The organism is Streptomyces sp. SLBN-8D4 (assembly GCF_049739545.1).
GTDB classification, from domain to species: domain Bacteria; phylum Actinomycetota; class Actinomycetes; order Streptomycetales; family Streptomycetaceae; genus Streptomyces; species Streptomyces canus_C.
Genome location: NZ_JBMGQC010000001.1, coordinates 228,692 through 286,362, shown reverse-complemented (window position 1 = coordinate 286,362; position 57,671 = coordinate 228,692). Strand labels below are relative to the sequence as shown.

General features: G+C 70.6%; 48 protein-coding genes and 2 pseudogenes (2 of these 50 running past the window's edge). 26 read left to right on the top strand and 24 right to left on the bottom strand.

Annotated elements, in window-relative coordinates; all coding sequences use genetic code 11:
- Positions 1–297, top strand: the 3' portion of a protein-coding gene (pntB, locus tag RKD20_RS01305; protein WP_424875976.1) for a Re/Si-specific NAD(P)(+) transhydrogenase subunit beta. Its footprint begins 1,170 nt before the window's first position; 297 of the gene's 1,467 nt are visible here — the last part of the coding sequence; its start codon lies beyond the left edge, outside the window; the stop codon is at positions 295–297.
- Positions 298–425: 128 nt separating this feature from the next.
- On the opposite strand, the gene RKD20_RS01300 is transcribed toward pntB, so the two are convergent.
- A complete protein-coding gene (locus RKD20_RS01300; protein ID WP_424875975.1) occupies positions 426–704 on the bottom strand; it encodes a WhiB family transcriptional regulator in 279 nt (92 codons plus the stop codon).
- A gap of 271 nt (positions 705–975) precedes the next feature.
- Here RKD20_RS01300 and RKD20_RS01295 point away from each other — a divergent pair, with 271 nt between their 5' ends.
- Positions 976–1,146, top strand: coding sequence for a hypothetical protein (locus RKD20_RS01295; protein WP_057613752.1), 171 nt, complete (start codon positions 976–978; stop codon positions 1,144–1,146).
- 90 nt (positions 1,147–1,236) lie between these two features.
- On the opposite strand, the gene RKD20_RS01290 is transcribed toward RKD20_RS01295, so the two are convergent.
- Positions 1,237–1,728, bottom strand: a complete 492-nt coding sequence (locus tag RKD20_RS01290) for a hemerythrin domain-containing protein (RefSeq protein ID WP_424875974.1) — start codon at positions 1,726–1,728, stop codon at positions 1,237–1,239.
- Between the two features lie 188 nt (positions 1,729–1,916).
- On the opposite strand from RKD20_RS01290, the pseudogene RKD20_RS01285 reads away from it, so the two are divergent.
- Positions 1,917–2,381: pseudogene (locus tag RKD20_RS01285) on the top strand (transposase); the annotation flags it as partial.
- 174 nt (positions 2,382–2,555) lie between these two features.
- Here RKD20_RS01285 and RKD20_RS01280 read toward each other — a convergent pair.
- The 3 genes from RKD20_RS01280 to RKD20_RS01270 form a co-directional block, all read right to left on the bottom strand.
- Positions 2,556–3,488, bottom strand: a complete 933-nt coding sequence (locus tag RKD20_RS01280; protein WP_424875973.1) for an aldo/keto reductase — start codon at positions 3,486–3,488, stop codon at positions 2,556–2,558.
- Entirely contained in the window at positions 3,485–3,856 is a 372-nt protein-coding gene (locus RKD20_RS01275; protein WP_424875972.1) for a hypothetical protein, read from the bottom strand. Before RKD20_RS01275 ends, RKD20_RS01280 begins: the two co-directional genes overlap by 4 nt.
- A 293-nt stretch (positions 3,857–4,149) precedes the next feature.
- A complete protein-coding gene (locus tag RKD20_RS01270; protein WP_424875971.1) occupies positions 4,150–4,494 on the bottom strand; it encodes a hypothetical protein in 345 nt (114 codons plus the stop codon).
- 306 nt (positions 4,495–4,800) lie between these two features.
- Here RKD20_RS01270 and RKD20_RS01265 point away from each other — a divergent pair, with 306 nt between their 5' ends.
- Positions 4,801–5,064 (top strand): hypothetical protein, encoded by a 264-nt coding sequence (locus RKD20_RS01265; RefSeq protein ID WP_424875970.1) that lies wholly within the window; start codon positions 4,801–4,803, stop codon positions 5,062–5,064.
- A gap of 140 nt (positions 5,065–5,204) precedes the next feature.
- Here the strand turns inward: RKD20_RS01265 and RKD20_RS01260 are convergent, their stop codons facing one another.
- The gene (locus RKD20_RS01260; RefSeq protein ID WP_424875969.1) at positions 5,205–5,492 is read right to left on the bottom strand and encodes an SHOCT domain-containing protein; all 288 of its coding nucleotides are present in this window, start codon (positions 5,490–5,492) and stop codon (positions 5,205–5,207) included.
- Positions 5,493–5,527: 35 nt separating this feature from the next.
- Entirely contained in the window at positions 5,528–5,971 is a 444-nt protein-coding gene (locus tag RKD20_RS01255) for a DUF6325 family protein (protein ID WP_424875968.1), read from the bottom strand.
- Between the two features lie 195 nt (positions 5,972–6,166).
- Here RKD20_RS01255 and RKD20_RS01250 point away from each other — a divergent pair, with 195 nt between their 5' ends.
- The 4 genes from RKD20_RS01250 to RKD20_RS01235 all read left to right on the top strand — a co-directional run bounded on the left by RKD20_RS01250 (position 6,167) and on the right by RKD20_RS01235 (position 11,537).
- Positions 6,167–7,534: a hypothetical protein gene (locus tag RKD20_RS01250; protein WP_424875967.1), complete on the top strand. Its 1,368-nt coding sequence runs from the start codon at positions 6,167–6,169 to the stop codon at positions 7,532–7,534.
- Between the two features lie 251 nt (positions 7,535–7,785).
- On the top strand, positions 7,786–9,204 hold the full coding sequence (locus RKD20_RS01245; protein WP_424875966.1) for a DUF2252 domain-containing protein: 1,419 nt from the start codon (positions 7,786–7,788) through the stop codon (positions 9,202–9,204).
- A 411-nt stretch (positions 9,205–9,615) separates the two neighbouring features.
- The gene (locus tag RKD20_RS01240; protein ID WP_020121633.1) at positions 9,616–10,026 is read left to right on the top strand and encodes a DUF7144 family membrane protein; all 411 of its coding nucleotides are present in this window, start codon (positions 9,616–9,618) and stop codon (positions 10,024–10,026) included.
- 212 nt (positions 10,027–10,238) lie between these two features.
- Complete coding sequence (locus RKD20_RS01235) at positions 10,239–11,537, top strand: chloride channel protein (RefSeq protein WP_424875965.1); 1,299 nt, start codon at positions 10,239–10,241, stop codon at positions 11,535–11,537.
- An 88-nt stretch (positions 11,538–11,625) separates the two neighbouring features.
- Here RKD20_RS01235 and RKD20_RS01230 read toward each other — a convergent pair whose 3' ends face one another.
- Positions 11,626–12,600 carry a YhjD/YihY/BrkB family envelope integrity protein gene (locus tag RKD20_RS01230; protein WP_424875964.1) on the bottom strand — a complete coding sequence of 325 codons (975 nt, stop codon included), beginning with the start codon at positions 12,598–12,600 and terminating at the stop codon, positions 11,626–11,628.
- A 378-nt stretch (positions 12,601–12,978) separates the two neighbouring features.
- Between RKD20_RS01230 and RKD20_RS01225 the strand changes: the two genes are divergently transcribed.
- The 4 genes from RKD20_RS01225 to RKD20_RS01210 all read left to right on the top strand — a co-directional run bounded on the left by RKD20_RS01225 (position 12,979) and on the right by RKD20_RS01210 (position 15,109).
- Positions 12,979–13,533 carry a GAP family protein gene (locus tag RKD20_RS01225; protein WP_424875963.1) on the top strand — a complete coding sequence of 185 codons (555 nt, stop codon included), beginning with the start codon at positions 12,979–12,981 and terminating at the stop codon, positions 13,531–13,533.
- 118 nt (positions 13,534–13,651) lie between these two features.
- Positions 13,652–14,389, top strand: coding sequence for an SDR family oxidoreductase (locus RKD20_RS01220; protein WP_424875962.1), 738 nt, complete (start codon positions 13,652–13,654; stop codon positions 14,387–14,389).
- Positions 14,386–14,622 carry a DUF2945 domain-containing protein gene (locus RKD20_RS01215; RefSeq protein WP_424875961.1) on the top strand — a complete coding sequence of 79 codons (237 nt, stop codon included), beginning with the start codon at positions 14,386–14,388 and terminating at the stop codon, positions 14,620–14,622. Before RKD20_RS01220 ends, RKD20_RS01215 begins: the two co-directional genes overlap by 4 nt.
- Positions 14,623–14,632: 10 nt before the next feature.
- Positions 14,633–15,109: an MSMEG_6728 family protein gene (locus tag RKD20_RS01210; protein ID WP_424875960.1), complete on the top strand. Its 477-nt coding sequence runs from the start codon at positions 14,633–14,635 to the stop codon at positions 15,107–15,109.
- Positions 15,110–15,235: 126 nt separating this feature from the next.
- On the opposite strand, the gene RKD20_RS01205 is transcribed toward RKD20_RS01210, so the two are convergent.
- Positions 15,236–16,027, bottom strand: a complete 792-nt coding sequence (locus RKD20_RS01205) for an MBL fold metallo-hydrolase (protein WP_424875959.1) — start codon at positions 16,025–16,027, stop codon at positions 15,236–15,238.
- An 86-nt stretch (positions 16,028–16,113) separates the two neighbouring features.
- Here RKD20_RS01205 and RKD20_RS01200 point away from each other — a divergent pair, with 86 nt between their 5' ends.
- The gene (locus RKD20_RS01200; protein ID WP_424875958.1) at positions 16,114–16,707 is read left to right on the top strand and encodes a CGNR zinc finger domain-containing protein; all 594 of its coding nucleotides are present in this window, start codon (positions 16,114–16,116) and stop codon (positions 16,705–16,707) included.
- A 662-nt stretch (positions 16,708–17,369) separates the two neighbouring features.
- Here RKD20_RS01200 and RKD20_RS01195 read toward each other — a convergent pair.
- Complete coding sequence (locus RKD20_RS01195) at positions 17,370–18,098, bottom strand: DUF4232 domain-containing protein (RefSeq protein WP_424875957.1); 729 nt, start codon at positions 18,096–18,098, stop codon at positions 17,370–17,372.
- Between the two features lie 782 nt (positions 18,099–18,880).
- Between RKD20_RS01195 and RKD20_RS01190 the strand changes: the two genes are divergently transcribed.
- On the top strand, positions 18,881–21,022 hold the full coding sequence (locus RKD20_RS01190) for a hypothetical protein (RefSeq protein ID WP_424875956.1): 2,142 nt from the start codon (positions 18,881–18,883) through the stop codon (positions 21,020–21,022).
- 5 nt (positions 21,023–21,027) lie between these two features.
- Positions 21,028–22,665 carry an ABC transporter substrate-binding protein gene (locus tag RKD20_RS01185; protein ID WP_424875955.1) on the top strand — a complete coding sequence of 546 codons (1,638 nt, stop codon included), beginning with the start codon at positions 21,028–21,030 and terminating at the stop codon, positions 22,663–22,665.
- A gap of 253 nt (positions 22,666–22,918) precedes the next feature.
- Here the strand turns inward: RKD20_RS01185 and RKD20_RS01180 are convergent, their stop codons facing one another.
- A complete protein-coding gene (locus tag RKD20_RS01180; protein WP_424875954.1) occupies positions 22,919–24,220 on the bottom strand; it encodes an FAD-dependent monooxygenase in 1,302 nt (433 codons plus the stop codon).
- A gap of 213 nt (positions 24,221–24,433) precedes the next feature.
- On the opposite strand from RKD20_RS01180, the gene RKD20_RS01175 reads away from it, so the two are divergent.
- Complete coding sequence (locus RKD20_RS01175) at positions 24,434–24,571, top strand: hypothetical protein (protein ID WP_424875953.1); 138 nt, start codon at positions 24,434–24,436, stop codon at positions 24,569–24,571.
- Between the two features lie 166 nt (positions 24,572–24,737).
- Positions 24,738–26,714, top strand: a complete 1,977-nt coding sequence (locus tag RKD20_RS01170) for an amino acid transporter (protein WP_424875952.1) — start codon at positions 24,738–24,740, stop codon at positions 26,712–26,714.
- Between the two features lie 447 nt (positions 26,715–27,161).
- Here RKD20_RS01170 and RKD20_RS01165 read toward each other — a convergent pair whose 3' ends face one another.
- The 5 genes and pseudogenes from RKD20_RS01165 to RKD20_RS01145 all read right to left on the bottom strand — a co-directional run bounded on the left by RKD20_RS01165 (position 27,162) and on the right by RKD20_RS01145 (position 30,857).
- Positions 27,162–27,377 carry a hypothetical protein gene (locus RKD20_RS01165; protein ID WP_424875951.1) on the bottom strand — a complete coding sequence of 72 codons (216 nt, stop codon included), beginning with the start codon at positions 27,375–27,377 and terminating at the stop codon, positions 27,162–27,164.
- A gap of 308 nt (positions 27,378–27,685) precedes the next feature.
- Positions 27,686–28,228: an MOSC domain-containing protein gene (locus RKD20_RS01160; RefSeq protein WP_424875950.1), complete on the bottom strand. Its 543-nt coding sequence runs from the start codon at positions 28,226–28,228 to the stop codon at positions 27,686–27,688.
- A 95-nt stretch (positions 28,229–28,323) separates the two neighbouring features.
- Positions 28,324–28,894 (bottom strand): annotated as a pseudogene (locus RKD20_RS01155) (transposase); the annotation flags it as partial.
- 102 nt (positions 28,895–28,996) lie between these two features.
- A complete protein-coding gene (locus tag RKD20_RS01150; RefSeq protein WP_424875949.1) occupies positions 28,997–30,292 on the bottom strand; it encodes a hypothetical protein in 1,296 nt (431 codons plus the stop codon).
- A gap of 4 nt (positions 30,293–30,296) precedes the next feature.
- A complete protein-coding gene (locus tag RKD20_RS01145) occupies positions 30,297–30,857 on the bottom strand; it encodes a hypothetical protein (protein WP_424883111.1) in 561 nt (186 codons plus the stop codon).
- 1,354 nt (positions 30,858–32,211) lie between these two features.
- Between RKD20_RS01145 and RKD20_RS01140 the strand changes: the two genes are divergently transcribed.
- A complete protein-coding gene (locus RKD20_RS01140; protein ID WP_424875948.1) occupies positions 32,212–35,451 on the top strand; it encodes an ABC transporter permease in 3,240 nt (1,079 codons plus the stop codon).
- 35 nt (positions 35,452–35,486) lie between these two features.
- The gene (locus tag RKD20_RS01135; protein WP_424875947.1) at positions 35,487–38,315 is read left to right on the top strand and encodes a hypothetical protein; all 2,829 of its coding nucleotides are present in this window, start codon (positions 35,487–35,489) and stop codon (positions 38,313–38,315) included.
- Between the two features lie 57 nt (positions 38,316–38,372).
- Here the strand turns inward: RKD20_RS01135 and RKD20_RS01130 are convergent, their stop codons facing one another.
- The gene (locus RKD20_RS01130) at positions 38,373–39,341 is read right to left on the bottom strand and encodes an ABC transporter ATP-binding protein (protein ID WP_424875946.1); all 969 of its coding nucleotides are present in this window, start codon (positions 39,339–39,341) and stop codon (positions 38,373–38,375) included.
- A gap of 722 nt (positions 39,342–40,063) precedes the next feature.
- Complete coding sequence (locus RKD20_RS01125; protein ID WP_424875945.1) at positions 40,064–41,086, bottom strand: LLM class flavin-dependent oxidoreductase; 1,023 nt, start codon at positions 41,084–41,086, stop codon at positions 40,064–40,066.
- Positions 41,087–41,573: 487 nt separating this feature from the next.
- Between RKD20_RS01125 and RKD20_RS01120 the strand changes: the two genes are divergently transcribed.
- The gene (locus tag RKD20_RS01120) at positions 41,574–43,124 is read left to right on the top strand and encodes an MFS transporter (protein WP_424883110.1); all 1,551 of its coding nucleotides are present in this window, start codon (positions 41,574–41,576) and stop codon (positions 43,122–43,124) included.
- Positions 43,125–43,143: 19 nt separating this feature from the next.
- On the opposite strand, the gene RKD20_RS01115 is transcribed toward RKD20_RS01120, so the two are convergent.
- From RKD20_RS01115 to RKD20_RS01105, 3 genes are all read right to left on the bottom strand, one after another.
- On the bottom strand, positions 43,144–45,354 hold the full coding sequence (locus RKD20_RS01115) for an FUSC family protein (protein WP_424875944.1): 2,211 nt from the start codon (positions 45,352–45,354) through the stop codon (positions 43,144–43,146).
- A 271-nt stretch (positions 45,355–45,625) separates the two neighbouring features.
- Positions 45,626–45,814, bottom strand: coding sequence for a hypothetical protein (locus tag RKD20_RS01110; RefSeq protein WP_424875943.1), 189 nt, complete (start codon positions 45,812–45,814; stop codon positions 45,626–45,628).
- On the bottom strand, positions 45,815–46,918 hold the full coding sequence (locus RKD20_RS01105) for a sensor histidine kinase (protein WP_424875942.1): 1,104 nt from the start codon (positions 46,916–46,918) through the stop codon (positions 45,815–45,817).
- A 132-nt stretch (positions 46,919–47,050) separates the two neighbouring features.
- Between RKD20_RS01105 and RKD20_RS01100 the strand changes: the two genes are divergently transcribed.
- From RKD20_RS01100 to RKD20_RS01085, 4 genes are all read left to right on the top strand, one after another.
- Positions 47,051–47,614: a class I SAM-dependent methyltransferase gene (locus RKD20_RS01100; protein WP_424875941.1), complete on the top strand. Its 564-nt coding sequence runs from the start codon at positions 47,051–47,053 to the stop codon at positions 47,612–47,614.
- A 658-nt stretch (positions 47,615–48,272) separates the two neighbouring features.
- Positions 48,273–48,926 (top strand): response regulator transcription factor, encoded by a 654-nt coding sequence (locus tag RKD20_RS01095; RefSeq protein WP_424875940.1) that lies wholly within the window; start codon positions 48,273–48,275, stop codon positions 48,924–48,926.
- The gene (locus RKD20_RS01090; RefSeq protein ID WP_424875939.1) at positions 48,917–50,185 is read left to right on the top strand and encodes a sensor histidine kinase; all 1,269 of its coding nucleotides are present in this window, start codon (positions 48,917–48,919) and stop codon (positions 50,183–50,185) included. Before RKD20_RS01095 ends, RKD20_RS01090 begins: the two co-directional genes overlap by 10 nt.
- 38 nt (positions 50,186–50,223) lie before the next feature.
- Positions 50,224–51,492: a hypothetical protein gene (locus tag RKD20_RS01085; protein ID WP_424875938.1), complete on the top strand. Its 1,269-nt coding sequence runs from the start codon at positions 50,224–50,226 to the stop codon at positions 51,490–51,492.
- 1,336 nt (positions 51,493–52,828) lie between these two features.
- Here the strand turns inward: RKD20_RS01085 and RKD20_RS01080 are convergent.
- Positions 52,829–53,620 (bottom strand): hypothetical protein, encoded by a 792-nt coding sequence (locus tag RKD20_RS01080; protein WP_424875937.1) that lies wholly within the window; start codon positions 53,618–53,620, stop codon positions 52,829–52,831.
- 280 nt (positions 53,621–53,900) lie between these two features.
- Between RKD20_RS01080 and RKD20_RS01075 the strand changes: the two genes are divergently transcribed.
- Together RKD20_RS01075 and RKD20_RS01070 are read left to right on the top strand one after the other, a co-directional pair.
- The gene (locus tag RKD20_RS01075; protein WP_424875936.1) at positions 53,901–55,394 is read left to right on the top strand and encodes a hypothetical protein; all 1,494 of its coding nucleotides are present in this window, start codon (positions 53,901–53,903) and stop codon (positions 55,392–55,394) included.
- A gap of 5 nt (positions 55,395–55,399) precedes the next feature.
- Complete coding sequence (locus tag RKD20_RS01070; protein ID WP_424875935.1) at positions 55,400–56,338, top strand: lysylphosphatidylglycerol synthase transmembrane domain-containing protein; 939 nt, start codon at positions 55,400–55,402, stop codon at positions 56,336–56,338.
- Positions 56,339–56,393: 55 nt separating this feature from the next.
- Here the strand turns inward: RKD20_RS01070 and RKD20_RS01065 are convergent, their stop codons facing one another.
- Both RKD20_RS01065 and RKD20_RS01060 read right to left on the bottom strand, forming a co-directional pair.
- Entirely contained in the window at positions 56,394–57,230 is an 837-nt protein-coding gene (locus tag RKD20_RS01065) for an ABC transporter permease (RefSeq protein ID WP_424875934.1), read from the bottom strand.
- A gap of 41 nt (positions 57,231–57,271) precedes the next feature.
- Positions 57,272–57,671: the 3' portion of a response regulator transcription factor gene (locus tag RKD20_RS01060; protein WP_424875933.1), read on the bottom strand. 347 nt of this gene lie beyond the right edge of the window; the window shows 400 of its 747 coding nt (coding positions 348–747); its start codon lies off the right edge, out of view; the stop codon is at positions 57,272–57,274.

Below are 57,671 nucleotides of genomic sequence, written 5' to 3'. Positions count from 1 at the left end.
GTGCTGGTCATCGGCGCGAACGACACCGTCAACCCGGCCGCGACCGATGACCCGGCGAGCCCGATCGCCGGGATGCCGGTGCTGCGGGTCTGGGAGGCCGAGCAGGTCGTCGTCTTCAAGCGCTCCATGGCCTCCGGTTACGCGGGTGTGCAGAACCCCCTTTTCTTCCGGGAGAACAGCAGCATGCTGTTCGGCGACGCCAAACAGAGCGTGGAGGAGATCCTGCGCGCACTGGAGTCCGACAGCCGACGCGACGCGGCGCCGATGGTACGGCAGCCGAAGGTGCCCAGTCGCTGACGGGCGGTTCCTCGCGTTCGCAGGAGCGCGGAGGTGCGGGAAACCGACCGGGGAGGCCCGGTGCTTCGGGACCGGGCCCTGCGGTACCGCCCTTGCCGGTGCCCGCACCTCACGCTCGCGGACCCCGCTCAGGCGGACCCAGACGTTCGTTCACTGAGGAGGGCGCCGCGGATCGCTCTACGCTGGCTCGCGGTCGTATCGCCCCAGACGCCGTCCGTCTCACCGTGGCGGACGGCCCAGTCACGGCAGGCGACCAGCACCGGGCACCGGCGGCACACGGCCCGGGCACGCGCCGTCGCGGTGTCCGTCTCCATCAGAGGGAAGAACAGTTCGGGATCCTCGCCGACGCACAGCGCCCGGAGACGCCAGGCGGAACGACGACTGTCGATCGAGGGTGTACGAGCCATACCGCACCTCCGCGGTCCGTCCAGGGCACAGGTGTGAACGCGGCTTGGGAGCCGCGGTCCCGGCAGAGGTGTTCTGCATCTTATGCCTCACGACCGGAAGAAGGCCATAGCTGACCGACGAAGAGCAGACCCCCATATTCCCGGGAGAACACCGACTGCAACTACATCTCGGAACTGGTCCGAATTCCCGCGAGCGGAGGAGAGAAACCAGGGGAATCCGCTGTGTTTTCTTGCATTCGCCGGGCATCAGGAGCGACGGAGGTTGATAACTATGGTTCCCCTGCTTGTCGTGCTTCTGCTGGCTCTGATCCTCTTCGGCGCGGGTTTCGCGCTGAAGGCACTGTGGTGGCTCGCCGTCATCGTGCTGGTCGTCTGGCTGCTGGGCTTCGTCATGCGCTCCGCCGGCACAGGCGGCCGCAAGGGCCGCTGGTATCGCTGGTAACCCGCCAAGCAACAGCATGTCTGTGGGCCCCTGATGCCTCAGGGGCCCACAGAAATGTTCCGGATCAGGGGAGGTGGCTACGGAATGCGGTCAGGAACCGACGATGCTGCGCACATTGTCGACAGCGCCACAGCCTGCCTTCAGCTGACGCTCGCGCTCTGCCATGAACGCCTCGCCCAGTTCCTCGCGGCGCTCCATGGCCACGTTCTCGCGCGCTCCGTTCAGGATGGTGCGCTCCTCCTCGTCGGCGTGATGCGTGACCGCCTGCACGAGTTCTTCGAGCTTCTCGTCCCACTCCTCGGAGCCGACCTCATCGACTTCCAGGAGTTCCAGGAGCGCCTTGTTGCCCTCCTCGTGCTCCTCCTCGCCGTGTTCCACCTCATCGTCGTCGATCTTCTTGTAGCGCTTGAGGGCGGGATACACCTTCGCTTCTTCCGCCAGGGCGTGGGCGATCAGCAGATCGGAGAATTCCCGAAGGGCTGCAGCCCGGTCGGCTTCGACGCTGCGCATCAGGTGAAAGAGATCCTCCATCTTCCTGTGGTCCTGGAGAATGAGTTCAACCACGTCTCGTGTCTGCGCCATGGGGGTAGGCATCACTTTCGTGCGGGGGACCTTGCAGGAATCCAGCTACCCCGTCCTGCGGTGTTCAGCAGCACAACCTGATTCGCGGGATCAGCGCTGCAGTGCTTCGGTGGGCTGGGTACGTGCCGCTCTCCAGGCCGGGTACAGCCCCGCCAGCAGGCCGGCCGCCCGGCCGACCACCGGGGCCGGGCATGCGGCTGATCGTCCGCAAGGAACGCCCGGTGCCCCGGCGCCCAGTTGCGCTTCACCGACCCCGAGGGCAACCGACTCACCTGCTTCGCGACCAACACCAAAGGCAGCCCGCTCGCCGACCTCGAACTGCGTCACCGCAGGCGGGCCCGCTGCGAGGACCGCATCCGAGGCGCCCGCGCCACCGGCCTGCGCAATCTGCCCCTGCACGACACGGCACAGAACCGGATCTGGCTGGAGATCGTCTCCCTCGCACTCGACCCCCCGCCGGGATGCCGATGCTCGCCCTGACCGGCGATGCCCGCCGCTGGGAACCCAAGAAGCTCCGACTGCGGCTGCTCTCCGCCGCCGCGCAACTCGTGGACACCGGCCGCCGCCGGCTCCGCCTGCCCGCCCGATGGCCCTGGACCGCCGTCATCAGCCGCGTGATCGTCAGGCTCCACGCCCCGCCGAACCCCGGCTGACCAGTCACATCGATCGTCCCCGACGACCCGCACCACCACACACCGTGAAGTGGAACCCGGCGCCCATCCGACGCGAGAGCCGGACCCTCGCCCTGCCCCAACCCCGAAAAGACCGCACCACACAAAGGCAGAGTCCCCGTCAGCGAACCGACGAGGACTCATGAACGATCGAGGCTAGGGCACTTTGTATCCGGCGGCGCGGAACAGTTCGTACCATTCGGATCGGGTGAGCGGGATGTCCGAACCGAGTGCGGCGGCCGTGACGCGTTCTGGCGTGGTCGTTCCGAGCACGACCTGCATCTGCGCGGGATGACGGGTGATCCAGGCGACCGCGATCGCCTCGGCCGGGACAGCGTATTTGTCGCTCAGCCGGTCGATCACTGCGTTCAACTCGGGGAAGCGTTCGGAACCGAGGAACGGGCCGTCGAAGAACCCTGCCTGGAAAGGCGACCACGCCTGAATGGTGATGTCGTGCAGGCGGCAGTAGTCGACGATTCCGTCATCACGTACGACCGACTGATCGAGGCCCTGCATGTTCGCGGCGACGCCCTGCGCGATCATCGGGGCGTGAGTGATCGACAGCTGCAGCTGGTTCGCCACGATGGGTTGCGTCACGTACTTGCGCAGCAGGTCGAGTTGTCGGGGGGTCTGGTTGGAGACGCCGAAGGCACGTACTTTGCCTGCCGCCGACAGCTCGTCGAAGGCTCGGGCTACCTCCTCCGGCTCGACGAGAGCGTCGGGACGGTGCAGCAGCAGGATGTCGAGATAGTCCGTGCCCAGGGCCTGGAGCGAACCGTTCACGGACTCGACGATGTGGTCATGAGAGAAGTCGAAGTACGGCCCGTCCTTGACGATGCCGGCCTTCGACTGAATGACGAACTGCTCACGCTCCGAGGAGCTGAGCTTCATGGCCTCAGCGAACCGCCGCTCGCAACCGTGGTCGTCCGAGCCGTAGACGTCGGCGTGGTCGAGGAACGTGATGCCGGTCTCGCGCGCAGTGTTCACGAGCCTGCGCACCGCCTCGTCGGTCATGTCCTGGATGCGCATCAGTCCGAGGACGACGTTGGGAACCACCATGTCGGTGCCGGGCAGGGTGAAGGTTTTCATGTGACTCTTTCGCTGTGACTTGAACGTTTGGAGTCGCGGTTGCTTGCGGAGCGCGAGGCCCCGGGGGTCGGGACGGCGACGGGCGCGAGCTCCCGAGCGTGCGTGACTCGGTGGACACCGGTGCCCGTCTCGTCGGCGGCCTGCTGGATCGCTCTGTGACGTTCTGCGAGGCCCATCGCGTTCGCGATATCGCCGAGCGGCCGCAAAGGGAGGAAGGCGAGGCCCAGCTTGGCGCAGTGCTCGAGTTCTCCCCGGCTGGAGCGGAAGGCGGGCGAGGACAGGTCCTGCACCGACACGAGCCGACCGCCGGGCAATGCGCTTGAAAGGGCGCCCGTCATGACGACGCCCTCGTCGAGCAACTCCCGCAAGGCACCAACCGGGACGGCGGGGTCGGACGGTGGAACTGGTAGGGATCGATCACAGACACGGTCCGGCCACTGAGGATGCGATGCTGCATGCGTTTCCTCCTCCCGGACACGTTGGCGAGTGCGCGGTGCACTGTGACGTCGCGTGCTCACTCTAGAAATGGCCGATCTGGAAATCCAACAGCTGTTGGTTCTGATATTGAGAACTGCGGGATGTAAATGCATTGGCGCCAGACGGCGTGCGTGCCTGCGAACGCTGAGTGCGCGACTGCCGTAGCGGCGGCTCCTGCGCGCCCTCACCCGACAATGTCGCCCTGGTAGGGGTTCGTGACAGCGAGTGCGGTGGCGGAAGGAGTGCCGGGCTCGGCGTGGTGGACGACGAGGAGCAGCCCGTCGGATCCTGTGACAGCCAGTTTTTCGCGGCGCGGATGCAGTTCACCGACCCGTGGGTGCCGCAAGCGGGTGGTGACTCCTTCCCAGCGGCGGACATCGTGACGGGCCCACAGACGACGAAACCGTTCGCTTTTCAGGCTCAGCTCGCCGATGAGCTGCGTCAGGCGCGGGTCATCCGTGTCGGCACCGGCTGGGCGCGCAGCTGCGCGACCACACCGGCCTGAGTCGTCCGGAACACCGCGGCGCACAGGACTTCCCCCTCAGCAAGGAGTACGCCATGATCCTCCGAATCCTCAACACCAATCCGGTCGGTTCGATCCAGGTCACCAGGGCCGCACTGCCGCATCTGCGGGGCAGCACGGAGGACGCATCATTCAGATCTCCACGTACGGCGCGGCCAGGCCACGAGTCCCGGCGCCTGCATGTACCACGCCGCCAAGTGGGCATCGACGGATTCGTGGAATCCACCGCCAAGGACGTCGCCCCGTTCGGAATCGGCGTCACCATCGTCGAGCCGGGAAGCGCGCACCGAGTTCCGCTACGGCAGCCTCCAGATGGCAACCCCGCTGCCCGAGTACGACGACACCCCGGCCGCCATGACCCGCGCAGCGCAGGACCGCAGTCGGCCGTCCCTCGGCGACCCGGCGCTGATGGCCACCCGCATCATCGACAGCGTGGAGCAGACCCCCGCCCCGCTGCGACTGGTCCTGTGCAGCGACTCCTACCGGATCCTCCAAGCAGCCCCGTCCGAGCGGCTGGCCGAGATCGAGGCCGAGCGTGATACGGCAGGTCTGACGGACATCACCGACGCCGCCTGACCAGTGGCGTGGCTGACCTGCTCGCCCCTGCCTGCAGTACCCGGCTCGGCCGCTCCAGTGGGTGGAGCAGCGCCGCCTCCTGGGCAATGGTGTGCCGCTGTCGCGGCACAGGTGGCTCCCCTGTGCCGCCGCAACGCCGATCACGCCTCCAGGAGCCTGCGCTTCTGCTCCTCGAACTCGGCCTCGGTGAGCACACCTTGGGTCTTCAGCTCGCCGAGCTGCTTCAGCTGTTCGATCTTGGCGGTCATGTCGGGGGGCGGAGGAGCCGCCGGCGGTTCGGCGTAGGACGCCGATGGGGGCGGGGGCGCCTGGGAAGCCTCCTGGGCCGCCCATCGTCCCTGTTGTCGGCGGTTCACCCGGTTCGACACGGCGGTCGCCGTTCCGGCGACGACGGCGGTGCGCGCGACCCCGCGGAGGAGACCTGGCATGACTGTTTCCCTTCGGTCTGGCCGTTGTGTTCAGCTCAGCCGGCGCTCTCGGTCGCGTCGAGGGCTGCGACGAGCGCGGGCACCGGGATCCGTCCGGAGGCGACCATCCGGGCCCCGCCCCGGCGCAGGGCGGCGGCGAAGGGTGCGGCCCACCGGTTCTCGTAGAGCAGGATGCCTGCGGAACAGCCGGGTTCCAGCGCCTTGGCGGCTTCGTCGATGTCGTCCTGGCCGAGGAGTCCTGACGAGGCTCCCTCGAATACGGCGAGGTCGAGGTGGCCGTCGCCGGTGAAGTCGGTGATCTCCATGCCGGTCACCGATCCGTCCTCGTCCTTCTTGACGAACACCAGGTCCAGGATCCGGATGAGTCCCTGGTCCACGAGATCGACGAGGATGGGGAGGCCCTCGCCCGTCATCCGGTTACCGGGGAACTCGACGACCAGATAGTCGATGGGGCCCACGTCTTCGAATTCGTCGCTCACGGCGTCACCTCTGGTGCTCGTGGCTGTCTTCCCCTGCATGGCTTTCGCCCCCGGAGCACCCCTGACACATCGTCCCCCAGAGCTCCTCTGACCCAATTGCAGCACCGGAGCGTGACCCTCGCACCTCGGTGCGGCGTTCACCCGTCCGGCTCACCCGGGTCGCGCGTTCCACGGCGGACATCTGTGCTGGTCACCATGAGCTCTAGCGGTGACGAACAGCTCTCGGCCAAGGAGCGCGGTGAACTGGCCGAACTGCGGCAGCGGGTCCATGCCCTGGAGGGCGCCAGGCCGCGCCGTGCGGCGCGGCACCACCCGCTCCGGTCGCTCGGCTCGGTCCTGCTGATCCTTCTCGCCGCACTGCTGGCGATGCTGTCCGTCGTCGCGGTGTGGGCGAACAGCATCGTCCAGGACACGGACCGCTACGTGGCGACCGTCGGCCCGCTGGCGAGCGACCCGGATGTGCAGAAGGCGGCCACCAACCGGATCACCGCCGCCGTACTGGCCCAGGTCGATGTGGACGCGCTGGTCAAACAGCTCACCGACGCGGCCTCGGCGAAGGGTGTGCCACCGCAGGCGGCCAAGCTGATCGGCAACCTGGACGGCCCGATCGAGAGCGGGCTGAAGCAGGTGGTCAGCGGCACGGTGGAGCGGGTGGTCACCAGCAATGCCTTCGAGAAGGTCTGGGTGAACGGCAACCGCAGGGCGCACGCGGCGCTGGAGAAGGCCCTGACCGGCCAGGCCGACGGCACGGTCAAGGTGGAGAACAACCAGGTCGTCATCGACCTGGGCCCGATCGTCGCCGAGGTCAAGGACCAGCTGGTCGCCGCCGGCTTCACGCCCGCCGCCAAGATTCCGGCCGTCCACACGAACTTCGTGGTGTTCCAGTCGAAGGACCTCGGCAAGATCAGGTCCTATGTGAGAGTGCTGGAGATCCTCGGGGGCTGGCTGCCGGTCATCGCGCTGCTGATCGCGGCCGCGGGGGTATACACGGCGTTCAACCGCCGGCACGCCCTGATCGGGGCTGCCCTGGCGGTGTTCGCCGCCATGCTGATCCTCGGCATCGGTCTCACCGTTTTCCGCGACGTCTACCTCAATCATCTGCCGTCCGGCGTCTCCGAAGCCGCCGCGGGATCCGTGTACGACGCCCTGGTCAAGTTCCTGCGGGCCGGTATCCGTGCCCTCGCAGCGGTCGCCCTGTTCACCGCGATCGGTGCCTTCTTCGCCGGGCCGTCCCGGATCGCCGTCGTCACTCGCACGGGCTGCCGCAGGAGTATCGGCGCCCTGCGCGACGTGACGACCTCGGCGGGCCTTCGGCTCGGGGCGGTCGGGCGATTCGTCCATCGCTTCAAGCGCTGGATCGGAGTGGTCATCCTGGTGGTCGCGGCGATCGTTCTGTTCACCTGGACCTACCCCACCACGGCGGTCGTGGTGTGGACGGCGGTGATCACGTTGGTGGCCTTCGCGATCCGCGAGTTCCTGGACTACGACGGCTCCACCCCGCCCTCCACCCCGCCCTCCACCCCGTCCTCCGGCGCGGACGCCGGGGCCGCCGCCGCGCACTGACTCGGCTCGCCGGGTGCCTCCTCGGGGGATACGTTGAATGCGGGAAGCCCGTGAACCGCCGTCCCGCAGGCACAAGGACCGCGAGCACGGCGAGGACGGAGCACGCTCCGAGACCGGCGCCCGGTTGCGTCGGCCGGGGCACCGGCCACCACACGGCACACGGCAGGCGGGCACCTCGGAGCGGACCTCCCACAACTGACGGCCCGTCGTCCCCGTAGGCACGGAGGCGGCCATCCCCGGGAGCCGCTGTCATGACAGAGAACCACCTGGACGGCCGCGAGTTGCGGCACCGCACCCCGCAGGAGCGGGCCGCGCTGGGCAAGGCGGCGCGTGCCGCGGTCCCGCGCTCCAGCCACGCCGAGTTCGCGCCGGGGCCGAAACGCCCGGACCCGCTGGAGATCATCGGAGAGCAGTCGGCGACGCGGCTGCCCGAGCTCGTACCGGTCCGCTACGGGCGGATGTCCGAGTCTCCGTTCCGGTTCTACCGGGGAGCAGCCGCCATCATGGCGTCGGATCTCGCGGAGACGCCGCGGACGGGCTTCAGGACCCAACTGTGCGGCGACGCCCACATGCTGAACTTCCGGCTGCTGGCCTCACCCGAGCGCCGCCTCATGTTCGACATCAACGACTTCGACGAGACACTGCCCGGCCCCTGGGAGTGGGACGTCAAACGCCTGGCCGCCAGTCTCGCCATCGCCGGCCGGGCGAACGGCTTCAGCACCAAGGAGCGGGCCGGGATAGTACAGGCCACCGTGCGCTCGTATCGCGAGAACATGCGCGCTTTCGCCGGAATGGGCAACCTGGCCGTCTGGTACGCCCAGTTCGACGAGAAATGGGTGGAGGAGCGGTTCGGGGAGGACGTCTCCGCGCGGGGCCGGGACCGCTGGGGGCAGGCCCTGGCCAAGGCGCGCTCCCACGACACCCTCCAGGTCTTCGAGAAACTCACCGTCGTCGTCGACGGCAAGCGCCGTATCGCCCCGGATCCGCCGCTCATCATCCGACTTGAGGACCTGCTGCCGGACGAGCGGCGCGGCCAGCTTCAGCAGCAGATCACCCGGTTGATCGAGCGTTACGGCAAGACCCTGCAATCGGACCGGCGGTTCCTGCTGGAGCAGTACCGGGTGGCCGACATGGCGCGCAAGGTCGTCGGGGTCGGCAGTGTCGGCACCCGCTGCTGGATCGTGCTCCTGCTGGGGCGGGACGACGAGGACCCTCTGTTCCTCCAGGCGAAGGAGGCCGACGAGTCGGTGCTGGCACCGCACGTCGGGCCCAGCGCGTACCCGACCCAGGGCGAGCGGGTCGTGTCCGGGCAGCGGCTGATGCAGGCCACCAGCGACATCTTCCTGGGCTGGGAGCGGGTCGAGGGGCTCGACGGCCGACGGCGCGACTTCTACGTACGGCAGTTGCGGGACTGGAAGTGGGTCGCCGTGGCCGAGGACATGGTGCCGCGGGGCATGCGCACGTTCGGCGCTCTGTGCGGGGTGACGCTGGCCCGCGCTCACGCCAGGTCCGGCGACCGCATCGCCATCGCCGCGTACCTGGGCGGCGGGGACTCCTTCGACCGGGCGCTGGTCACGTTCGCCGAGCGCTACGCCGACCAGAACGAACGGGATCACCAGGCGCTCGTCGACGCCATCAGCGCCGGAAAGCTGCCGACGGAGGCCGCCTGAGGAGGCGACGGCATGGCCAGGGTCAGTGGCGCCGGCCCATGCCCCGGGACGCGGTCACCACGCGGGCGCTGCCGACAACGGGGCGATGGCGACGAGGGTGCCCTGGATCTTCTCCAGGGGTACGCCGATTTCTCGGCGGCGCCGACGTTGAGCAGGCACGAGGCAGGGGAGGCGCCTGTGGCCACCAGCGCGCCAGGGCCGCTTCACGGGTCGGCAGGTAGGTTTCCGGAGGCAGGCCGGATGGTTCGAACGCGTTGCGCGTCATCTCGGCCAGAGTGTCGAACACGGTGTCAGCCGAATCGACCTCCCGAACCTCACCCGTAACGGGTGATCACCGGTGGCGGATCACTCCGCATGCTCGCAGATGAGGCGCTGAGTGCCGCCTCTCGCCGGGGAAGTGAGGAATCGACCATGGCCACCACCACGACGCACCGCCACTCGGAAACCGCCGAGGCGACTGCCGGCGGCCTGACAGTGTTCGCCGCTGTCCTGCTGTTCATTGCCGGTGTCCTGGACCTCTTCCGGGGCATCATGGCCATCGCCAACGACGACGTCTTCGTGAACACCCCCAACTACGTCTTCAAGTTCGACCTGACCAGCTGGGGTTGGATCCAGCTGGTGCTCGGAGTGATCGCCATGAGCGTGAGCGCGGGTCTCTTCACGCGTGCCACCTGGGCCCGGGTCGTCGGGGTCGGCATCGCGGGGCTGGCGATCATCGCCAACTTCCTGTCGATCCCGTACTACCCCGTCTGGTCACTCACCCTGATCGCGATGTACGCCTTCGTCATCTGGGGCCTGTGCGTCGTGCGGCGGGAACGCTGAGCGATCCTTACGGGACATTCGACGCTCGCCTCCTCAAGGCGCCCGCATGTCCCCAGCAGACGTCCGGTCATCGCCCTGCTCAACGGTTCAAGCCGACGCGCCCCCATCGTGTGGCGCCGAACTCGGGAGGACCCATCGCCGGAACGACGTCGGAGAGCGGCTCCGGCCCCGCGGCTCGGAGTCAGCCACCGGAAGCCGACCTGCTGAGAACCATGCTGGGCCGGCCGGAGTATCGCAAGGCCCTGGTGTTCTGTGGCCTGATCGGCATTCCGGTGGCGCTGATCGCCTTCTGGTTCCTTGTGGCGGTCCAGCAGCTGGAGCAGCTGATCTGGACGGACTGGCCCAAGGACCTGGGTTGGGAGAAGGCTCCCTGGTGGTGGGCGCTTCCCCTGCTCACGCCGGCCGGTCTCGTGGTCGGCGTGGTGGCCGCCCGGTTTCCGGGCCGGGGCGGACACGTGCCCGCGGGGGGCCTGCACTCGGGCGGCATCACGAGAAAGGCGCTGCCCGGCGTCCTGATCGCCGCTCTGGTCGGTCTGCCGCTCGGCGTCGTGCTGGGGCCCGAGGCACCGCTGATCGCGATGGGCGGCGGACTGGCTCTGCTCTTCGCGAACCTGGCCCGGGCTCCGGAGACCGAGGCGAGCACGGCGCTGCTGAGTGCGGCCGGGGCGGCGGCCGCCGTCTCCGCGCTCTTCGGGAATCCGATCGTGGGCGCGGTGCTGCTGATCGAGGTGGCCGGGGTGGGCGGCCCGCAACTGTTCGCGGTGATGCTGCCGGCACTGCTGGCCAGCGGGGTGGGCGACCTGATCTTCACCGGTTTCGTCCGCTGGACCGGCTTCGAGACGGGGAGCCTGGACATCGGCCTGCCCAAACCGCCGCCGCTCGACTGGGCGGACGTGCTGTGGGTGCTGGTGCTGGCCCCCGGCCTCGCGTTCCTCGTCCACTGGGCCTTCGTGGGCGGACGCTTCGCTGCGCGGTTCGCAGCGGCCCGGACGGTCCGCAACACCACCCTCTGCGCGCTGGCTGCGGCGGTCTGCATCACCCTCTACGCCGTCGCCACGGGGCGCTCGCCCGCCGAGGCGGCCCTGTCGGGCGAATCCACCCTCTCCGATCTGGCGCACGATCCGCACGCCTGGCCGGTGGGCGCTCTGATCGCGGTGCTAGCTTTCAAGAGCCTGGCGTACGCGCTGTGTCTGGGCGGTCTGCGCGGTGGTCCCGTCTTCCCCGCTCTGTTTCTGGGCGGAGCGGCCGGTGTGCTGCTGGCTCCGCTGCCCGGTCTGGGGCTGGTCCCGGCGATGGCGGTCGGGATGGCGGCTTCGGTGACCGCGGCCTTGCGGCTGCCCGTGAGCGGAGTCGTCCTGGTCGTGCTCCTGCTGGGCAACGTGGACACGGTGGCGCTGGTGGTGCTGGCCGCGGTCGTGTCCTTCGTGCTCGTCCAGCGGCTGCCGCAGGGCCCGGGCCTCCCTGCGACCGGTGAGCAGCCGACCGATCGGACGGCTCACCGACGCCCATGACGGCCGGGTGAGTTCGTGATGGCCACCTGCCGCCCTGGCCGTCGGCCGTGCGGCATGGCCTGCCCGCACTACTCGGAAGTGCGGGTCATCACGGTGGTGAGCTGTCGTGCGGAGCGCCGTCCCTCGGCGTGTCGCCGGGCGGCGGGCCCGGTGGCTCAGGTGTGCCCAGATGGCGGGCGGCCCAGGGTTCACGGGCGATGACCGCGCCGGCCGTGAGGCACAGAGTCGCCACCACGCAGAGCGTGATGAGCCAGGACAACAGCGTGAAGACGGCACCCATGGAGCCGTACTTCGCCAGGCTGTGGTTGAGGGCCCGGGGCACGTACAGGGACGCGGTGGAGGTGAGGACGGCCAGGGCCGTCCCGGTCAGCAGCGCACCCGGCAGCAGCGGCCGCCAGGGCACGCGCGCGACCAGCAGAAGATGCTGTGTCCACCACCAGATGCCGACCTCTGCGATCAGCAGCAGGGGTACGCCGAGCCACAGTCCGAGGCCGAAGCCGTTGCGCAGACTCCCCTGTACGGCGAACATGGCCAGCCATGTCGCGAGCCAGGCGATCCAGCGCCAGGCGGCCACCCGCGCGCTCGCCTTGGGCAGGCTCCAGGCCCGCTGGCACAACCGTTGCATGGCGCGGCTGCACGCGGTGGCCGAAAGGAGCACCATCAGCCCGCCGACGACACCAGTGGTCTGCCGCAGCTCGTCGGACGGCTCATCGGCGCCCTGGAGAACCTTGTTCAGTTCGGCGTTCGCGTTTCCGGTCAGACCGAAGGCGTCGTGCAAGGACGCGACCAACTGGTCACGCAGCCACTGCGGGGCGATGGAGCCCACCACGAACAGCAGGGGCACGGCCGTGAGGAACGTCTGGGCGGCCAGCCGGGTCGCGGAGTCGAACACGTTCACCGAGATCAGGTGCGACAGCAGATGCGTGATCACGGGGAACCGGTTCTCGGCCCGGGTGCGCAGTTCCACCAGCCGGGCCCCCGTCGAGGCGGCACGCTGCCGCAGCGCCGCCCGGCGCGACGGACGGTCCGGGCGCCTTCTTCCGGTCCCAGTCCCTGGCTGCATGCTGCCAGGGTGCCGCCCCGGAGACCACGCGGCCCCGGCAGGTGTAAGCCGCAGGGCCGAACGGGTCAACAAAGTCGTACGCAAAGGTGCGGAGGGGTGATCTGGCTACTGGGCCGGACGAGTCTCCGGCGCGGACCGGCCTCGCCGCCGACGAATTGTGAGGGGCGAAACCGACGGGGAGACTGAAGTCATGATCGAGAGCCGTGCCGTGGCCGGACACTCACCATTGCGCGGGGGCCGTGATGGTGCTTGACCTGCTGGTCATCGGCTTCGCGATCGCCGTGTTCCCCTGTCGGTGACCGCGTTCGTACTGGTGCTGTCGGCGCGTGGCGGAGTCTGGAACGGCTAGTCTTCATCCTCGCCTGGCTCGCCTGCTTCGTGGCCGTCCTGGCCGCCGTACTGTTGACCACCGGCGGCAAACCGCCGGCTCCCCACTCCCCGCCCTCCACCGCCTCCTCCGCCGTCAAGCTTGCCATCGGCGTGGGACTCGTCGGATACGGCTGGTACCGGCACAGGCACCGGCACCAGTCCCGGCGCAAGAACCATGAGGGGACCGTCGCCCCTTCCGGCCGACGGCACAAGTCCTCCGGCGGGCTGATGGCGCGACTCGACCAGATCTCCCTGTGGACCGCGGCGGGGCTGGCTCCGCTGCTCCAGCCGTGGGGGCTCGTGGCAGCCGGCGCGGCGACGGTGGTCAGCGCCGACATGTCCCACGCATCCTCTTACGTGGCCCTGTTCGGATACTGCCTCCTCGCCACGAGCAGCCTGCTGGCGATGGAGGTCTGCACGACGTTCGCTCCGGACTCGGCCAGAGTGCGCCTGGGCAAGCTCCGCACCTGGATCACGACCCACCAAGAGCAGGCGCTGGTGGCTGTGGCATTGGTGGCGGGATTGTTCTTGGTGAGCAGAAGCGTCGCCCAGTTGACGTCCTGAGCCTTCCTGCCGCGAGCCCGCGAGCCCGCGGGGAAGGGGGGCGGGTGACCCGGGCATTCCCGAGCTGCCCTCACCGAGAGCTTCGCCCCAGCCGCGTGGCTGCTTCGAGACGTCGTCGATGGCTTTCCCGCAGCTGGGCAGACTGCTCCAGCCGAGGCCGCCCCGACCACGACGGGCGCCCGCCGCCTCGCGGGACATGGAACGCATCCGAGCGCCACTTCCGTGCCGAAGTACGGGTGCAGGACACGCACACGAACCAAGGGAAGGGCATCCCTTGCGCAGCAGCCCGCTTGTCGGACGGACAGTCGCCGTCACCGGAGCCGCTCGCGGCCCGGGACGTCGCTCGCCGCGGCGCCCAGGTTGCGAGAAGACGACCCTCGACGAGCCGGCCGTGTCCTCGCCGGGGCCGGCGCCGGCCCCGGCCGTCGAGGTCGACGTCACGGACCCCGCCGCGGTGGGGGCGGACGCCCGGACGGTACGACAGGGTCTCGGCCGGCCTTCGGCAGCGGTGGCCGCCGCGGGCATCGCGGAGGGCGGCCCGGGCGTCGACTCGGATCCGGCCACGTGGGCCCACGGCATCGACGTCGACCTGACCGGCAGCGCCCGCAGGGTCCGCGCCTGCTTGCCCGACGTGCTCGATACGGCGGCCCGCTTCCTCCAGCTCGCTTCACTACGGCTACATGGGCGAATCGCGCGCTCACATGCCCGCCCGGGCCGCCGGGAGTGCCCCGTGTACACGGTTGCCGCTCGCCTGGTCGACGGTCCGGAGCGGTGCCGTTCGACCGGGATGTCGCGTGGTGCGCGCCGCACCGGGCGATCGCGTCCTGGATGGAGAGGAACGGAGGAACCGCCATGACGAAGAAGGCGAAGGGCAGGGCTCGGAGCGACAACTTCACGCGGGGCGACGAGGTGACCTGGAGGAGCCACGGCAGTACCGCCGACGGCACGGTCGTCCGCAAGCTCACCCGACGCACCGAGGCCGCAGGCCGCACCGTTGACGCCTCACAGGAGGAGCCGCAGTACGAGGTGCGCAGTGCCAAGTCCGGCAGTACGGCGGTGCACAAGCCGTCCGCTTTGCGCAGGAAGTGAGCGGGCGCCGATGCAGACCTTCCTGCCCCACCCGGACTTCCGGCAGACGGCTCTGTTGCTGGACCGGCGACGACTGGGCAAACAGAGAGTCGAGGCCTTGCAGGTGCTGCGCGGCCTGACGGTGCCGGGATACGGCTGGCGTCGGCATCCGGCCGTACGGATGTGGGTGGGGTACGAGGAGGCACTCGTACGGTACGGCCTGGAGATCTGCCGGGTCTGGCGCGAGCAGGGGCACCAGGACAGCTGCGCTTCCTCGCTGGTGGCCGGACTGGCCGCCGTGCACCCTGGCACCCCGGTACGCGATCAGCCGGCGCTGGCGGCCGTCGGCGAGCTGCCGCCCTGGCACGGCGACGAGGCCTTCCACGAAAGCCATCGCTCGGCCTTGGTCCGCAAGGACCCGGAGGTGTACGGCGAGCTGTTCCCGGGCGTCCCCAACGACCTCCCGTATGTGTGGCCCGCGTCCGACAGGGAGGGACAGCCGTGCTGACGGCGGTCCGGGAACAACTGGGCCAGGCCCTGTTCCCGCGCCCCGCGGGTCCCGGCGGGCCGACGGCCCCCGGATGTGAGCGGCGTGGAGCCTCGCTGTTGCCGCCGGCGCTTCAGGCGTTGGAGCTCAGTCTCGCCGGCCCCAGTCCAGGCGGTCGGCCAGACCGGCGGCGGTGAAGGCGGCGATCAGCTCGTCGCGGCCTTCGGTGAAGTGGGCCCAGCTGTCGTAGTGGACGGGGACTACGCGGCGGGCGCCGAGGAGTTGGGCGGCCTCAGCGGCCTGGGCGCTGTTCAGGACGATCAGCTGGTTGTCGAAAAGTTCGGGGAAGCGGGGGGCGCCGGCGAAGAGGAGAGCGGTGTCAATGGGGGCGAAGCGCTCGGCGATCTCCTTGACCGCGTCGAGGGAAGCGTTGTCGCCGCTGACGTAGACGGTCGGCAGACCCTCTCCGGTCAGAACGAATCCGACGACCTGTCCGGTAACGAGCTCGACCTTCTCACGCGGGCCGGGGCCGTGGATGGCGGGGACGCCGGTCACGGTGATCGTGCCGCCGTCGGGGCGGTTCAGCTCGATGGATTCCCAGTCGGCCAGGCCCGTGGCCCTGTCCCTGAGGCGCTCTCCGCCGCCGGGGGTGGTGAGGGTGAGCGCGACGTCGGCGAGCAGGGACCGGCCGGAGGTGTCCAGGTTGTCGGGGTGCTCGTCGTGCGAGAGCAGAACCACGTCGATGGAGCCGAGATCGGCGGGGGCTCCGCCGGCGGGGGCGGTCTTGGTGAGGAACCGGCCGTCGGGACGGGTGTAGTCGCCCGGGGCGTCGAAGGTCGGGTCGGTCAGGAAGCGCAGGCCGCCGTACTCGAAGAGGGCGGTCGGGCCGCCGAAGACCCGGACGGGAAACGGGTTGGTCGTTGAGGGAAGGGAAGTCATGAAGCACCTCACGGATGAGTGTTTTTTAACCGTGAGGTGACGGTAGCTGCTTCTCACGGATGCGTGCAAGCCGTACCATGAGGAACATGAAGGAGCCCCTGATCGACCAGCCTGGTCTGCCGCCCGCTCAGGGTGAGGAAGAGCACCTGTCTCTCGCCCTCGCCAACAGCGCGATCGCGCTGACCGGCGGGCACACAGTCGATCTTCTGGGCGCTCCCGCGCAGGCGAACCACTGGCTGACGGCACGGGGTCTCGCACCGGTCGACGCCGGCATGCGGGAGATGTGCGCGACACAGCTGCGCTCGCTGCGCGAACAGATCAGGTCACTGTTCGCCGCCCGCACTGAGGGGCTGCCTGCCATCCCCGCCGCGGTCAGGGCCGTCAACGACGCGATGACCCGCGTTCCCACCGCCCCGTTGCTGCAGTGGGACGACAAATCCGGCCCCTACCGCGCCACCCCCCACCCCACCACCGCAATCGTGGACCACGCCCTGGCCACTCTCGCCGCCGACGCTGCCGACCTGCTCACAGGCCCCGACGCGGACCGCCTCACCGCCTGCGGCTCTGCCCCGTGCAACCGTTACCTGCTCCGCTACGGTCGCCGCCACTGGTGTTCCACCCGCTGCGGCGACCGCGCGCGTGCCGCCCGCGCCTACGCCCGCCGCACTGCGTCCCCATGACGCTGCACCCAGCGTCCAGCAGTGCTGACTCGAACAAAGCCCGGGCCAGGAGAACAACCCTTCCTCTACGCCGCCGGTGACTCGCAAGGGCTGAACGAGGGCACCTGCACAGACGCCTTGGCCACGGGCGTCGTCGCCGTCGGCGCACCCTCTCCGGGCGTGGGCGGGCCGACTGTCGGCGCTGCCTGCTTCGGCATCGGATAAGGCGCGGGCGAACCGGGGGAGAAGGCCGCCACCAACGTCCTGACACCACCCGCGAGACATGCAGGAGATGTGGCGCGCCCCGCCCAGCTGGTGCCGCACCGGCCGGGCGAAGCGTTGACCGCGTGGCGCGCCCGACCGCTGGGTCCGGGCACAGTGACGCACGCGGCCTTCGGGACCGTGGCGCCCAGCCCGGGCGATGTCGGCCGCTCAGGTCGTCGTCCACCACAACACGACCGTCCTTTGACGCAGTCGGGCATCGTTCTGCTCGGAGTCACGTCAGGGAGAAACACATGGCGGCCCTACGGGCCAACGCCACAGGCTGGGCACAACTCCGGAAGCCGCGCCAGGCCGCATCCATGTGATCCACGACGGACCCGCCACCATCGGCGGGCGGGGACAACTGACCCCGCTCCGCTCGACATAGTCCTGCTGCGCGCGGGTGCCGCGTCTGAAATCGGTCACGCAGGCTGGACCGCGGATACGGCGGTGACGGTCACGGTGTCGTCGCACTCGGCGAACTGCCCGTCGTCCAGGGCCACCTGGTGTGCGCCGGACCCCGGCAGCCGGACGACCATCGTGGGATACACCACGGGCGCCGAACCGGACACGCAGTACCCGTCGGCCTCTCCCTGCACCTGCACGAACGTCAGCTTCACCCATGCCTTGCCGCCGGGGGCCACCTTCACTGACGTCGCGGCTCCGGTCGGCTTGACGGTGAGCGGCACGTTCATCTCGGGAGAGCCGTTCGCGGCACCGGCCACCGTGGGGTGCCCCTTGAGGACGCATGTCCGTGCGGACACGTTGGTGAACTCGACGACGGCCGCCCCGGTCCCCGTACCGTCAGGCCGCACGGCCGCCTGACGGGCGGTCGCCTTCAGACTGCCCGCGGAACAGGTCGCCGCCGGACCGCCCGGAGCGGGTGCGGACGACGCGGGTGCGGAGGCGGCGGGTGCGGAGGACGCGGGCCGGGAGGCGGAGGGCGTGGAGGAACCGGAGGCGGGGCTGCCGGGCTTCGAGGCGCCGGCCGCGGAGGAGGAGGCCGCTGAACTGACGGTCCCGGACGGGGTGACGCCGCCGTCTGCGGTGTCCGCGCCGCCCCCACCGGGCTGACAGCCTGCCAGCGCCAGCGCCGCTGACGCCACGACGACCGCCATCGCCGAACCGCGCATCTTGTTCACGTACCGCATGCTGTTCCCCCGAGTCCCAGTTGTCCGGAGCGCGGCTCCTCGCCGCCCCGCCGAAGCAGACAGCACCGTGGAGCCGGCAGTTCTCCCACACTCCGACCTGTGACCCTCCGGTGACGAAACCCGGCCACAACCACCATGGAACGCCCCCGCCACAGCGCCAAGTCCGGCAACACGGCGGCCCACAAGCCGTCAGCGCTCTGGCGTCGGCATCCGGCCGTACGGATGTGAGCGGGGGCGAGGAGGCAGTCGTACCGGCCGGCCTGGAGAAGGCGCGAACACGGGCACCTGGACAGCTGCGCTGCCTCGCTGGTAGCCCCCGGGTAAGAGGCCGGCGGAGTGGGCGGCCGCAGGCGAGCTGCCGCCCCGGCAAGGTGCACGGCGAGCTGTTCCCCGGCGTCCCCGACGACCTCCCCTACGTGTGGCCAGCCTCCGACGCGGTGGATGTCGCGTTCCGCCGGTGTCGGGGTGATCACGACGGCTCCCGGGGTACAACGGCCCGTGGACGTGCACCGTATTCCCGGGCCCTGGCCCAGGTGCCCCTCCGGCACGGGAAACGAGCACGCGGCACGCGGGAAGCGATCTTCAACTGCTCCTGACGCCACAGGGGGTGGGGCGTGCTGGTGAACGCCCAAGGCCCGTCGGCTGCGACGGCACCATCCTCACCACCAACTTCCTTTCACATAACAGCCATTGTCCTGACTGAAGGGCTCGTGTTCCACTAATCTCCGTCCACCACACAGATCACCCGCTCTCGGGCGGGAGGGCATTCACGGGGGAGATGCGTGTATGAGGACCTGGGCTTCGAGAAACTCCTCGACGCGGACGGTTTCTTCGCACAGCTGTTAGGCCGGTCGCCCTCGGGTGAGGACCGCAAGCCGTTGTACGGCTCCGACCTGCCCGTGGTGCTGCTCACCGGCGGCCCGGGGATGGGCAAGGGGCGGCTACTGCGGGCGGTGCACGCCCGGTTCGCCCGCCAGGTGCCGGTGATCCGTCTGGACTGCGCCTCATCGCAGTACGCGGACCGGGCCCGCCCGGAGCCGGGTGCTCGCTCGGCGGTGACCGAGGCCCTGTTCGAGGCCGCTCTGCTGCTGCACACCTGGCGGGGAACGGGCGGCGCCTTCATCTTCCCGCGGTTCTTCGCGGGCTTGGCGGTGATCGCGACGGGCGTCGCGGACGGCACCCGCGCGGGGATCAGGACAGAGGTGGAGCGGTACGAGGAGCTGATGCAGCAGCCGCGCCTGCGCGCTCTGTCGGCGCGCGACGTCTGGCGCGGCGCGCTCCTCGGGGCCGTACGGAACATGCTGGAGGTCCTGGCCGCGCAGGCCCTCGGCCAGTACGGGGCCGCCGCCCTCACCGCGCTGCTCGACGCCCTCTTCGAGCGCCTGACACCCCGGGGCGAGGCGGAACTGACCCGGATCTACGGCGAGTATCCCGGCGCGGCCGGCCAGCCCAAGCACGGGCTGCGCAAGCTCGCCGTCGACTTCCGGGCCGGCGGCGAGGGGCGGGAGGACGCGGAGCGCTTTCTGTTCCGGGCGCTGCGCGAGGACCTGGAGGCGGCGTACGGCGGTCTGGGCGGCTGGCTGGGCCGGGTCGGCCGCCCGGGACTGCTGCTGGACCATGCCGAAGAACCGCTGGGCGAACGGCTGTTGCGCGCCGTGCTCACCGACCGCCGGGACGGGCAGCGCGACCGCGTGGTGATCGTTGGTACGGCGCGCCGGGCGGACGGCGGGGACTTCCTGCACGGGGGGCTGCCACCGCGGGAGGTGGCGGCCTTCCGGCCCGCCGACGGGGTGCCGGCCACCTGGTCCCGCCGCCGGGACTCGGAAGGGGACCGGGGCCCGCTCTCGGCCGGGGTGCTCATACTGCGGATGCCCTACCTCACCGGCGACCAGCTCCGCCGGGCGACCGAGCGAATACAGCTGGGCGCGGAGCGGGAGGGCGGTGCGGATCGCCGCCGTATCACCGCCGCCGTGGCCCAGCTGAGCGGCGGCCGGCCGCACACGGTGATCCGGCTGGCCACCGCCGCCGCCGACCATCGGATGGAGACGGACGCCAACGACCGCGCCATCCTGGACGCCAAGCTGCACCACCCGGACGGCGCCCCCGAGCGGCCGGTGACGGACGTGCTGCTAGAGGAGCTGATCCTGGACCAGTTGCCGGTGCGACTTGCGCACGAGCACCATGACCAGTGGCTCGATCTCCTCACCCATCTGTCGGTGGCGCACGACGTGGAGTGCGCCGACGTCCTGTTGCACCACCACCAGGCAGGCCGTGTCCTGCGGCTGTCGGCACACGAGGTCGCGCAGCTGCTCGACGACACCGGGTGGCCCAGCTGCGAGCGGCACTTCATCGGGGACTTCGGCCTGCGCCAGCTGCTGGTGCACCGACTGTACGGGCTGGAGCACGACGGGGCCGCCTGGTACGCCGACCACCATCTGCTGCGCGACCACTACGCCGTGAGCGAGCCGAGCGGCGGTGCTTTCCGCTCGGTGACAACCCATCAGATGAACCACCACCTCGTCTCGGGCGGCGTCGACGACGTGGTGCGCCATCTCGCCGCCACCCTCCCCGGGCGCCCCCGCCAGTGGTGCGAGGAACTGCTGGAGATCGCCCAGGCGCCCTATCCGGGCGGGGCGGACGAGCGCCGCAAGCGCGCCCAGGGTCTGGTAGCGGTCGAGGGAGCGCCGCTGCGCCGCACCGTCGACCAACTGCTGCACGCCGTATGGCTGTGCGAGGAGCGCACCAGGCCGACCGGAGGCGAAATGGCGGGCACGCTGGAGCAGTTGCTGAGACTGCTGTCGACCATGGACTTCGACGGCGCCGGAGAACTCGGCCCGACAGCCACCCGGTGGAGCCGACTGGCCGCGAACGAGCAGCCGTTGCTCCGCTGCGCATGCACCGATCAGCTCGGCCGAAGGAGGTAACCGGGATGCCCGGCTGGATACCCAGGTGGAACAGGCTGCCCCGGTGGGGAAGGATCCTCTACGCGCTGGTGGGCGTGGCGGTGCTCGTGGCCGCCGGCGTGTACGGCATTCCCGCCATCCAGAGGCCGGACACCTGCCACGACGGCATCGAGAAGATCGGCGGCGAGTGCATCGGCGTCGACGGCGCGGGCTACGACTTCGGCACACCGGAGATAAGCGCCGTGGTCAAGGCCATCTCGGAGGAGAACAAGAGGATCGCGAAGCAGCCCCACGTCACCGTGGCGATGGTGCTGCCCCTCCAGTCGACCACGGCGGGGCTGCGGCGGCAGATGCGCAGCGACCTCCAGGGCGCGTATCTGGGACAGCGGCAGGCCAACTCGGGCGTGGGCCAAGTGCCCAGGATCCGGCTGGTGCTGGCCAATCCGGGAAGGGGCTACCGCCATCAGGAAAAGGTCGTGGACGCGCTGCTCGACATGGCCCGATCCGAGAAGGACAAGCTGCGGGCCGTCACGGGCTTCAACCTCACGCTCGACGCCACAGAGAAGGCCGTAGCACGTCTGACGGAAAACGGTGTCCCGGTGCTCGCCTCCCGGATCAGCGGCGACGGGATCGCGAACGTCGAGGGGCGGAAGCAACGATTCCCCGGCCTTGCCCGGATCATCCCCACCAACGGCGATGCGGCCAAGGCCCTGGCCAACTTCAACGGCGAGCGGGGCCGGGAAGATGCCAGGACGGTGCTGGTCTACGACACCCGCCCGGACGCCTACGCCCAGTCCTTGGCGAGCGCGTTCCGGGGGATCAAGGAGACGGGTCCGGCCGGGCCCGCCGACATGTCCTTCGAATCCCCGGGGATCGACGAGGCCGGCTCGACCGGCAGTCAGTTCGAGCAGATCGCCAACAACATCTGCGGTTCCGCGGCAGACACGGTCTACTTCGCGGGGCGCACGCTGCACCTGCGGATCTTCGCGCTCACCCTCGCCAAGCAGACGTGCGCGGACCGCCACTTCACCCTGATCAGCGGCTCCGACGCCGCCTCTCTGCGGCAGGCCATGTCCGAGAAGGACTGGGCGCAACTGCGCGGCGAGGACGGTGGAGCCAAGGTGACGGTCCAGTATGCCGCCCCCGCCCACCCGGCGGCCTGGGACACCGAACTGTCCGCCTGGACCAAGCAGTGGAAGAAGTCCCGCCACCGCGAGCCCACCGCGAGCGAACTCCCCCAGTACCTCACGGAGCCCAAGGCGGCCCTGGTCGGCCTCAACGACCTGATCAAGAGCACGATCTCGACAGGCACGGACCTCGGCTCCACTCCGAACCTGGAGGACTCCCGCACCATGCTCGTCTACGACGGCCTCGTCACCATCGGCACGGCCCTGCACGAGGTACAGGGCAACGACGCCGAGCAGGCGCCCAGCCTCACGGACGTCCGCCAGGAGTGGTCGAAACTCCAGTCGGTGCACCGGGTGAGGGGCACAAGCGGCCTGATCTGCCTGACCAGCGGCGGGAATCCGTACGACAAGCCGGTCGCGGTGGTCGAACTGAACCCGGGTCAGGGCGTGCGCGGGTCCCTGAAGTTCGTCGGTCTCGGCTGGCCCACCGGCAAGGAACAGCCGAAGAACTGCGTGATCCCGAGCGGCACTTCCTGAGACAGTCGCTCCCTCTCTGCCCAGCGCTCTACTTGAGGATGTCGACTACGGGGCCTGCCACTTGGGGGCCCGCCACCCTTTGTGCCGCAGGAACGCGCTCAAGGCGCGGGCCTGGTGGCGGAGGCGTTTCTCGGCGCGACCTCGGTCGCTGCCGCATCTGCTTCGCCGAAGCGCGCACCACGCGGCCTGAGCGGAGGTCGTCCGGGGGTGTGTCCTGCCAAGCCGTGGTCCCTCTCGACACGTTATGTGTCACCTACGGCTTGGCTGACGAGGTGATCGGGGATCCGGCCGGGGCGGCGGAGTCAGGCGCCCCCGCGTAGTCGGGCAGCTCGACGCCGTTGATCGCGCGCCCGACCAGCTCGGTGAACCATTCGCCGCTGAAATCCGGGAGCGGCTCGGCGTCCGGCCCGGGGACGTCGCGGGTGCGGGCGTTCAATCGGCCGATCTCCTGGTTGGCCTCGACGAACGAGCGCATCCGCGCCTCGTAGCGGGCGAACCCGGTGCCGGGGTCCCACTCGGCGGCGGCCAGGTCTCCGGCCAGTACGTAGGCGCCGACCAGTGCCAGCCCGGTGCCCTGTCCGGACATCGGTGACGAGCTGAACGCCGCGTCCCCGAGCAGCCCCACTCGTCCGCTCGACCAGCGGTCCATCACCACCTGGGCGACCTGGTCGAGGTAGAAGTCCGGGGTGTCGTCAAGGTGCGCGAGGATGTCCGGAGCCAGCCAGCCCAGGCCCGCCATCCGCTCACGCAGCAGGCGCTTTTGGGCCGCGACGTCACGGTAGTCGACGTCGAAGTCGGCCGAGGCGCAGTAGAACATCGCCATCGCCCGGGCGGCGTCCTGGATGGGACGCAGGAGGGCTGAGCGCCCGGACTCCTGGTCCTGGTACTCGAGCAGCCAGCGGTCCAGCCCGAACTCGTTGGGCACACTGTAGAAGGCCAGCACGTGCCCGAGGTGGCGCAGAAACCGCTCATGCGGCCCGAAGACCATCGCCCGCAGCTCCGAGTGCAGCCCGTCGGCCCCGACCACCAGGTCGAAGCGCCGCCGGTCGCCGCTCGCGAAGACCACGTCGACCCCGTCCCCGTCCTGGGCGAGCTCGGCGATGCGGTCGCCGAAGATGTACTCGACGCCGTCGCGGGTGTCGTCGTAGAGCACCTGGGACAGGTCCCCGCGCAGGATCTCGATGTCCGCGATGAACCCGTCGCCACCGTCGTCGTCCGCGCGGAAGGTCTCCAGTACCTTCCCGTCCGCGTCCACGGTGTGCGCGCCGGCGGTGTCGGTGCACGCCGCGCGGACCGCCGCGTCCAGCCCCATGCGCACGATGACCTCCTTGGCGATGCCGCGTGCGTCCACCGCCTGCCCGCCGGGACGCAGCTCGGGAGCCCGCTCCACCACGGTCACCTCGGCCCCCCACCGGCGCAGCCAGTGGGCCAGGGCGGGTCCCGCGATGCTCGCCCCCGCGACCAACACCCTGGGACGGCTCACTCGCGTCCCCGGCTCGCCTGTCGGGATCGTGCGCTCCTGCTCGGAGTCGTTGACGCCCATCACTGCCTCCATGTGCTGCCTCCTGTGCTGGAACGTTTCCAGCACAGGACCACCGCCGTCGGTGGATCCAGGGTGTCGACTGCGGATCCGCACAAAACTCGTCGGTACGGCCGAGATCGCGTCCACGCCCGCTCGTCGCAGGAGTCCGGCCGTATGGCGGTCGCAGCTGAATGACCTTCAGCAGCCCCGGAGCGAGGTCGCAGTCGACTTCATGGTGCGGAACGAATGGTCGGCGGGCCGCATCCACTGCTTCTTGAGACCCGCAAGGTCGCACGCTCCATCGGTTCGGGCGACCCCGCCCCGCACGCCGACCGCCGCGGTGGCTGGGGGAGGGTGCTGGACCTGGACGCCCGGCTCGGCTGACCGCCAGGTGGCGGGAACAAAGGACGGGGATGGGCCTTGTCTTGGATCCTGCCGTCCGGGTGAGTTGAGACGGACGTCCTGGGAGGCCGCATACTCGATGATCGTCGCGGGGCTGTGGAGCCTCGCACGCTGAGTTGAGCTGGTCGGATTCAAGGGTGTGGGGGATATGACAGACGTGAACGATCTGGCCGTTGCGGATGCGGTGGAGGACCCTGCCGTACCGGAGCGCCAGGGTGGCGGTCTGGCGCGGTGGTTGCTTCGGCACCGGGTGCAGCCGGCCAGTGCGGCGGAGACAGGTGCCGGCGAGTCCCATGCCTGGTGGAAGGTGATGTGCTTGACCGGCGTCGACTACTTCTCCAGTCTGGCCTATGTGCCGGCGATTGCCGCCGTCGCAGCCGGTGCGGTCTCACCGCTGGCCACACTTGTGCTCGTGGCTCTGACCCTGCTGGGGATGCTGCCGATGTACCGGCGGGTGGCTCGCGAGAGTCCGCATGGGGCCGGTTCGGTGGCCATGCTCGAGGACCTGCTGCCGTTTTGGCGAGGCAAACTGTTCGTCCTGGTCCTGCTCGGGTTCGTGGTGACCTCATGGATCATCACGATCACCCTGTCCGCGGCCGACGCATCCGTCCATCTCGTGGAGAGCTCCTATGCCCCGCAGGCACTGCACGGACACGAGGTCGTCATCACCGTGGCGCTCCTGCTGCTCCTTGGCGGGGTGTTCCTACTGGGCTTCAGCGAAGCGGTCAGCGTAGCCATCCCTCTGGTCGCCGCCTTCCTCGTGCTGAACGCGGTGACCATCGGCGCCGGCCTGATGGAGGCGTTCACGAGCCCGGGCGCCCTTTCGGCATGGACCAACGCTCTCGGCGAAGGCGACGGAGTGGGTGACCTGGCCGGGCCCGCACTGCTGGCCTTCCCGCTGCTGGTGCTGGGCCTGTCCGGATTCGAGACCGGGGTGAGCATGATGCCGCTCATCTCCGCCGAGGGCGAGACCACCGAACAGCGGCTGAACTCCCGTATCCGCAACGCCCGCAAACTGCTCACGACCGCCGCGCTCATCATGAGCGTCTACCTGCTGGCCGCCAGCTTCGTCACCACCGTCCTCATCCCGCACAAGGAGTTCGAGGAGGGCGGCGCGGCCAAGGGCCGGGCCCTGGCCTGGCTCGCTCATGAACACGTCGGGGAAGCCTTCGGGACCGCCTACGACATCAGCACCATCCTGATCCTCTGGTTCGCGGGCGCCTCGGCGATGGCCGGACTGGTCAACATCGTCCCGCGCTATCTGCCTGGCTACGGCATGGCCCCCGAATGGGGCCGTGCGGTGCGTCCCGTCGTTCTGGTCTACACGGCCCTGTGCGTCCTCATCACCCTCGCCTTCGGTGCCGACGTCGAAGCCCAGGCCGGCGCCTACGCCACCGGTATCCTCGCCATGATGGTCTCCGGCGCCTTCGCCGTCACCGTCTCCGCCCATCGCCGCCGTCAGCGCACCGTGTCCGTGGGATTCGCTGCGCTCACCGCGGTACTGCTCTACGCGCTGGTGGCCAACATCATCGACAAGCCGGACGGCATCACCATCTCCGCGATGTTCATCCTGGGCATCATCACCGTCTCGCTGATCTCCCGCATCTCACGCACTACCGAACTGCGGGCAGACGACATTGTCTTTGACGAGACCGCCCGCCAGTTCATCGCCGGCACCCTCGCTCACGACAACGCCATCAACATCATCGCCAACCGCCGCGAAGCCGGAGACGGCGCCGAGTACGCGGACAAGGAACGCGAGCAGCGGGCCACCAACCCCGTGCCCGGTCTCGCCGACATCCTGTTCCTGGAGATCGACGTGGTCGACCCCTCCGACTTCAGTGAGACCCTCACCGTCCACGGCGTCGAAATCGACGGGCACCGAATCCTGCGAGCCGAGGCCCCCGCCGCTCCGAACGCCATCGCGGCGATCCTGCTCACCCTGCATGAGAGCACCGGCGTTCAGCCGCACTGCTACTTCGCCTGGGCCGAAGGCAGTCCTCTGACCCACATGTTCCGCTACTTCCTCCTCGGCCGCGGCGACACCGCCCCCGTCACCCGCGAGATCATCCGCCGACACCAGCCCGACCCCGCCCGCCGCCCCGGCATACACGTCGCAGGCTGACACCGCGCCCCACCCGCAACGGCTCCAGCAGAAAGCCTGCGCACGGGGCCCGGCGGCCCGGGGGCCCGGGGGCCTGACCGTGGCAGCCCGGGCCGGCCGGCGCCGGCGAGCAGTCAGTCCTCTGGCCGCGCACGTGAAGCGCGGCCGTGGTCGAGGTCGCGGGCCGGGAGATGAGCGGTTGCGGCGACCGCGAGGAGCATGCCGACAGAAAGGGGGTGAATACCCCGGGCGTCATCACGGCGGCCTGTTTGTTCCAGGCCAGGGCCGTCTTGTGGTTCCCAGGTCGCGGAAGATTTCGGCGGCGTCGGCAGACAGCCAGTCGTGAGCGCTGACAGAAGTCGAACCGGGCGGGTTCGTCGTCGCTGTCGGCCTTCGTCCGGTCGAGGAGGTTCTCTGAGGCGGTCTCACCGGTCGCCACCAGCTCCGGCTTGGTTCCGCCGTCCAGGTTCAACCGGGGCGGTTGGCCATAGGGTGCCGGACTTGGGTGTGGGTGCCGTCGATGCGCAGGTTGATGTTCTCGGCGGCGGCGTAGGCGAACACGTCCTCCAGGGTGTGCGGTGGTAGGCCGAGCTGGTCGGGGATGGCGAATTCGCGCTTCGACATGAGCGGGCGGATCTCGCTGATGGCGCGGCCGATGGGGGAGGAGCCCACCGTGTAGATCACGCCGAGGGCCCGGCAGGGGACCGGCGCACCGGTGAACCGGGGTGGCCAGCAGCCGGTCAGTGAAGACGAGTTCGTACTTCGGCCCGGCCCCGGCCTGCCGCCGACGGGCGCCCCGGCGCCGCCGTTCGTGACGCGCGGACTCGCAGCGCGCCTGCCAGCGTGGCGCGAGTTGTTCGATCAACTCGCCGAGATGCTAACGCGTGACGCGGCAGAAGGCGTGATGGGCCATGGCCGCACGGGCGTGCTTGATCCTCACACCTCAAGAACCCGCGCGGCCGTCGTCAGTCACGGCCTGCCCAGGAAGATGGTCAGACCCGGTCCAGGGGGCGGTGCGGACCGCTGGGAAGCTCCATTTCGATCGCGTCGCCAGGGCGCACCACGCCGCCCTCCTTCACGACGCTCATGATTCCGGCTTTGCGCACGATGTTCCCCGCCTCGTCGCGGCCGAGGACCTGCTTCAGCAGCCCGTCCTGGAAGACGTCGATCTGCAGGCAGGGATTGCGGAGGCCGGTGACTTCCAGGACCGCGGAGTCGCCGATGCGCAGCAATGTGCCGACCGGCAGGCCGAGCAGATCTATGCCGCGCGTGGTGATGGTCTCGCCGAGTTCGCCGGGCACCACCTTGAACCCTTCTTCGCCGACCTCGGCGAAGAGCTCTTCATGAATGAGATGGACCTGACGCAGATTCGGCTGGGTGGGATCCTGCGCGACGCGTGAGCGGTGCTTTACCGTCACACCAGCGTGAACGTCCCCCTCCACACCAAGCCCAGTGAGCAATCTGACGCTGTCCCGGTTCGGCTTGGTGAACGAGTACTCCCCGTTGCTGCTGACCGCCGTCACTCTTCCGCTCATACCCCGGAACCCCCTCGTCGGTAACCGTGATCAGCCACGAGCCTAGCCTTTCCCCTCAAGGCACAGCATCCACGATCTATCGCGGGTGGGGTCGTAAGCTCTTTCGTGCCGTCCGTGCGGACAGCCATGCGCACCAGCACGCACGACTTCGCCTCCCTCAGGCGGATGCACAGGTGGATGCCGTCGGCCCAGACGTAGACGTAGTCGCTGGCGGACAGATCGCGCTCGCCGAACGCCTGGCGGTTGGCCTGCCACTGCTGGGTGAGGCGGGTGACCGTCACGGGCGATAGCCCGGCCGTCGACCCAGGAACTGCTCGAGTGCGGGCACGAAGTCGCCAGACGACAGGCCGTGGAGACAGAGCAGTGGCGGCACCTCGCTGATCGGGGACTTGTGGCACCAAGGCGGCAGGATCGCGGAGGAGAACCGCTTGCGCTCGCCCGAGGCCTCGTCGACGCGCTGGTCGTTCACCCGTGGTGCCTTCACCCCGACCGCCCCCGCCGCGGTCGTGACTTTCCTGGGCTGGTGATAGCCGTTGCGGACGACCAGGCGGCGCCTGTGCACGTCGCGCTGGTCGGCCAACTCAGCTATATACGCAGTTGACTTCGGCTTCCAGGGCGGCGCCGAGCGTCCGCCCTCGCGCCCTCGCGGACGATGTCGTCGATCAGGGAGCCGGTCTCGGTCGTTCCATCGGCATTACGTCTCCGCGTCCCATGGAGTCAGCCTGCCCCCAACACCCCACCCACGCAGGGAGATCCGAGAAACAGCGCCTAGAGAACCAGGACGGTCATCCAGAGCGCCCACATTCCCAGGGTGAGCATCAGAACCGCGCTTTCGCTGAGCCACCGCCTGATCCAGATGAGAGTGCGGACCAGCAGCAGAGCACCGATGACGAGCAGGGCCGCGACTACGAACCACAGCCATGAGCGAAACGCCAGCACGTCCGAAGCGGGGCACCACAGGCCGTTCTCGGCCTTCCGCTGGATCCTTCCTGGTTGAAGCTCAAGCAGAGCCGCCACGGCCTGGTCGGCAGCGAACGCGATTGCCGCCTCCTGTCGGTCCCCTCGTTCCGAAACGAGGAACATCCAGGTGGTCAGGCGGGTCTCGAAGGCTCGCAGCACGCCGCCGCAGCTCGTGTTCACCGCAGCCATCGCCGCCATCCTTGCTGTCGGTAGGAGCGGTATGCCCCGTGGAGCCCGTGGACCGTAAAGGCTCCGCCGTACCATCTGTCGATGTTGTCCGCGCGCCGCGTGCAGCGGTGATGGTGGCTTGTTGTACCTGCCCCGGCCACGAGCTCCCCTCGCGAACCGAGCCATTCTGCGGCTTTTCGAGAGTCTTCCGAAGTAGCGGAATCCCTTGCCGGCACCGAACGTGGCGCCTTGGGCTACGTCCATCCACTCGCTGCGGTCACCGTGGTAGACCTTGTAGGCCCCGCGAGCGACAGAGCTGCCCGCAGAGATGGCAGAACACGCGGCGCAGCCGAGCATGCCGGCTTTCGCAGGTCCGGTGCGTACCCGGTCGATCCGTTTGCCCCAACCGAACCGTCCGCCGAGGTCGTAGCATTTGAGCGGGTCGCTGTTGCAGTACTCGTCGGGGTTGGCGTTGCCGCCGTGAACGGGGTCGACGGACAGGAACCGTCCGGTGGTGGGGTCGTGGAGGCGCATACCCATGAGGGTGCCGCGGGTGACGGTTTCGCCGGAGCGTTGCTTGCCGCCGAGCCAGCTGTAGTACCGAGTAGGCTGCGCCTCAGCACGCTGGAGGGTGGGCAAACCCCGACCGGCGAAGCGCGCCCCGACCAGTGCCGGCACGGACAGCAGGAACAGACTCCCACAGACCGGATCGCCCACAACGACGAACTGTCCCGGCACAGACAGCCAGCTGACCGCCCATCCGGCACGCCGGATCCGGTCCAGCCACCGGCGCCGGGCGCGTTTCTCCTGCTCGTCGATGACGAGGCTGATGGTCGCCACGTGGATCCGTTCGCCTGCGTCCCGTCGGCGGGCCTGGACCAGGTCGTCCGCGTCCCGGATACGGCGGGGCGTGTCGTCGTCGAAGCTGCGTGTCACGGGCTCAGCGGTCGAACGCCTCGGTCAGGCTCACCCGGTAGCCGTCCTCTTCCATCAGTACGACGGTGACGCCGAACGGGTCGGGGTGGTCCAGCTCGATCGGGATGAAGGAGTAGTTCACCGCGGCCTGGATCGGTGGCACCAGTTCGCCGCCGGGCTGCGGCGCGGGGGCCGGCCCCCAGTCCGGGGCGACCGATGCCCAGCCGTCGGTGCCGCGGGACAGGAGCTGCTCGGTGTAGGGGAACTGGTGCAGGACGTGCCCGTCCCGGGTGGCGAGCACCATGTTCAGGCAGGGCGCCGGGCCGACGATGGGCAGCTCGCACGCGGTGGCGACGTCGTGGGTCTCCCACACGAGGACGACCTCGTCCGCGCGGGCGGCCGCGGCGATGTTCGACAGTTCCGCGATCCCGGTGAGCGCGTCCTGGCCGACCTTGACAGGGCGGGCCCAGATCATTCCGACCAGTTCGCCGCGCACCAGCGGCATGATGAGCGGGCGCGGGACTGCGCCCTCGCCCAGCCCGGCGGTGTACGCCTTCCTCGCCACGCCCACCAGCGCGTCCCACATCCGTGCTTCCACGCGAGCCCCCTCCGTCTGCCGTACCCGATCACCGCACCCTGCCACGGAGGTTGAGGTCGTGTCAGCAGGATGATCAGCCGGTACCCGGATGCGTGCGCAGGAGGTTCGCCGCGGCGCGGGGCCGTCATGGTGGCCCGCGCCGAACCATTGCGGTTTCGCTCCGAGGGTGCGAACGGTGGATTCGGCGACCTTGGACTCCTGGATGCCGATCGTGCGTCCCTTGCAGCCCCCGGACCCAGCAGTGGTGTCCCGGCGCCGAAGGGGTGGCGCAGGCTGCCCGGGAGCGGAGCGGGTCCACGCCGGTGAGACCGCCGCCGTCGACCTCGCGGATCATGCGCTCGGCGACCGGTGCGCCCAGGACCTTCTCCTCGGCGTCGAAGCTGTTGATCAGCAGGGGCGCGGTCAGAGCGCCCAGGGCAGGGGCCTGACGGATGTCGAAGACCCGACTGCCCAGGGCGGCCAGGTCGACCCGTCCGGACTGCACGTCGGTTGGAATGTCCAGCCGGTGCGCATCGGCGTCGAGGGGACCGCCGGCTTGCGGGCCCTGGCCCGGATGCAGGCCCGATCCGACCGCGAACGCCAGCAGTTGGCGCGGAGGTACGGGCAGCCGGCTGTCGTCCCCTTCGCAGCGTCGCGGGACGAGGTGCAGTGGAGTTGTTTCGGGGGCCCCGGTGTACTCCCCGGGTGTGTTCCCCCTTGACTCTCCCTCAGTTAAGGCCGCACAGAGCGAGAATGAGCTGGACGAGTACACCCGACACGACGCTCGGAACGACCTTCGCAGCCACGCGACGGACGCGGGGCCACAGATTGTGCTTGTTGTTCTCCAAGAGAGTCCCCTCTCAATTCTCGGTCCGTGAAGGCACCGGAAGCTTGAGGAAGAGCCCACGGGAACGATAGCGGTCCGAGCGGGGTCGCAGGGTGGAGATCACGTATCCGGCGATGACGACCAGGACCACGGTCTCGGTGACGAGGCACGGTGCTTCACGAAGTCCGTAGCGCGTCCCCCGCCGGGGTGCGCACTTCCGGCAGCCGGACTGGCGACCAGTCGACCACGGCCACCCGCACCCGCACCCGCACCCGCACCCGCACCCGCACTCGAACCCGGGCGCGGCCGTCCTGGTTGCTTCCGCAGTGATCGTCGCAACAGACCAGCAATTCTTGTGTCGTTGGGCGCATGCCTGGTAGGACTGTGGCGCGCCGTCACCGTCACATGTTCGATTCTGCGGGGGTTCATGTGGTCGCCACGGCCTTGACGTCTTCGCCGCGGCGACGCCGGGGGAGTCCGCGCCCGGCGCGGCAGCGGCTCCCCGTCGTCGCCCGGCGGGCCACGCAGCACGGGCTGGTGCTGACCGCTGTCGCGGTGACCGTGCTGCTGTGTGCGACGGCGCTGGCCGCGCTCGCGGCGCTGGCGGGGAGTTCGGTGCAGGCCGGGGCCGTACAACGGCTGGCTGCCGACCTCGACGCGCAGGTAAGTGTCAGCGCCTCCTTCCGGGCCGGCGGAATGGCCGCCGCCGACCGAGATGTGCGGGCCGCCGCCGAGCGGGTGTTCGCCGGGGTGCCGCAGCGGACGTATGTGGGGCTGCTGGGGACGTCGCCGGTCTCCGTGACAGGGGTCGACGGGGCGGGCCCGCCGCGCGGTCCCGGGGGGAGCGGGCTGCACCCGGTCGCGGTGCAGGATGGGGGCAGATTCGGGCGGTTGGTTGCCGGGCGGTGGCCCGCCGGCACGGCCGACGCCCCGGCCCGCGCCTTCACTGCGCTCCCCGATGTCCGGCGCGCCACCGGGTCCACCGCCCCGGTCGACGCGGCGGTGCCCGACGCGTTGGCCAGGCGTCTGGTCGTCAAACCCGGTTCCCGCCTTCAGGTGGAGGACGCTTTCGGGCGCGCCATGGCCCTGCGGATCACCGGCGTCTTCCGGGCGACCGGCGCCGTCGGGTTCTGGCCCGCGATGGCCGGTGACCTGGCCCCGCAGCAATCCGCCGACCAGCACCTGTTGGTGGTGTCGGCGTCGGCTCTCAACGGCAGCGCGCCCCTGAACGGGCAGCTGACGGCCCGCTGGAGTGTGCAGCCCGACTTCTCCCGTATCGACGCGGGCAGCCTGCCCGGGCTGCACGACCGGCTGCGCGCCTTCTCCGGGAGCCAGAGCCGTATCTCGGTGATGCGAGGCTGGCCGCCGTCGCTGGACGACCTGACGGTGAGTTCCGGTCTGCCGGGCGCGATCGAGGACCTGACGGTACCGACGGTGGCGGCCCGGTCCTCGTTGTATCTGCCGAGCGTGATGCTGGCGGCCCTCGCCCTGGCCACCTTGGTGCTGGCTGCTCGTCAGCTGACGGTGCGTCGCCACGGTGAGCTGACCCTCCAACGGGCCAGAGGCGCCGGCACCCTGCGGTTGCTGCGCGGCGCGACGGTTGAGTGGGCGCTCACCGGCGTCCCGGCCGCCGTAGCCGCGCCGTTCCTGGCCGAGCTGCTGCACCCCGGCAGCCGGGGCGCCGGCGCGTGGGCGGCGGTGGGACTGACCCTGCTGGTGCACGCTGCGGCGGTGCTGCTGCCCGTGCTGACGTTGCCGCGATCACGGCCGGCCCGGGGCGCACGGGCCGCTGCCGCACAGCAACTGGGCGCCGACCTGGCACTGCTGGCCATCGCGGCCCTGGGGTATCTGGAGCTGCGGCGGCACCACTCGCTGCTCGCCGGCCTGGGCACCGGCAGCGGGTCCGCGGACCCGGTCCTGGTCCTGGTCCCGGCCCTGGTGGCCGGCGCCTCCGCGCTCCTTCTGCTACGACTGCTGCCGCTGGCCTCCCTCCTGCTGGACGCGTTCGCCCGTCGCAGCCGGGGCCTCGTTCCAGCGCTGGCCGGCTGGCAGTTGAGCAGACGGGCCGCGCGCAACGCGGGACCGGTGGTGCTGATGTGCCTGGCCGTGTCGGTGAGCGCCTTCGCCACCACCGAGCTGGCCTGCCTGAACGCCCTGGCGTCCGAGGAGGCGGCGTTCACTGTCGGCGCGGACGTGCGGATCGCCCCGTCCGCAGCAGCCGACAGCTATCCCTCCTCCGCACTCGGCGCCGCCTATCGCGCTCTGCCGGCGGTGAGGGTCGTGACCCCGGTGACGCAGTCGACGGTGACGCTGCCCGGCGGCGCCAACGCAAACCTGGTCGGCACGATCGGCGGGCCCGCTCCCCGCACCGCGTCACCGGTCGTCTTCGGGATACGGCTGCCCGGACGTCCGACCGCGCTGCTGCTGGACGAGCGGCTGGCCGGCGGTGGCAGTGGGGCGGCGCCGAGCCTGGAACTGACCGTGCAGGACGCGTCCGGCCTCGTCAGCACGGTGACGGCCCGCCTGCCCGCCGCCGACGGGGCCAGGCACACCGTCGTGGTCCCGCTCGATGTGGCGCTGAGCGGTGGTCACCCGCGGGAGTATCCGCTGACGGTGACCGCCGTCAGCGTGCTGCCGCAGCCGAAGGTGCGTCCCGCACGGCTGAACCTGGAACTGCTGCGGGTGGGCGCGCGCGGTAGCGCGGACACCTGGGCCACCCGGCTGCCTGCCGAGCAGATCTGGGCGAACGGCACGGAGCACGCCGCCGACTCCACCGCGGGGGCGTGCGAAGGAAAGCCGACCGGCGGCTATGAGCCCGGCACCCCCGGGGTGTGCTCGGTCGTTGCCGGCGGCTCCGAGGTGCTCCGGACCACCATCAGTACCGGTATCCGGGCCTCTCAGGCCACCGATGACGCCTTTGGCGGCCTGTCGGACGGCGACTACGACACCCGGCCCGCCGGCCGGGTGCGACTCGTGGCGGCCTCGGCCGGTCGGCCCGCGCCGCTGCCGGTGCGTGCCGCCGCCTCGACGCTGGACGAGGCGCGTCTGCGCGTGGGCAGCATCACCACACTGGATCTGGGTGGTGCCCAGGTCACCGCCAAGGTCGTGGGCCGAGTCGGCTCGGTGCCCGGACTGGGCCGCGGACAGGGGCATCTGATCGCGGACCAACGCCAACTGGCCGCCGCGATGACGCGGGCCGGCGCCGACCAGCAGGACCCCGCGTTCTGGTGGCTCAGCAGCATCGACAGCGCGCGTACGGCCGTCGCCGCCGAGGCGCAGCCCGCACTGGGCCGTGTCACCACCACGGCACGCACCGCCGCGTCCCTGCGGGCCGATCCGTTCCGCAGCGGGCTGCGCCGGGTGCTGGAACTGGTCCGGTATCTGGCTCCTGGTTTCGCGGTCATCGCCTTCACCGTGCACGCGGTGGTCTCCACCCGGCAGCGCCGCAAGGAGTTCGCCCTGCTGCGGGCGATCGGCGTCCGCGCCGGAAGCCTGTCCACGCTGCTGGGCGCCGAGCAACTGAGTCTGGCGCTGTTCGCGGTGATCCCGGGGGCCCTGATGGGCATGGCCATGGCATCGGCGGTGCTGCCTCTGGTGACCGTGGACGACGGCGGTCAAGCCCCCTGTCCGCCGCTGCCGCAGGTCATCCCCTGGGTCGGGGTGGCGCTCACCACGGTGGCGACCGCCGTGGTCATCAGCGCTGTGGTGCTGGCCCTGGCCCGGCTGCTGGCCAGGGTGGACCTGGCCCGTGTGCTGCGGGCGGGGGAGGACCGGTGACCCGGGCGGCCCGACACGAGCGGCAAGGAGGGACCGTGACGCGACTCCTGGTCCCGGGCGGAGGCCTGACACGGCGGCTGGTACGCAAGGAGGCCCGCGGGGACCTCTCGGTACTGATCTGCCTGGCGGTGGTCGTCCTGGCGCTGACGGCGCTGTGCGTGTGGGTTCCCGCCTTCGCGGGCGGCCAGGAGGACCAGGCACTGCGGCAGCGTGTCGAGTCCACCCGGTCCCAAGCGCCCCTGATCAGCGTGAACACCACGCCTGAGGTTTTCGTCACCGTGCCGCCCTCTGTGGACATGGCGGCCCTGCTCGATGGCGGCCGCAGCCTCGCCGAACAGCTCAGCGGCCCCGCCGCTCGGTATGTGACCATCGCCGGCGGCAGCTACGAGTACGGTGGCGCGTCCCTGATCTCACCGAAGCCGCCGGGCCCGGCGAACACCAGCACGGAACTGACGGCCGGTTATCTGCCGTCCGCGCGGGCCCACCTGCGCTACGTCAGCGGTCACGCCCCGGCCGACCACACCCCGCCGGGCACGGCGCCCCAGATCGGGCTGTCGCAGGCCACCGCGCAGGCGCTCGGCGTCCGGGCCGGCAGTCGTCTGACCCTTGAGTTCGCCAAGACGCTCGGGATGCAAAGCGCCCCGCCCCGGGCGGAGTTGCAGGTGAGTGGGGTCTACCGGGCAAGGGCCGCGACCGACGACTTCTGGAGGGGCCGGGAGACCCTGGACCAGCCGTCGCGCTACCCGGCCGAGCACTCCGCCGGCACGGTGCTCGCCGTCCGCGGCCTCGTCGGCCTCGACGCCGCCGACCTGCTCGCCGGCGCCGGGGTGAGCGGCCCAAGAGTGACATGGCAGGTGCGCGCCGACCTGTCCGGGGCGGCACTCGACCGGGCCCGCGCCCTGACCGGTCCGCTGTCCCACTACAGTGCGGACCTCAGCGATGCCCGGTGCCAGGGGGCCGATCCGGTCACGGGCGACCTCAGCTGCCACGTCGGCGGCCAGGCCACCGGATCCCTGCTGGTGATCGACTCCCTCAGTCCGCTGCTCGCCGACTTCACCGCCCAGGACCAACAGGCCAGGCAGCTGGCGACGTTCGCCGTCGACGCGCTGGCCGCGGTCGCACTGGCCACCGTCACCGTGGCAGTGCGGTTGCTGCTGCGCCGAAGGCAGGCGCACCTGCTGTTGCAGCGCGCGCGGGGCGCGTCCACCGCGCGGCTGGTGCTGCTGCGCTGCGCCGTGGCCTGGCCTGTGGTAATGGTGGCCGCCTTGCTCGGCTGGGCGGCCGGAGGGGCCCTCGCGCCCACCGGAACCTCCGGATCGCCGCAACCGCTGACCGCGGCCCTCGCCGCCGCGGTGGTGGCGCTGACGGTGCCGCTGATGACCTGGCTGGCCGTCCGCGAACCGCGCAGAGCCGGCCGGCTACAGCGCTCACGCCGGACCATTACCGTCGGCCGACGTGTGGTCCTGGAACTGACCGTATTGGTCACGACGGCGGCCGGTGTGGTCGCACTGCGCACCCAGGGGCCTGACGGGATTCTGGGCGCGGTGCCGGTGCTGGTGGCGCTGACCGTCGTGCTCGTCCTGCTGCGGGTCTACCCGCTCGTGCTGCGCCCGGTGCTGCGGCAGACCCGGCGCGGCCGGGGAGCGGCGGCGTTCATCGGGGCAGCCCGGGCCGCCCACGACGCTCCGGCGACCGGGCTTGCCCTGTTCGTCCTGGTTCTGACCCTGGGGACGGCCGTGTTCGGCGGCCTCGTGCAACAAACGATCGACGACGGCCTGGACACGGGCGCGGCCTGGACCAGCGGTGCCGACGCGAGCGCGACCGTGGCCGGGACCGCAGCCGCCGCACCGGGGACCGGCACCACCGCGATACGGACCGCTCTCCAGCATCTGTACACCCTCCAGCTGACAGGACAGACCGACGGCGCGGTGATCTCCCCGGCCGCCGTGATCACCGTGGACCCCCGGCAACTGGTCGCCGTCGCCCCGAAGTCACCACTGGCCGACGCCCTGCTGTCCCGACTGGTCACCCCGACCCGAACCGGAGCGAACACCCCGCTGCCGGCCGTCCTCTCGCCCGGCCTACGGGCGCGCGAGCGCACCGGCGACTTCACCGCCACGGTCGTGCCCGACGGGAAGCCTCCGAAGGACCTGATCTTCAAGCCGGTCGGCACCCTCACCGCCGCGCAACTGCGGGACCCCCTCCTCGGACCGGTCACGGCACAGATCGCTGCCGGGACGCCGGTGCTGATCACCACCACCAGAGCCGAGCGTCTGATCCCTCGGCAACCCTCGGGGAGCACCGTCCTGCTCCTCAAGAGCGACCCACCCGCCACCGCCGAGCCCACGGCACTGCGGTCGGCGGCGGCCAGGGCGCTCGGGCCGACGGCCCGGATCCGCGTCCGCTCCGAGACGCTCAGCGCTCTGCGCACGGACGGCCTGACGCGGGGACTCGGCACGATCTACACCACGAGCTCGATCCTGTCCGCTCTGTCCGGCCTGCTCGCGCTGGTCCTGGAACTGACCCTCACCTCCCACGAACGCGGCCGCACCACCTCCTACCTCCGCACGCTCGGACTCGGCGGCAAGGAAGCCGGGGCGCTGCACTTCCTGCAACTGCTGCCGCTGGCCGCCGCCTCAGCGGTGGGCGGCACACTCCTCGGGCTGCTCGAACCGCAGCTCATGGCACAGACACTGGACCTGCGGCAGTTCACCGGCGGCCCGGCCCAACCCGCCCTGCACACCGACTACTCACTGACCGTCGCCCTCGTCGCCGGCGTAACCGCCCTGCTCCTGGCCGCCGCGGCCACCGAAACCGTCCTCGCCCGCCGACGCGCACTGGGAGGCGTCCTGCGCCTCGCGTGAAGACCCAGTGTGCGGTGGCTGCCCGGTACAGCGACCGCGCCCACGCACGACTCGCCCTCAGCGCTCCGAGCCGCCGCCGCTCGCCGCGTCCTGCGCGTCGGACCTGGCCCGGCGCGCGGCCTCGTCGGGCCACACACCGACGTGGTCGCTCTCCAGCACCAGCCGCACCCGCTTGCGCAGGTGCAGACGCTCGGTGAACTCGCCCGGCAACTGCAGCCGACCGCCGGCGTCCAGCACCGCGTACTCCTCGGCGGTGAGCACCTGGACGCCGTCCTCGCCGGTGGCGACCCGGCGCAGCACCTCGGTCGAGGTACGGCCGTTGCGGATCCGAACGGTGCGTTGTACCTGCTCGGACACCAGCGCGTCGTGGGTGACCACGACCACGGTGACACCCAGGTCCTCGTTGGCCCGGCGCAGCGCCGCGAAGACCTCGTCGCTGGTGGCGGTGTCGAGTTCGCCGGTGGGTTCGTCGGCGAACAGCACCCGCGGCTCGTTGGCGTTGGCGACGGCGATGGCGACCCGCTGCTGCTCGCCACCGGAGAGCGTGTCGGGGGTGCGGTCCCGACAGTGGCCGACGGACAGGAGGTCGAGCAGTTCCTCCGCCCGGGCTCGGCGCCGGGAGCGCTTGATCCCGGTGTACGTCATCGGAAGCATCACGTTCTCGGCCGCCGAGAGGTAGGGCAGCAGGTTGCGCGAGGTCTGCTGCCAGACGAAGCCCACGGTGCCGCGCCGGTAGCCGAGCCGCTCCCGGCGCTTCATCGCCAGCAGGTCGTGTCCGGCGACCTCGGCGGCACCCGCGGTGGGCACGTCCTGGCCGGAGAGTATGCCCAGCAGGGTGGACTTGCCGGAGCCGGAGGCCCCGACGACCGCGATCATCTCGCCCTGGGCCACGCTCAGGTCGAGGCCTTGGAGCGCCTGTACCTCGACGCCCTCGGTCTGGTAGATCCGCACCAGGTTCTCGCAGACGACCATCCCCGCCTCGCGCTGCGGGGCGTGAGCCACGGCCCTCCGACGCAGCTCGTCCAAGTCCGCTTGCCCGGTTGGCTGTTCGGGAACTGGCACACGGTCTCCCGAGGAGGTGAGGTCTGCGGACAACGCTGTCAGAGCGTCGCCAGGATAATGCGGAAGTCTGTACGAGGGGCCCGCTATGCCTGGATCAACCGCAGCTGGATCACCACCCGTCGGGAGAGCCGCTCGCCCCACCGCCTCATGGCCCACACCGACCAGCCGGAACCCGCCGAACTCCGCGAACGCCGGACACGTCCGCCCGGGTGATAGGCCACCGGTCTGCCGGCGGTTGAACGCAGGGAAAGCGCCCGCATCCGCAGCGAGAAAGGCATCCGCTGGGGCGGGCGCTTCCTCAAAACCGGCGCCTGACCAAGCTGCGAACCTATGCCGCCACGGCACCAGCACTGGGCGGGAACGAAGCGCCGGACGTGGGATCCTGGTGCCGGATGGAGCCTCAACGCCGGGCGTGGCGGATCTTCAATCGTCCGAATCCCATGGCCCCGGAAATTCGGATCTTCGGCCCGCCGAGGCGAGAACGCCGTGGGGCCTACCGGCGGGGGTTTGCTCCGGCTCGTCGTCCTTCAACGGCGACAGCCGCAGCACCACCCCGTCGGCGGTCAGCTCGCCCCCCAAGCCCCGCGGACGCCGTCCTTTCCCCGTGGTGCGGGCCTGCGGTTCCACGGATCAGGCGTGTGGGCGCGCCTGGCTCACCTCTTGCCGTGCACGCCCCGGCGCCGTGCTCAGCGCCAGCCCAGGGCCGGAGCGACGTGGGTCAGGATGCTCTCGATCACGTGGGTGTTGTAGGCGACTCCGAGCTGGTTCGGCACGGTGAGGAGGAGTGTGTCGGCGGCGGCGACCGCCTCGTCCTCGGCGAGTTGCTTGACCAGCACGTCGGGTTCGGCAGCATAAGAACGGCCGAAGATCGCGCGGGTGTTGGCGTCGATGTAGCCGATCTGGTCCTTGGAGTTGCCCTCACGGCCGAAGTAGGCGCGGTCACGGTCGTCTACCAGCGCGAAAACGCTGCGGCTGACCGACACCCGCGGCTCGCGGGTGTGCCCCGCCTCCCGCCAGGCCTCACGATAGGCCTCGATCTGCTTGCGCTGCTGGACGTGCAGCGGTTCGCCGCTCTCGTCGTCCTTGAGGGTCGAACTCTGCAGGTTCATTCCGAGCGTGGCCGCCCACGCGGCAGTGGCGTTCGAGCTGGATCCCCACCAGATACGGTCCCTGAGGCCTTCGGAGTGCGGTTCGATGCGCAGCAGCCCCGGTGGGTTGGAGAACATGGGATTGGGGTTGGGCTGCGCAAATCCCTCGCCCGTGAGTACTTCGAGGAGCCGCTCGGTATGGGCGCGTGCCATGTCGGCGTCGGTGGCACCTTCGGCCGGCAGATGCCCGAAGTGGCGCCATCCGTCGATGACCTGCTCCGGGGATCCCCGGCTGATACCGAGCTGCAGTCGGCCACCGGAGATCAGATCCGCGGCTCCGGCGTCCTCGGCCATGTACAGCGGGTTCTCGTAGCGCATGTCGATCACGCCGGTGCCGATCTCGATCCGGCTGGTACGTGCGCCGATGGCGGCGAGCAGCGGGAACGGCGAGGCGTGCTGCCGCGCGAAGTGATGGACGCGGAAGTACGCGCCGTCGGCGCCCAGCTCCTCCGCGGCGACAGCGAGGTCGATCGCCTGGAGAAGCGAATCCGCTGCCGAGCGCGTCTGCGAGTGGGGCGACGGCGTCCAGTGTCCGAAAGACAGGAACCCGATCTTCTTCATACCGCTTTCAACAATCACGGTCGGCGTACATTCCCCGCCGATGCTTGCGGCCGCGGCCGTGCAGAGCAGGAGGCCTGCACGACGTGGGGGGTCCGGTCGCGGGGGTCCTGCCGATGAGCCCCGGCGGGCAGCTGACGACAAGCCGTATGCCGACCGGGTGCCGTCCGCTCCCCGGCGAAAGCCTGCCGCCACTTGCCCAGTGTCTCGGCCTGAACAGCAACGGCCCGGACAGAACCGGCATGTGACATACCGTCAGCACACGCCATGCACGCCTGGATAGTGCGGGCCCACCTGGCCAGGCGCTGTGCCCCGTTGGCGCAGGCAGGGGGCGGCCGGGCGGCGGGCCCCTTATCCGCCGTACCCCTCTGCTGCTGCGGTCTCGCCCAGGTGGAGGCAGACTGGAGGGGTGAGTGACACACGCCTCAAGGGCGCTGGCACCACGCCCGCGCCTCACTCGGTGCATCAGCAGACGCTGGCTCTCGCGGCCATGATGTTCGCGGTGGCCATGACGTTCATCGATCAGACCATCGTCTCGATCGCCGCCCCGGACATCGTTCGGGAGCTGGACCTGTCAGCGTCCGGCATGCAGTGGGTGATCAACGCGTATCTGCTGGCACTGGCCGCCTTCTTCGCCGTCGGCGGCCGCCTCGCCGACCTGTACGGTCCGCGCCGGATCGTGGTCATCGGCGTGCTGGTGTTCGTCGTGGCCTCGGTGATGTGCGGCTGTGTCCCCAAGGGGGACGCCGCGCAGGGCTGGCTCATCGGCTTCCGTGCTGTCCAAGGGGCCGGGGCGGCGCTGCTGTTCCCCGCCGCGCTCGCGGTGGTCGTGGCGGTGTTCCCGGCCGAGCGGCGCGGCCGTGCCCTCGCGCTGTTCTTCGGGCTGTCCGGCGCGCTGACTGCCGTCGGACCGCTGCTGGGAGGCTGGCTGACGGCGGCATGGACGTGGCGCGCGGTGTTCTGGGTCAACGTCCCCGTGGCCGTGGTGGCGCTGGTACTCACCGCGATGGCGCACATCGGCGACCGCAGACGGGCGGGGACGCTGGACGTCGTGGGAGCCGCTCTCATGGCGGCCGGCATGGGACTGAGTGTTCTCGGGTTCCAGCAGGCCTACTCCTGGGGCTGGGACAGCCCGGCCACCTGGCTTTGCGTCGTGGGCGGCCTGGCGATCCTCGCCGTTTTCGTCCGCTACGAGCGGGGCGTCCAGCATCCTCTGGTCGACCTGCGCGTCTTCCGGGACAAGGGCTTCACCATCGACTCGGTGGTGCTGTTCTTCGCCATGCTCGCGTTCGTTCCGCTGTTCTTCTTCGCGTCCGTGTACGCACAGGTCTCGCTCAGCGCCTCGCCCAACCAGGCAGCGCTGTTCCTGCTGTACGTCTTCGCGGGCTTCGCCATCGCCTCGCAGTGGGGCGGGCGGATCCTCGATCAGCGGGGCGCGCGTCCGGCCCTGAAGGCGGGTGGCGTCCTGGGCTGCGTTGGATTCGCCCTGTGGGCGGGCAAGCTGACCGACCTGTCCATGCACGACCAGTGGCCGTACGCGGCCCTGGCCGGAGCGGGCATCGGCTTCATTCTGGCTCCCGCCTCCACGGACGCCGTCAACCGTGCGATCGGGCCGTCCTACGGCGAGGTCACCGGCGTCACACAAACGGTGCGGAACTACGCCGCGAGCGTAGGCATGGCCGTCTTCGGCACCGTGCTCACCCATGCCACGCGTGCGAATGTGACGGACACCCTGCAGGCGCGGGGCCTGTCGGCCGAACAGGCCCGGGACACCGCTCACCGCGTCAGCAGCTCCATCACGGGCAGCGGCGACGCCAACCCGCCTTCCGGCACCGGCCTGACGGCCGACCAGATGCGCGACATCGTCAGCGCGGTGCGCTCGGACTTCGCCGAGGCGAACCAGTCGGTCTTCTACGGCATGGCCATCGCCCTGGGGATCGCGTTCCTGTGCGCGCTGTGGCACCCGGGCGGCACCGAGGCCGCGGCCGGGGCCTCATCCGTCGAGGCGCCGCATCGGCAGGCTCCCACGAAGACCGACTGATCGTCACCAGCCGCCCGTGTCAGGCGGGTTCGCAAGAGCCGCCGCTGCCTCCGGAGCGGGCGACGGCGTGCGAGTCGGCGGCCCCCGGTGAAGCCCCGCGGGAGATCCGTGTCAGATCGGCAGCCAGGGACTCCAGCCACTCGACGACGGCGTAGTACCGGCGGGGCGCGCCCACTGGCTCGGCGTCGAACTCGGGGTGCACCGGATCGATCCGCGGTACGGGCGTGGGCGGGGTGTCCCCGCCGGGATCCAGGGCCGCGGAGACCAGCAGCATCCGCCCGGCCATGCGTTCGCCGAGCGCCTCCACCCTCCGCGCTGTCGCGGCGGGCAGCACGGTGACGGGCGGAGCCAGGAGCCGTTCGGAGCCCCACAGGGTGTGGTGGCCGGCGATGAGCGTCGCCTGCCAGTCCACCGACGCCGGGTGACCGCGCCGGGCGCCGGTCAAGGTTGTGGGCTCGCTCTGGAACTGCGCGTAGGCCGACTCGGCGAGGACGAGCGCGTGGTGCAGAGACCGTTGCCCCGGCGCGGCCGTCGGCACGATCGTGGCGGCACCGCCCGCCACCGACGAGGTCGTGGCCACCACGACCTCCGCGGCCGTGCGCAGGAGTTCGGCGGCCGCGCGGCGCATCTCCTCATGAGCGCCCCGCGGCCACGCGAGCAGCCCGAACACGGCGCCGATCGTGCTGCCGATCAGCACGTCGAGCATGCGCACCTCCGCGAGCTGCCAGGTGGACGGAGCCAGCTGCGCGAACACCAGGGCCACCAGCACGGTGAACAGCCCTTGGGCCCACCCGACACCCCGCACCGGCCCGACGGTGAAGGCGAGCAGCATCCACAGGGGCAGCAGCACGGCGTAGATGTTGGTGTGGGTGCCCACAAGGGTCAGTGTTGCGGCGGTCAGCAGCGCCCCGGCCAGCGTGCCCGTGAGCGCGAGCCGGATGGTGTGACGGGTCGCCTCAAGGGTGGTCCTGGTGAGACTGAGCGTGGCGAGCATGGCCCAGAAGCCGTGCGGCAGGGTGTCGATTCCCGCGACGAGTCGCGCCGCCGTGAGGGCCAGCGCGATCCGCACCGCGTTCTGGAAGAACACCGACCGGCGCCCGGCATGGCCGCGCAGCCTGTGCCACCACAGCACCGGGGCCGGCACGGTGGCGTACCAGAAGCGTTCCGTCGCCACCTCCAACTCGGCATGCCGTCCGCGTACGGCACGGTCGGCCGCCGCCCCCATGGCCAGCGCGGCGTCCGCGATCTCCAGCACGGCCGCATGCCTGCGCAGCACAGCAGGCGTGAATCCGGACCGGGGCGCGGCCTCCGAGTCGGACGTCCCCGCGGACAGGGCCGACAGCGTGGCACGTGCCGAGGACAGCTCGTCGTACGGCCCCGCCGGCGAGGTCCCTGCGCGCAGACACTCCGCCGTCGCCGTCGCGAGGTCCGCCGCCGCCCGCAGCACGGCTGCCACCTCGCGCTCCTGCGCCCGGGACGGAGCCCTCAGCCACGCCAGGCGATTCAGGAGCGTACGGACGGCGAGGCCGGTGTGGGCGAGGGCCCGAACCCGCACACCGGGACCGGCCGGTCGCTCCGCCTCGGGCACCATCAGCGACCGCAGCCCCCGGCCGGCCTCTTCCGCCGCGCCGCGGTCCCGGGTCTTGAGGACGTACGGCGGCACGGCCAGGGCTCGGGCGCAGTGGGCCGCCGTCCGTGCGGCGCGAGCCGTCCGCTCCCGGTACGGCGTCGGGGAGGGCTCGGGGAAGATCAGCGCCTCGGTGGCGATCAGCAGCACCAGCCCGGTCGTCGTCCCGAGCAGCCGCTCGTCGAGCGAGCCGGGATCGTACGGCGGGAACGACGGCAGGATGTACAGCAGCTGGAGCCCCGGCGCCAGGCCCGCCGGGCGCGGTCCGCCCACGGCGGAGAAGGCCAGCGCGAAGCCGACCGCCAGCATCCCGGCGACGGCGCTCCAGGTGCGCACCGAGAGACAGGTGCCGACGACCACCAGGACCCAGCACACCGGCAGCACCCGCAGCATGCTCGCCGCGCGCTGCCGCCCGGTCCCCGGGATCCGCGAGAGTCCGCCCAGGGCCACCGCGCCGAACAGCGCGTACGTGGCCGCAACGGGACTGTTCAGCCCGTACCGGAAGAGGTAGAAGCCGATCGCAGCGGCCAGGGCCACGCGCACGGCCCGTTGGCCGGAAGCGGCGTAAGCCGCCGGGAACAACCCGGCTGGGGCACCCCTCACCCCTCCAGGATCACCCCGACGCCTCGGGCCCGCGTCCTGGGCCGCCCGCATGGCGGGGATGCCTTCGCCTACCCGGCCCCGTCGCGGCTGGCACAGGACCAGTGCGATTGGCTCCTTACCGTCGTCGCGGACCCTGGCGGAGGCCGGGCAGGACCCAGGCCGTCGGGAGTTCTTGAAGGCTGCTCCTCCAGCTCGTGGTCTGGTTGATCAGGCGTCAGGCCGCACCGAAGCCTGACCGGGCGGCTGTGCCGGCCACTGACGGGCGTGCTGGTCAGGACTGGACGGCTGGCTTCAGGACGTTCCGGCACCATTGGCGGAAGTCGGTGGCGGAGGCCGGGTCGTGGGTTTCGGCGTCGTAGATGCCGTTGTTCTGCGCGTTGACCATGTCGGCCATGTCCTGGGCCAGCGAAGGGCTCGCGCCGTGCTGCACCATTCGGGCCTGGAAGTCCGCGAGCGGCACCTACTCTGGGGCGGCTCCCGCCCCGGCTGAGTTCTCCACCCGGACGCGGACCAGCCGCCCGGGCCCCTCGGTGCCCGTGTCGACCCGTACGTGGATCCTGGTGTCCGGCGGTGCGTGCTTGACGACGTTGGTGAGCGCCTCCTGGACGATGCGGTACGTCTGCACGGCGAGATCCGCCGGAAGGCCGCCACGCTCTCCGTCAAGGTCCAGTCGGGCGCGCGTGCCGCTCGTGTCGAGGCGGGCGACCAGCCGCCGAAGATCGGCCGAGAGGGACTCGCCGACCCCACCGCGATCTGGCCCGCGTCCGGGGTTGCCGGATGGGGCGTCCGCGGGGGTGCGCAGCACCTCCAGAAGCCGGCGCAGTTCGTCCAGGGCGTCGCGGCCGGTCGCGCTGATGACGCCGAGGGTGCGGTCGACGACCGTGGGATCGGCGTGCCGCATCAGCCTGCCGCCCTCGGCGTTCAGCACCATCACGCTCACGCTGTGGGCGAGGACGTCGTGGATCTCGCGGGCGATGCGGGTCCGCTCCTCGGCGACGGCGACCCGGGCCAGGGCGAGGCGTTCCGACTCGGCGAGGGCGGCCCGTCGTTCGAACTCGGCGATATAGGCGCGCCGGGCACGGACGTACTCGCCGAACACCCAGGCCCCGGCCAGCAGGAGCCCCACGGCGAGCGGGGTGAGCCAGGCACCGCGGGCACCCGGGCCCCCGTAGTCCCGCTGCCAGGCGGGAATCCACAGCACCACGCAGCCGGCGGCACAGATCACCGTCGCCGCGGCGGCCCGGCGCCGGCCCCGCACCGTGAGGGTGGCCAGGACCGCCGCCAGGGCCACAACTCCGCGTCCCGGCTCCTGTCCCCACACCTGCCCGAGGTACTGCGCCCAGAACCCGGCCGTCACCAGGGCCGCGACGAGCACCGGCCGGCGACGGCGCCACAGCAGGGGCAGCACCAGGGCGGCGTACACGACCGTCTGTACCCAGACGGGCCGCCAGCCCGGCTGGGGGCGGATCACCGGGGGCACGGCAACCAGCACGATCAGCAGCAGGTCCGTCAGCCACGGATGTGCGCGCCGCAGTCGGGGCAGGGTCTCGATCAGCCGTTGCACCGCCTCACGCTACGGCCGGGCCCCGCTTCCCGGCATCGTCCTGGCGGCCGTCACGGGGTCCTCCCGCAGTCGTACGTACACCGGCCGGAGATACGACGTGGGGCCACACGGGGCGTTTCCACCATGGCCGCCATGTCGATCACCACCGAGTTCCTCAGACGGCCCCTCATGACCGGTGCCGTGGTGTCCAGTTCACGGCGGCTGGCGTACGCGATGACCGAGGGCATCGGCCTGGAGCAGGCCCGGCTCGTCGCCGAACTCGGTCCGGGGACGGGGGTGTTCACCGACGCGATCCTGGCCCGGCTCGCCCCCGACGCACGGCTCGTCGCCATCGAGCTCAACCCGCTGCTCGCCGCCCGGCTGGCGGCCACCCGACGCGACACCCGGCTGACCGTCGTCCAGGGCACGGCCGCCGAACTGGCCGCCGAGGTGGGCGAACCGGTCGACGCCGTGGTCTCCGGGCTGCCGTGGACGGTCATGCCGCAGGACCGGCGCGGGCACATCCTGGACGCCGTGACCGAAGTCCTCGCGCCCTGCGGACGGTTCACCACCTTCGCCTATCTGCACGCGGCCTGGACCCCGCCCGCCCGACACTTCACCGCCGAACTGGCCTGCCGTTTCGACCGGTTGGAACGCTCGGAGACGGTGTGGGCGAACCTCCCGCCCGCCTTCGTTCACCGGGCCACGAAGAAGTAGGGCCAGTGGGGGAGATGCAGACGATGAGGGTTCGTCGTTCAGCCGGGTCGGCGTGGTCTCAAGGGACTCGAAGCGGGACTCATCGTCTCCATCCTGGGAGCCCCTGGTCCGGGCCGGGGCAAAGAACTGCAGAACCGCGGCGATGAGCAGGAGAGGGACGGCCGTGTGGGCCGCGGTCCCCTCACCGCTGTTGGAGAACGGAGCCGGCACGAGGCGGGGCACCGTCACGGACAGGACGGCCAGGACTCCCATGACGGGGCGGCGCAGGTGGACTCGTGGCTTGAGCCGCAACGCCGCGGCCACGTCACGCAGGGTGAGCTCGCGGCTGACGCCTGCGGACGCGGCGTGCGCGAGACCGAGGCGACCTGGAGGACTGTGCGGTCGAGCTGATTGCCTCGGCCGCGCCGCTGAGGTCAGTCGGCCTCGATACCTTCCGTAGCCCGCCCGTAGCTCGAGCCGCCGTGCGGCCGGGCGCCGATGGGTGCAGCCTGCGTTTCTCGACCCGGTAGGCGCTCGTTCCGTACGACAGTGCCACACGGTCCGTGCCACCCGTTGCGCTCTTGCCGCGAGGCCGCCGCGGCTCGGCCGGTCGCGCCCCCCGGCATGTACCTGGCCGGGGCAGATGGAGTATTGAGACGCGAGAATCTAGGGTCAGCACGTGGCTTTCATCCTGGTGTGCGAAGACGACGCGGCGGTCCGCGGCATCCTCAGGCGTGCCCTGGAGCACGACGGTCACACCGTCTCCGTCGCCGCCACGGCAGACAGCCTGCTGCGGCAGCTCGCACCGGTGCCCCAGCTGGTCCTCCTGGATCTCGGGCTGCCGGACGCCGACGGCCGCGATGTCTGCCTGGCCCTGAGGGCTCGCGGCGTCGACGTGCCGGTGTTGATGCTGACCGCCCTGGACGGTCTGCATCACAAGGTGGGCGGCTTCGAGGCGGGCGCCGACGACTACATGACCAAACCCTTCGACATCCCGGAACTGCTGGTCCGCGTCCGGGCACTGCTGCGCCGGGCCACCGTGGCGCCCGCATCGCACGAGGTCGTCCTCGATCCGGCGAAGCACATGGTGACCTACGATGCGGCGAGCATGAGCCTTACCCCGACGGAGTTCCGTCTGCTGGGCCGCCTGATCGCCTCGCGGGGCGACGCGGTTCGCCGCCACGCCCTGGTCGCCGCCGGCTGGCCGTACGGGGCGCACGTCAGTGACAACACCCTCGACTCCTATGTGCGCCGGCTGCGGACCAAGCTCGGTCCGCTGGGTGTGGCCGGGCGTCTGGCGACGGTCCGCGGCGTGGGCTACCGATGGCAGTGACGGGATTCCGCAGAAGCGTCGTCGCGCTCACCGTCCTGATCGCCACCGCCGTGGTCGCCATCCTGGTCGTCGTCTCGCACGTGCTGCTGAGCAGGGTCACGGACGCCGATGCCCACGATCTGGCCCGTACGCGCGCCGAGGCGGTCGCGGCGAACGTCACCGCCAAGGGTGGCCGTGTCGTGCTCACGGAGAACGGCAGTGAGGCGTTGGACGAGGTCGCCTGGGTGTATGCCGACGGCCGCCTGATCGACGGGAACGTACCGGCGAGCGTGGTCAGGCGTGTCGAGGAGCTGGTGGGCTCGGGGCGTTCGCAGACCGCGACCGTCGGCGACTCCCTCCTGTACGCGCGGCAGGTCCCGGTCGACGGCCACCACGTCATGGTGGTCGTGCGGGTGGACCTCACGCCTTATGAGACGTCCGAGCAGCGCAGTCTGACCTTGTCGCTGATCCTGGGCGGCCTCACGATCGTCCTCGCCGGCGGTGTGGCGCATCTCGTGGTGCGCCGCGCGCTGCGGGTCGTGCACGAAATGGCCGCACTCGCCGACGACTGGGGCCATCACGAACCCGGGCGCCGCTTCAACCTCGGCGTCCCCCGCGACGAGTTCGGGGAACTGGGACAGACCCTGGACCGCCTTCTGGAGCGCGTCGACAACGCGTTGGCGGACGAACGCCGGCTCACCGACGAGATCGCCCACGAACTGCGGACACCGCTCACGGTCCTGCGGGGCGAGGCGCAGCTGGCGCAGCTGTCCGGCGAACCCGTGCCACCGGAGGCGGTACAGAGCGAGGTGGACCGCCTCGACGCGGCGATCACGACGATTCTGCGCGCCGCGCGCGCCCGCACGGACGAGGGGACCCGGTGCGATCTGCGCTCCGCAGCGCGGAAGGCGATCGGCGGTCGCCCGGTCGAGGTCGCCTTTCCCACGAAGATCGAGGTGGCCGTGGCGCCCGACGTCGCCGTGTCGCTGCTGTCACCCCTGCTGGAGAACGGCCTCCGGCATGCGAAGACGCGTGTGTGGATCACCGCGCGCAACCAGGGTCCGGCTGTCGTGGTCGATGTCCTGGATGACGGCCCAGGGTTCGATCCCGCGGACGTCGAGCGGGTCTTCGAGGCGGGTGTGACCGGCGGCGACGGATATGGGCTGGGGTTGCCGGTGGTCCGCCGCATCGCCGCCTCGGCCGGTGTGGAGGTCCGTGCGATCGCGGACGGCCGCGGTCATGTCGAGGTGACGCTCCCGGCCGTGCGAGCGATCACGTAGTCAGGTTGCTTGCAGGTTCCCCGCGTAAACCTGGCCGCATGACAACGACAACGGAAGCGCGCACGCGCAGCGGGCGTCTCATGCTCAACAAGGTCCCCGAGGTCACCATCTGGTTCTGGGTGATCAAGATCTTGTGCACGACGGTGGGTGAGAGCTTCGCCGACTGGATCAACATGAAGCTGGGCGTCGGTCTGGTGAACACGGCCTGGATCTTCACCGGGGTGTTCGTGGTGGTCCTGGCCGTCCAGCTGCGGCTGAAGCGGTACGTCCCGTTCCCCTACTGGCTGACCGTGGTCGTTGTCAGCGTCACGGGGACCCTGTACACCGATTTCCTCACCGATCAGCTCAACGTGCCGCTGTGGATCAGCTCCGCGGTCTTCTCGGTGCTGCTCGCGGTGGTCTTCGGCGTGTGGTGGCTGCGCGAGCGCACGCTGTCGATCCACTCGGTCACCACGCTTCCCCGTGAGTCGTTCTACTGGCTCGCCGTTCTCGTCACGTTCGCGCTCGGCACCGCGACCGGTGACTGGACCCTCGAGCTGACCGGCTGGAGCCCGGGCGCCTCGGTGCTGCTGCCGCTCGGTCTCATCGCCGCGATCACGCTGCTGTGGAAGTTCGGCGCGAACCCGGTGCTGTCCTTCTGGCTCGCCTACATCCTGACCCGCCCGCTGGGCGCGAACATCGGCGACTGGCTCGCCTCCCCGAAGGTCGCTCAGCCGGGCGAGCCGACCGGCATCGCGCTGGGCACCTTCACCACCAGCCTGATCTTCCTCGGCCTGATCCTGGCGACCGTGGTCTACCTGACGGTGACGCGCTCGGACGTGACCGAGACCTACGAGGCCGCCCACGCCACCCACACCGGCGACCTGCGAAAGGAGCGCGTCGGTCTGGCCGGCTTCGGACTGCTCGCCGTCGCCACCACGGGCCTGCTGATCTGGGCCCACAGCCAGCCGCACACCGGCCCGGCGCCGGAGGCCGACAACACCTCCGCCGTCCAGATGGCCCCCGGCGAGGCGGTGAAGAAGTTCCCGCCCGCCAAGGTCACCGCCCTGAAGACCCTCGCCTCCACATCCCTCAAGGACGCACGCTCCGGGAACGCGAAGGGTGCGCACACGGCCGCACAGTCGTTGCGTGACCTGTGGGATGCCGACCAGGCCTCGCTGCAGCCGCTGGACCAGACCGGGTGGACCTCCATCGACGCCCAGATGGACAAGGTGCTGGGGACTTTCGGCATCGATCACTCGAACCCGCCGATGCCGCCCGCGCAGCAGGAGAAGGAGCTGAACGCCCTCCTGACGGACATGGGCTGACGGACCACCCCACGCCCGGGCGGCGGAGACGGCGAGTCGCCTGCGGCAGCCCGGGCAGGTCCGCGAACTCCGTTGGGGCGGTCGAAGCCGGTGTCGATGGCTCCGGCCGCCCCGCTGTTTCACAGAGAGCAGGGTCAGCTCCGCCGCACTACGGCTCGTAGGGCGAGAGGCGGGTGAGGAGGGGCCGCATCCGCCACTGAGTGCCCGGCGCGGGAATCCTTCGTCTGGCCAACAAGTGGGTTGGTGCTCGCAATCAGCCATGATCGGTGGATCCGTGACGCGGCAGAGTGGCATCGTGGGTTCGGAAGGCGCGGCGGTATCCGTCCGGCGGGTTTCGCCGTGGCCTGCGGCTTCCCGCAGGCTTGCACGGCAAAGGGCGTGAGGGCCGATCGGGCGCCGTGTGCGACATCGTCAGCCGCGCGGTCCTGAGAGCTGACAGACCTGGTCACCAGGCGATGCACAGCCATGTCGATGGTGTCGTTGCGTGAGTCCAGCCAGGGAACTGACCAATCTGCACCGTCCGGACCGAGCTGCCGAGGTCGTTGAACGGCGGGTTCAGGGTGTGGAAGTCCCAGCAGCCAGGTCCCGGTGTGGGCCACATGTCGCCGCCATCGGCAGCGTCGGAGAAGTAGTACGAGAATGCGGCCGGGCATCGGTTGTCGCCCGTTGCTCCCGACGCCGTGCCGACGCGGCGGGGCCTCGCCGAGAGGCCGACAGGCCGGGCCCGCCTCCGCCAGGACCTTCCGCGCCTGGCCACCGCGTCCCTCTGATCGCCCCCGATTGCGAGCCGGTCCCGCCCGGCCCCCCGGGACTGGCGACGGCCCTCGCCGCAAGTGAAAGTGCCTCGCCCGAGTTGATCGACAATACCTTCGATGAATTCAACGAGATCGTGATCTTCGTCATTTCGCAAGCGGACGCGCGACGATGCCGATTCTCACTGTGCTTTGCCAGGCGGACTGCTCAACCGTGCTTTGAAACGGCATCGCTGCCAAGCTGCCACATTTCAGGGTTCCCGCATTCTGCCGTGATCTCGGCCGTCGCCCGAGCGGGGGTGATGAAGTCATCGACCACTGGCGAGGTGCGCGATTCCGCCACGAACGAGCGCGCTGTCGCCGGGACGAGTGCTGGGGACAACGGCCCGTGGGGGTGTGCGCGGTCGGCGAGAGGCCTGATGCTCGTCCCCTGTGGCCGTCGGTTGTGTACTGCCAGAGGTTGTTTGGGGCGGCGACGTTCACCAGGGGTGCCGGCGAACACGGACTGCGATGCCTGGTGGAGTTCGGCCATCGCTCACCCGAGCTTCGTCGCCAGGCTCTCTCGTGCGTTGCGCGGTCTTACTTCATGCCACGGCGTGCGCGCCCCTGTCGCGTTGTGACACGGCCAGGTAGCCGACGAATCCGATGATCGCCACCGTCCAGGCGAGGGTGACCGGTGCCAGGCCGAGGGCGAGGCCGCCGCGGGCGTGGGGGAGGGCCATCCAGTCGGCGAGGGAGGCACCGAGGGGGCGGGTGATGACATAGGCGGTCCAGAAGGCGGTCACCGCGCCGAGGGCCCCGAAGCGGTGGGCCAGGTCGGGTACGCAGATGGCGGCCGCGAAGAGGGCGACCGAGCCCAGGTAGCCGAAGCCGACGGTGGCCGTGAGATCACCCGCGGCGGTGCCGAGGGCGAAGGTGGCGAGGACGGCCGCCCAGTAGAACGCCTCGCGGCGCCGGGTCCGGATCGTGTGGATGGAGAGGGTCTGCCCGCTCGCGTACCAGAGGCCGAAGACCGCGGCCAGTACGACGAGGAACGCCGGGGTCGAGACGGCGTACGGCACGCCGAGGCCGACGTGCAGGACATCGGCGGCCATGGTGCCGAAGACGCTGACCATGACGACGGCGGTCCAGTAGGCCCAGGCGACATACCGGCGGAGCGTGAACTGCACGGCCAGGGACGCCACGAGCGCGAGGCCGCCGAGCGCCACCGCCGGGATCGGGCCGAGCGTGCGGGCCAGGAAGTCCGACGCCGTCTCGCCCATGCCGGTGGTCAGCACCTTGATGATCCAGAAATAGACGGTCACCTCCGGCACCTTGTTCGCCAGTTGGTGTGCGGGGGCGAGGGGGCGTTCGCCGAGGACAGGCTCTGCGGTCATGATCCGCACGATCGCACTTCGAGCATGAACGCAACCTGAACGGTGCGCCGGTTCTCGTCCGGGCACCGGGTGAGCGGACAGCGGAGGCCGCTCGGGCTCTCCGCACTACGCCGTTCGGGCCTGTCGAGTGGGCTGCGGCCCGTCATCCCCTCACCTTGGACAGGGGTGAGGGAGACGACGTCTTCTCACCCGTCTCTAACCGGCGAGCCGTACGGTGAAGTGGCTCCTACGAAATGTAGGAGAACATGGTTCCGGGGCGCGTGACGACGAAAGGTGCAGGATGGCCGACGGCTCGAACGTCACGATGACCGGTCTCACTCGCACCGGCCTCCCGCCGCGGACGGCCCGGCCTCGGCACCGTTGGGGCGAACCTTGGCTCGCGGCGGTCGCGGGAGCTTTCACGCTCGCCCAGCTCGTCCTCGTACGACCGGATCTTGGTCTCGGCTGGGACGAGACGGTCTACGTCAGCCAGGTCAGCGGACAGGTTCCCGCCGCCTTCTTCAGCGCGCCCCGCGCCCGCGGCATCTCTCTGCTCGCCGCGCCGATCGCGTCGTGGTCCGACTCCACCGCCCTGCTGAGGGTCTACCTGGCGGTCCTCTCCGGTCTGGGCCTCTACTTCGCCCTGCGTATCTGGCGAGCCCACGTCATGCCGCGCGTCCTGGCGCTGGCGGGTGCCCTGTTCGCCTCCCTCTGGGTGACCCTGTTCTACGGTCCGCAGGCCATGCCCAACTACTGGGTCGCCGTCGGCGCCCTGGTCTGCGTCGGCTGCTTCCTGCGGGTCCGCGTGAACGCAGGGGACCGGGCAGCCTGGTGGGGGGTGTTCGCGGGCGCGGCACTGATGGCGTGGATGCGCCCGATGGACGCCGTCTACGTGGTGCTTCCCCTGCTCGCCCTCGCCCTCGCCCTGCGCCGCCCCGGCCTCCTCGCCGTGCTGGTGGCCGGCCTGCTGGCCGGCGCCGGTGAGTGGGTGATCGAGGCGTACATGAGCTACGGCGGCCTCGCGCAACGCCTCTCCGACGCCTCCCGCATCCAGGGCGGTCTCGGTCTGCACCTGGCGGTCGTCGACCAGTTGCGCAGTCTCGGCGGGCGTACCCTCTGCCGTCCCTGCACCGGATCGGCCCCTAACCCGGTGGTGACCCTGTGGTGGTTCGCGCTGCCCGTCCTCGCCGCGCTCGGCGCGGTCACCGCCGTCCGCGCCCGCCGCGCCCTGCCCGTCCTGCTGCCGCTGGCCTGCGCGGTCACGGCCGCCGTCCCCTACCTGTTCCTCATCGGCTACGCGGCCCCCCGCTTCCTGCTGCCCGCCTACGCCCTGCTCGCCCTCCCCGTCGCCCATGGCCTCGCTCACCTGGTCAGCGCCCCGAGTCGGAGGAGCGCGCGCACCGTCTCCGTGGGCCTGGTCGCGGCCTGCCTGACGGCTCATCTGGCCGTGCAGTACGTCGTCCTGGAACACACTCTGCGCAGTTCCGCCGCCCACCGTGACAACTGGTCCCGCACCGCCTCAGCCCTCCACGCGCTCGGCGTACGGCCGCCGTGTCTGCTCAGCGGGTACGAGGCCGTGCCCATCGCCTTCTACGCCGGTTGCGGCTCGGCGCAGACCGACGGCCACGACACCAGTACCACCGCGGCCGCACTGGCCCGGGCCGCCCACCGGACCTCCCTCGCCGTCCTCGCCCGGACCGGCGACCGTCCGCCCGCCTACGCGCGCACCTGGTCCGTGGAGCGGGCGGGCGTTCTCCACGCCTACGTCGCTCCCTTCGCCCGGCGGGTGCGCTGACCGTGGTGACCGTGTCCGACAGCGTGACCGTGACCGCGGGCAGGCGCCACTACGTCCGGCTGGGCATCACCCTCGTGGTGCTCGTCGCCGCCGGCGGCATGCTCGCGGCGCACCGGGCCACCCTCGACAGCGGTACCGACCAACTGGCCGCCGCCGACGGGGAATGGCTGGTGCTCGCCTGCTTCGCCACTGTCGCCACGTGGGTGTGCGCTGCTGTGGCGCAGCAGGGGGCGGTCGTCGAGCGGCTGCCGAAGGGACGGCTGGTGGCCGCTCAGTTCGCGGCGTGCGCCGCCAACCACATCCTGCCCGCAGGAGCCGGGGCGAGCTTGGTCAACCTGCGGTTCCTGACCCGGTGTGGCCTGTCCACCAGGCGCTCGGCGACCGCGCTGGCGGTGAAGGCGGCTGTCGGCGGGATCGTCCGGTGCGTACTGGGCGTCGTCCTGCTGGTGGCATCACCGGGCGTTGTCCCGCTGTCGGCACGCATCCCCCACGTGCTGGTCCTGGTGCCGGTGGTGGCGGCAACCGTGGTGTCGGCGGTGATGGCCAGCGGTCGGATGAGGCGGGCGGTGGGGCGGGCCGTGACCGACGTGCGTGAGGTGCATCGCTCCCGGGGGCGGGCCTGCGCGCTGTGGGGCGGCTCGGTCGCGTTCGCGTTGCTGCACGCGGGCGTGGTCGTGGCCGTCGTCCGTGCGCTCGGTCTCGCGCTGCCCACCAGCCATGTGGTGATGGCGTACCTCGTTGCCAGTGGGGCGGCGGCCCTGCTTCCCACGCCCGGTGGACTGGGGTCGCTGGACGCCGCGCTCGCCTTCGCGCTCACGGCCGCCGGAGCACCGGGGCAGACGGCGATCTCGGCGGTCATCGGCTACCGCCTGCTCACCGGATGGCTGCCGATGGCACCGGGACTGCTGGTCCTGGGGTTGCTCGCCCGCCGGTCAGCGCTCTGAGACAGCGGAACGCCCATGCACGGTCCCCCTCCAGCGGCCCCGGATGGCCCCGCCCTCAGCGACGCGGCAGCCGTTTCATCGGCCGCCTCGCCCTGCGTGACGATCCCGTCGGCGCGCCGGGCGGCGGGCGGTGCAGGTGATGGCGGGCGACGAGTTCGAGCGTCACCGCGACCGCCACGGACTGCACCGCCATGAGCGCGATCAGGACGAACAACTGCACCGCCCCGGCCATCACGGGACTCGCCCCCGCCATCAGCATGCCGACGAAAGCACCGGGGAGGGTGACCAACCCGACCGTCCGAGTCTGGTCGAGGCCCGGCAGCAGTGCCTCGGATGCCGCCGGCCGTGCGATCTCCATCCGAGCGTCCCGGTCCAGGAAGCCCAGGGCCATCGCGGCTTCCACCTCCCCATGGCGCTGGGTCAGTTCGTCCAGGGCACGACGTCCCGCGAGGACGGTCACGGTGAGTGCGCCGCCGATGAGGATGCCCGTGATCGGGATCAGTGCTATGCCTCGCAGCGGGACGAGCCCCGTCAGCAGCAGTGCTGCGACGACCGGCACCACGCCGGCGGCGATCGGGGCGGCCGCGAGCCACCAGGTGTGGTCGCTGGTGATTCTCCGTCCGGCCGTACGCACCGCCACCGAGAACATGACGACAAGGAACGCCAACAGCCCTGGCACGGACTTGACGGCCCACGTGATGACCACCGACACGACGGCCAGCTGGGCCGCGGCCCTCAGTCCGGCGACGAGGATCTCCCGGGCCCGGCTCTTGTACGGGTGCGGGTCGAGATGGAACCGCCCCGCGACCACGGCCGCCGCCAGGAGCAGAGCGGCGAGCAGGATGCCGAGGGTGATGTCGACCGGGACGAGGGAAGCCGCACTCGACGTCACGTTCCCCACCTGTCCTTGCTCGCGGACACGTCAGCCGCTTCTCAACCCACCGGATCCGGCGGCCGTTCCAGCCGGTATCCGTGCCCTCGCAGCGTGGTGATCTCCGGCAGGCGGGCAGGTCCGCCCCCGGCCTGCACTGCCTCGGTCAGTCTGCGTCGCAGGCCCGCCATCGTCACGTCGAGGGTCTTGGTGGGTCCGAACCAGTTCTCGTCCCATACCTCGGCCATCAGCGTCTCCCGCGACACCGCCTCGCCGACCCGCTCGGCCAGCACCGCGAGCAGGTCGAACTCCTTGGCTCGCAGCGGGATTTCGACACCGTCCAGCGCGCATCGCCGGGCCGAGACGTCGACGACCAGATCGCCCAGCCGCACCGGCTTCCGGACCGGGGCGGCCACTGCCTGCCGCCGCAGATGCGCTCGCAGCCGGGCGAGCAGCACGGTC

Excerpts from the sequence above, each read along its gene's own strand:
- RKD20_RS01240 (WP_020121633.1), top strand. The coding sequence starts at position 9,616 with ATGGCCACCACCACGACGCACCGCCACTCGGAAACCGCCGAGGCGACT.
- RKD20_RS01250 (WP_424875967.1), top strand. The coding sequence starts at position 6,167 with ATGAGCTCTAGCGGTGACGAACAGCTCTCGGCCAAGGAGCGCGGTGAA.
- RKD20_RS01125 (WP_424875945.1), bottom strand. The coding sequence starts at position 41,086 with ATGAAGAAGATCGGGTTCCTGTCTTTCGGACACTGGACGCCGTCGCCC.
- RKD20_RS01295 (WP_057613752.1), top strand. The coding sequence starts at position 976 with ATGGTTCCCCTGCTTGTCGTGCTTCTGCTGGCTCTGATCCTCTTCGGC.
- RKD20_RS01220 (WP_424875962.1), top strand. The coding sequence starts at position 13,652 with ATGGCTTTCCCGCAGCTGGGCAGACTGCTCCAGCCGAGGCCGCCCCGA.
- RKD20_RS01170 (WP_424875952.1), top strand. The coding sequence starts at position 24,738 with ATGACAGACGTGAACGATCTGGCCGTTGCGGATGCGGTGGAGGACCCT.
- RKD20_RS01160 (WP_424875950.1), bottom strand. The coding sequence starts at position 28,228 with ATGAGCGGAAGAGTGACGGCGGTCAGCAGCAACGGGGAGTACTCGTTC.
- RKD20_RS01230 (WP_424875964.1), bottom strand. The coding sequence starts at position 12,600 with ATGCAGCCAGGGACTGGGACCGGAAGAAGGCGCCCGGACCGTCCGTCG.
- RKD20_RS01195 (WP_424875957.1), bottom strand. The coding sequence starts at position 18,098 with ATGCGGTACGTGAACAAGATGCGCGGTTCGGCGATGGCGGTCGTCGTG.
- RKD20_RS01100 (WP_424875941.1), top strand. The coding sequence starts at position 47,051 with ATGTCGATCACCACCGAGTTCCTCAGACGGCCCCTCATGACCGGTGCC.
- RKD20_RS01210 (WP_424875960.1), top strand. The coding sequence starts at position 14,633 with ATGCAGACCTTCCTGCCCCACCCGGACTTCCGGCAGACGGCTCTGTTG.
- RKD20_RS01245 (WP_424875966.1), top strand. The coding sequence starts at position 7,786 with ATGACAGAGAACCACCTGGACGGCCGCGAGTTGCGGCACCGCACCCCG.
- RKD20_RS01075 (WP_424875936.1), top strand. The coding sequence starts at position 53,901 with ATGGCCGACGGCTCGAACGTCACGATGACCGGTCTCACTCGCACCGGC.
- RKD20_RS01205 (WP_424875959.1), bottom strand. The coding sequence starts at position 16,027 with ATGACTTCCCTTCCCTCAACGACCAACCCGTTTCCCGTCCGGGTCTTC.
- RKD20_RS01260 (WP_424875969.1), bottom strand. The coding sequence starts at position 5,492 with ATGCCAGGTCTCCTCCGCGGGGTCGCGCGCACCGCCGTCGTCGCCGGA.
- RKD20_RS01265 (WP_424875970.1), top strand. The coding sequence starts at position 4,801 with ATGGCAACCCCGCTGCCCGAGTACGACGACACCCCGGCCGCCATGACC.
- RKD20_RS01215 (WP_424875961.1), top strand. The coding sequence starts at position 14,386 with ATGACGAAGAAGGCGAAGGGCAGGGCTCGGAGCGACAACTTCACGCGG.
- RKD20_RS01090 (WP_424875939.1), top strand. The coding sequence starts at position 48,917 with ATGGCAGTGACGGGATTCCGCAGAAGCGTCGTCGCGCTCACCGTCCTG.
- RKD20_RS01175 (WP_424875953.1), top strand. The coding sequence starts at position 24,434 with ATGGTCGGCGGGCCGCATCCACTGCTTCTTGAGACCCGCAAGGTCGCA.
- RKD20_RS01280 (WP_424875973.1), bottom strand. The coding sequence starts at position 3,488 with ATGAAAACCTTCACCCTGCCCGGCACCGACATGGTGGTTCCCAACGTC.
- RKD20_RS01180 (WP_424875954.1), bottom strand. The coding sequence starts at position 24,220 with ATGGAGGCAGTGATGGGCGTCAACGACTCCGAGCAGGAGCGCACGATC.
- RKD20_RS01080 (WP_424875937.1), bottom strand. The coding sequence starts at position 53,620 with ATGACCGCAGAGCCTGTCCTCGGCGAACGCCCCCTCGCCCCCGCACAC.
- RKD20_RS01300 (WP_424875975.1), bottom strand. The coding sequence starts at position 704 with ATGGCTCGTACACCCTCGATCGACAGTCGTCGTTCCGCCTGGCGTCTC.
- RKD20_RS01200 (WP_424875958.1), top strand. The coding sequence starts at position 16,114 with ATGAAGGAGCCCCTGATCGACCAGCCTGGTCTGCCGCCCGCTCAGGGT.
- RKD20_RS01085 (WP_424875938.1), top strand. The coding sequence starts at position 50,224 with ATGACAACGACAACGGAAGCGCGCACGCGCAGCGGGCGTCTCATGCTC.
- RKD20_RS01185 (WP_424875955.1), top strand. The coding sequence starts at position 21,028 with ATGCCCGGCTGGATACCCAGGTGGAACAGGCTGCCCCGGTGGGGAAGG.
- RKD20_RS01120 (WP_424883110.1), top strand. The coding sequence starts at position 41,574 with ATGATGTTCGCGGTGGCCATGACGTTCATCGATCAGACCATCGTCTCG.
- RKD20_RS01290 (WP_424875974.1), bottom strand. The coding sequence starts at position 1,728 with ATGGCGCAGACACGAGACGTGGTTGAACTCATTCTCCAGGACCACAGG.
- RKD20_RS01235 (WP_424875965.1), top strand. The coding sequence starts at position 10,239 with ATGCTGGGCCGGCCGGAGTATCGCAAGGCCCTGGTGTTCTGTGGCCTG.
- RKD20_RS01145 (WP_424883111.1), bottom strand. The coding sequence starts at position 30,857 with ATGTGGGACGCGCTGGTGGGCGTGGCGAGGAAGGCGTACACCGCCGGG.